Annotated in this window: 55 protein-coding genes and 4 pseudogenes (1 of these 59 running past the window's edge); 10 read left to right on the top strand and 49 right to left on the bottom strand. The window is 36.2% G+C overall.

Going from position 1 to position 57,671, the window contains the following annotated elements:
• Both H1D32_RS15585 and H1D32_RS15580 read left to right on the top strand, forming a co-directional pair.
• Window positions 1-758: the 3' portion of an NAD(P)/FAD-dependent oxidoreductase gene (locus tag H1D32_RS15585; protein WP_261179197.1), read on the top strand. It extends 469 nt beyond the left edge of the window; only the last 758 of its 1,227 coding nucleotides appear in the window; its start codon lies beyond the left edge, outside the window; it ends in the stop codon at window positions 756-758.
• 220 nt (window positions 759-978) lie between these two features.
• Window positions 979-1,275: a hypothetical protein gene (locus H1D32_RS15580; protein ID WP_261179196.1), complete on the top strand. Its 297-nt coding sequence runs from the start codon at window positions 979-981 to the stop codon at window positions 1,273-1,275.
• Window positions 1,276-1,999: 724 nt separating this feature from the next.
• Here the strand turns inward: H1D32_RS15580 and H1D32_RS15575 are convergent.
• Window positions 2,000-2,871 (bottom strand): annotated as a pseudogene (locus H1D32_RS15575) (TRM11 family SAM-dependent methyltransferase).
• A gap of 720 nt (window positions 2,872-3,591) precedes the next feature.
• On the opposite strand from H1D32_RS15575, the gene H1D32_RS15570 reads away from it, so the two are divergent.
• Window positions 3,592-4,539: an MBL fold metallo-hydrolase gene (locus tag H1D32_RS15570; RefSeq protein WP_261179195.1), complete on the top strand. Its 948-nt coding sequence runs from the start codon at window positions 3,592-3,594 to the stop codon at window positions 4,537-4,539.
• Between the two features lie 63 nt (window positions 4,540-4,602).
• On the opposite strand, the gene H1D32_RS15565 is transcribed toward H1D32_RS15570, so the two are convergent.
• Window positions 4,603-4,893 (bottom strand): HNH endonuclease signature motif containing protein, encoded by a 291-nt coding sequence (locus H1D32_RS15565; protein WP_261179194.1) that lies wholly within the window; start codon window positions 4,891-4,893, stop codon window positions 4,603-4,605.
• Window positions 4,894-5,068: 175 nt separating this feature from the next.
• On the opposite strand from H1D32_RS15565, the gene H1D32_RS15560 reads away from it, so the two are divergent.
• On the top strand, window positions 5,069-6,049 hold the full coding sequence (locus tag H1D32_RS15560; protein WP_261179193.1) for a DUF2777 domain-containing protein: 981 nt from the start codon (window positions 5,069-5,071) through the stop codon (window positions 6,047-6,049).
• Window positions 6,050-6,259: 210 nt separating this feature from the next.
• Here the strand turns inward: H1D32_RS15560 and H1D32_RS15555 are convergent, their stop codons facing one another.
• From H1D32_RS15555 to rnz, 10 genes and pseudogenes are all read right to left on the bottom strand, one after another.
• Window positions 6,260-7,426, bottom strand: a complete 1,167-nt coding sequence (locus H1D32_RS15555; RefSeq protein ID WP_261179192.1) for a TraB/GumN family protein — start codon at window positions 7,424-7,426, stop codon at window positions 6,260-6,262.
• Between the two features lie 886 nt (window positions 7,427-8,312).
• Window positions 8,313-9,746 (bottom strand): PH domain-containing protein, encoded by a 1,434-nt coding sequence (locus H1D32_RS15550; RefSeq protein WP_261179191.1) that lies wholly within the window; start codon window positions 9,744-9,746, stop codon window positions 8,313-8,315.
• Window positions 9,739-10,218 carry a PH domain-containing protein gene (locus H1D32_RS15545; RefSeq protein ID WP_261179190.1) on the bottom strand — a complete coding sequence of 160 codons (480 nt, stop codon included), beginning with the start codon at window positions 10,216-10,218 and terminating at the stop codon, window positions 9,739-9,741. The genes H1D32_RS15550 and H1D32_RS15545 overlap by 8 nt, the downstream gene beginning before the upstream one ends.
• 9 nt (window positions 10,219-10,227) lie before the next feature.
• Window positions 10,228-10,440, bottom strand: a complete 213-nt coding sequence (locus tag H1D32_RS15540) for a hypothetical protein (protein WP_261179189.1) — start codon at window positions 10,438-10,440, stop codon at window positions 10,228-10,230.
• Window positions 10,441-10,780: 340 nt separating this feature from the next.
• Window positions 10,781-11,197: a TlpA disulfide reductase family protein gene (locus H1D32_RS15535; protein WP_261179188.1), complete on the bottom strand. Its 417-nt coding sequence runs from the start codon at window positions 11,195-11,197 to the stop codon at window positions 10,781-10,783.
• Between the two features lie 42 nt (window positions 11,198-11,239).
• Window positions 11,240-13,093, bottom strand: a complete 1,854-nt coding sequence (locus tag H1D32_RS15530; RefSeq protein WP_261179187.1) for an SLC13 family permease — start codon at window positions 13,091-13,093, stop codon at window positions 11,240-11,242.
• Between the two features lie 313 nt (window positions 13,094-13,406).
• The gene (locus H1D32_RS15525; protein ID WP_261179186.1) at window positions 13,407-14,591 is read right to left on the bottom strand and encodes a pyridoxal-phosphate-dependent aminotransferase family protein; all 1,185 of its coding nucleotides are present in this window, start codon (window positions 14,589-14,591) and stop codon (window positions 13,407-13,409) included.
• Entirely contained in the window at window positions 14,592-15,233 is a 642-nt protein-coding gene (locus H1D32_RS15520) for a cysteine hydrolase family protein (protein WP_261179185.1), read from the bottom strand. It lies immediately after the preceding gene.
• A 94-nt stretch (window positions 15,234-15,327) separates the two neighbouring features.
• Window positions 15,328-15,588, bottom strand: coding sequence for a DUF2524 family protein (locus H1D32_RS15515; protein ID WP_261179184.1), 261 nt, complete (start codon window positions 15,586-15,588; stop codon window positions 15,328-15,330).
• 194 nt (window positions 15,589-15,782) lie between these two features.
• Window positions 15,783-16,685, bottom strand: a pseudogene (gene rnz / locus H1D32_RS15510) (ribonuclease Z).
• Between the two features lie 459 nt (window positions 16,686-17,144).
• Between rnz and cbpA the strand changes: the two are divergent.
• Window positions 17,145-17,774, top strand: a pseudogene (gene cbpA / locus H1D32_RS15505) (cyclic di-AMP binding protein CbpA).
• A 54-nt stretch (window positions 17,775-17,828) separates the two neighbouring features.
• A complete protein-coding gene (locus tag H1D32_RS15500; RefSeq protein ID WP_261179183.1) occupies window positions 17,829-18,335 on the top strand; it encodes a ferritin in 507 nt (168 codons plus the stop codon).
• A gap of 107 nt (window positions 18,336-18,442) precedes the next feature.
• Here the strand turns inward: H1D32_RS15500 and H1D32_RS15495 are convergent, their stop codons facing one another.
• The 3 genes from H1D32_RS15495 to racA all read right to left on the bottom strand — a co-directional run bounded on the left by H1D32_RS15495 (window position 18,443) and on the right by racA (window position 20,371).
• Window positions 18,443-18,733, bottom strand: coding sequence for a hypothetical protein (locus H1D32_RS15495; RefSeq protein ID WP_261179182.1), 291 nt, complete (start codon window positions 18,731-18,733; stop codon window positions 18,443-18,445).
• Window positions 18,734-18,925: 192 nt separating this feature from the next.
• A complete protein-coding gene (locus H1D32_RS15490) occupies window positions 18,926-19,756 on the bottom strand; it encodes a sulfurtransferase (protein ID WP_261179181.1) in 831 nt (276 codons plus the stop codon).
• A 72-nt stretch (window positions 19,757-19,828) separates the two neighbouring features.
• Window positions 19,829-20,371 (bottom strand): chromosome-anchoring protein RacA, encoded by a 543-nt coding sequence (racA, locus tag H1D32_RS15485; RefSeq protein WP_261179180.1) that lies wholly within the window; start codon window positions 20,369-20,371, stop codon window positions 19,829-19,831.
• A gap of 195 nt (window positions 20,372-20,566) precedes the next feature.
• Here racA and H1D32_RS15480 point away from each other — a divergent pair, with 195 nt between their 5' ends.
• Window positions 20,567-20,689, top strand: a complete 123-nt coding sequence (locus H1D32_RS15480) for a hypothetical protein (protein WP_261179179.1) — start codon at window positions 20,567-20,569, stop codon at window positions 20,687-20,689.
• 93 nt (window positions 20,690-20,782) lie between these two features.
• On the opposite strand, the gene H1D32_RS15475 is transcribed toward H1D32_RS15480, so the two are convergent.
• Entirely contained in the window at window positions 20,783-21,766 is a 984-nt protein-coding gene (locus H1D32_RS15475; protein WP_261179178.1) for a DUF2515 domain-containing protein, read from the bottom strand.
• Window positions 21,767-21,872: 106 nt separating this feature from the next.
• On the opposite strand from H1D32_RS15475, the pseudogene recU reads away from it, so the two are divergent.
• Window positions 21,873-22,480 (top strand): annotated as a pseudogene (gene recU / locus H1D32_RS15470) (Holliday junction resolvase RecU).
• Between the two features lie 19 nt (window positions 22,481-22,499).
• A complete protein-coding gene (locus H1D32_RS15465) occupies window positions 22,500-25,007 on the top strand; it encodes a transglycosylase domain-containing protein (RefSeq protein WP_261179177.1) in 2,508 nt (835 codons plus the stop codon).
• A 53-nt stretch (window positions 25,008-25,060) separates the two neighbouring features.
• Here H1D32_RS15465 and H1D32_RS15460 read toward each other — a convergent pair whose 3' ends face one another.
• The 22 genes from H1D32_RS15460 to H1D32_RS15355 form a co-directional block, all read right to left on the bottom strand.
• Window positions 25,061-25,555 (bottom strand): YpoC family protein, encoded by a 495-nt coding sequence (locus tag H1D32_RS15460; protein WP_261179176.1) that lies wholly within the window; start codon window positions 25,553-25,555, stop codon window positions 25,061-25,063.
• Window positions 25,542-26,207 carry an endonuclease III gene (gene nth, locus H1D32_RS15455; RefSeq protein ID WP_261179175.1) on the bottom strand — a complete coding sequence of 222 codons (666 nt, stop codon included), beginning with the start codon at window positions 26,205-26,207 and terminating at the stop codon, window positions 25,542-25,544. The genes H1D32_RS15460 and nth overlap by 14 nt, the downstream gene beginning before the upstream one ends.
• A gap of 366 nt (window positions 26,208-26,573) precedes the next feature.
• On the bottom strand, window positions 26,574-27,275 hold the full coding sequence (locus H1D32_RS15450) for a DnaD domain-containing protein (RefSeq protein WP_261179174.1): 702 nt from the start codon (window positions 27,273-27,275) through the stop codon (window positions 26,574-26,576).
• A 163-nt stretch (window positions 27,276-27,438) separates the two neighbouring features.
• The gene (gene asnS, locus H1D32_RS15445; protein WP_261179173.1) at window positions 27,439-28,728 is read right to left on the bottom strand and encodes an asparagine--tRNA ligase; all 1,290 of its coding nucleotides are present in this window, start codon (window positions 28,726-28,728) and stop codon (window positions 27,439-27,441) included.
• Between the two features lie 150 nt (window positions 28,729-28,878).
• Window positions 28,879-30,066, bottom strand: a complete 1,188-nt coding sequence (locus tag H1D32_RS15440) for a pyridoxal phosphate-dependent aminotransferase (RefSeq protein ID WP_261179172.1) — start codon at window positions 30,064-30,066, stop codon at window positions 28,879-28,881.
• Between the two features lie 138 nt (window positions 30,067-30,204).
• A complete protein-coding gene (locus tag H1D32_RS15435) occupies window positions 30,205-30,684 on the bottom strand; it encodes a cell wall elongation regulator TseB-like domain-containing protein (protein ID WP_261179171.1) in 480 nt (159 codons plus the stop codon).
• 8 nt (window positions 30,685-30,692) lie between these two features.
• On the bottom strand, window positions 30,693-30,860 hold the full coding sequence (locus H1D32_RS15430) for a YpmA family protein (protein ID WP_261179170.1): 168 nt from the start codon (window positions 30,858-30,860) through the stop codon (window positions 30,693-30,695).
• A 558-nt stretch (window positions 30,861-31,418) separates the two neighbouring features.
• On the bottom strand, window positions 31,419-32,552 hold the full coding sequence (locus H1D32_RS15425) for an amidohydrolase (protein WP_261179169.1): 1,134 nt from the start codon (window positions 32,550-32,552) through the stop codon (window positions 31,419-31,421).
• Window positions 32,498-32,716 (bottom strand): hypothetical protein, encoded by a 219-nt coding sequence (locus H1D32_RS15420; RefSeq protein WP_261179168.1) that lies wholly within the window; start codon window positions 32,714-32,716, stop codon window positions 32,498-32,500. Before H1D32_RS15420 ends, H1D32_RS15425 begins: the two co-directional genes overlap by 55 nt.
• A gap of 247 nt (window positions 32,717-32,963) precedes the next feature.
• Complete coding sequence (locus H1D32_RS15415; protein WP_261179167.1) at window positions 32,964-33,854, bottom strand: ComEC/Rec2 family competence protein; 891 nt, start codon at window positions 33,852-33,854, stop codon at window positions 32,964-32,966.
• Window positions 33,855-33,891: 37 nt separating this feature from the next.
• Complete coding sequence (gene dinG, locus H1D32_RS15410; RefSeq protein WP_261179166.1) at window positions 33,892-36,702, bottom strand: ATP-dependent DNA helicase DinG; 2,811 nt, start codon at window positions 36,700-36,702, stop codon at window positions 33,892-33,894.
• Between the two features lie 155 nt (window positions 36,703-36,857).
• Window positions 36,858-37,907 (bottom strand): tetratricopeptide repeat protein, encoded by a 1,050-nt coding sequence (locus tag H1D32_RS15405; RefSeq protein ID WP_261179165.1) that lies wholly within the window; start codon window positions 37,905-37,907, stop codon window positions 36,858-36,860.
• 309 nt (window positions 37,908-38,216) lie between these two features.
• Window positions 38,217-38,600, bottom strand: a complete 384-nt coding sequence (gene panD, locus H1D32_RS15400) for an aspartate 1-decarboxylase (protein ID WP_261179164.1) — start codon at window positions 38,598-38,600, stop codon at window positions 38,217-38,219.
• A 21-nt stretch (window positions 38,601-38,621) separates the two neighbouring features.
• The gene (gene panC / locus H1D32_RS15395) at window positions 38,622-39,470 is read right to left on the bottom strand and encodes a pantoate--beta-alanine ligase (protein ID WP_261179162.1); all 849 of its coding nucleotides are present in this window, start codon (window positions 39,468-39,470) and stop codon (window positions 38,622-38,624) included.
• Window positions 39,467-40,303 carry a 3-methyl-2-oxobutanoate hydroxymethyltransferase gene (panB, locus tag H1D32_RS15390; RefSeq protein ID WP_261179161.1) on the bottom strand — a complete coding sequence of 279 codons (837 nt, stop codon included), beginning with the start codon at window positions 40,301-40,303 and terminating at the stop codon, window positions 39,467-39,469. The genes panC and panB overlap by 4 nt, the downstream gene beginning before the upstream one ends.
• 296 nt (window positions 40,304-40,599) lie before the next feature.
• Window positions 40,600-41,559 (bottom strand): biotin--[acetyl-CoA-carboxylase] ligase, encoded by a 960-nt coding sequence (locus H1D32_RS15385; protein WP_261179160.1) that lies wholly within the window; start codon window positions 41,557-41,559, stop codon window positions 40,600-40,602.
• Window positions 41,552-42,709, bottom strand: a complete 1,158-nt coding sequence (locus H1D32_RS15380) for a CCA tRNA nucleotidyltransferase (RefSeq protein ID WP_261179159.1) — start codon at window positions 42,707-42,709, stop codon at window positions 41,552-41,554. Before H1D32_RS15380 ends, H1D32_RS15385 begins: the two co-directional genes overlap by 8 nt.
• A gap of 17 nt (window positions 42,710-42,726) precedes the next feature.
• Window positions 42,727-43,869 carry an N-acetyl-alpha-D-glucosaminyl L-malate synthase BshA gene (bshA, locus tag H1D32_RS15375; RefSeq protein WP_261179158.1) on the bottom strand — a complete coding sequence of 381 codons (1,143 nt, stop codon included), beginning with the start codon at window positions 43,867-43,869 and terminating at the stop codon, window positions 42,727-42,729.
• Window positions 43,866-44,603 (bottom strand): bacillithiol biosynthesis deacetylase BshB1, encoded by a 738-nt coding sequence (gene bshB1 / locus H1D32_RS15370; RefSeq protein WP_396126210.1) that lies wholly within the window; start codon window positions 44,601-44,603, stop codon window positions 43,866-43,868. The genes bshA and bshB1 overlap by 4 nt, the downstream gene beginning before the upstream one ends.
• Window positions 44,579-44,977 carry a methylglyoxal synthase gene (gene mgsA, locus H1D32_RS15365; protein WP_261179157.1) on the bottom strand — a complete coding sequence of 133 codons (399 nt, stop codon included), beginning with the start codon at window positions 44,975-44,977 and terminating at the stop codon, window positions 44,579-44,581. Before mgsA ends, bshB1 begins: the two co-directional genes overlap by 25 nt.
• Window positions 44,978-44,993: 16 nt before the next feature.
• Window positions 44,994-45,800, bottom strand: coding sequence for a 4-hydroxy-tetrahydrodipicolinate reductase (dapB, locus tag H1D32_RS15360; RefSeq protein WP_261179156.1), 807 nt, complete (start codon window positions 45,798-45,800; stop codon window positions 44,994-44,996).
• Between the two features lie 14 nt (window positions 45,801-45,814).
• Window positions 45,815-46,144, bottom strand: coding sequence for a nucleotide pyrophosphohydrolase (locus tag H1D32_RS15355; RefSeq protein WP_261179155.1), 330 nt, complete (start codon window positions 46,142-46,144; stop codon window positions 45,815-45,817).
• A gap of 258 nt (window positions 46,145-46,402) precedes the next feature.
• Here H1D32_RS15355 and H1D32_RS15350 point away from each other — a divergent pair, with 258 nt between their 5' ends.
• Window positions 46,403-47,278 carry a YitT family protein gene (locus tag H1D32_RS15350; RefSeq protein WP_261179154.1) on the top strand — a complete coding sequence of 292 codons (876 nt, stop codon included), beginning with the start codon at window positions 46,403-46,405 and terminating at the stop codon, window positions 47,276-47,278.
• 211 nt (window positions 47,279-47,489) lie between these two features.
• On the opposite strand, the gene H1D32_RS15345 is transcribed toward H1D32_RS15350, so the two are convergent.
• From H1D32_RS15345 to H1D32_RS15295, 11 genes are all read right to left on the bottom strand, one after another.
• Window positions 47,490-48,167 carry a zinc metallopeptidase gene (locus tag H1D32_RS15345; RefSeq protein ID WP_261179153.1) on the bottom strand — a complete coding sequence of 226 codons (678 nt, stop codon included), beginning with the start codon at window positions 48,165-48,167 and terminating at the stop codon, window positions 47,490-47,492.
• Window positions 48,168-48,327: 160 nt separating this feature from the next.
• A complete protein-coding gene (gene ypjB, locus H1D32_RS15340; RefSeq protein ID WP_261179151.1) occupies window positions 48,328-49,116 on the bottom strand; it encodes a sporulation protein YpjB in 789 nt (262 codons plus the stop codon).
• A gap of 57 nt (window positions 49,117-49,173) precedes the next feature.
• Complete coding sequence (gene lhaT, locus H1D32_RS15335; protein ID WP_261179150.1) at window positions 49,174-49,770, bottom strand: lipoprotein heptaprenylglyceryl N-acetyltransferase LhaT; 597 nt, start codon at window positions 49,768-49,770, stop codon at window positions 49,174-49,176.
• Window positions 49,771-49,906: 136 nt separating this feature from the next.
• Window positions 49,907-50,683: a menaquinol-cytochrome c reductase cytochrome b/c subunit gene (locus tag H1D32_RS15330; protein ID WP_261179149.1), complete on the bottom strand. Its 777-nt coding sequence runs from the start codon at window positions 50,681-50,683 to the stop codon at window positions 49,907-49,909.
• Window positions 50,684-50,722: 39 nt separating this feature from the next.
• Window positions 50,723-51,394, bottom strand: coding sequence for a menaquinol-cytochrome c reductase cytochrome b subunit (qcrB, locus tag H1D32_RS15325; RefSeq protein WP_261179148.1), 672 nt, complete (start codon window positions 51,392-51,394; stop codon window positions 50,723-50,725).
• A gap of 13 nt (window positions 51,395-51,407) precedes the next feature.
• A complete protein-coding gene (locus H1D32_RS15320) occupies window positions 51,408-51,908 on the bottom strand; it encodes a ubiquinol-cytochrome c reductase iron-sulfur subunit (protein ID WP_261179147.1) in 501 nt (166 codons plus the stop codon).
• 117 nt (window positions 51,909-52,025) lie between these two features.
• Window positions 52,026-52,502 carry a YpiF family protein gene (locus tag H1D32_RS15315; protein ID WP_261179146.1) on the bottom strand — a complete coding sequence of 159 codons (477 nt, stop codon included), beginning with the start codon at window positions 52,500-52,502 and terminating at the stop codon, window positions 52,026-52,028.
• Window positions 52,503-52,631: 129 nt separating this feature from the next.
• Window positions 52,632-53,183, bottom strand: coding sequence for a ReoY family proteolytic degradation factor (locus H1D32_RS15310; RefSeq protein ID WP_261179145.1), 552 nt, complete (start codon window positions 53,181-53,183; stop codon window positions 52,632-52,634).
• Window positions 53,184-53,385: 202 nt separating this feature from the next.
• Window positions 53,386-54,426, bottom strand: coding sequence for a hypothetical protein (locus H1D32_RS15305; RefSeq protein ID WP_261179144.1), 1,041 nt, complete (start codon window positions 54,424-54,426; stop codon window positions 53,386-53,388).
• Between the two features lie 424 nt (window positions 54,427-54,850).
• A complete protein-coding gene (locus H1D32_RS15300) occupies window positions 54,851-56,113 on the bottom strand; it encodes a tetratricopeptide repeat protein (protein ID WP_261179143.1) in 1,263 nt (420 codons plus the stop codon).
• Between the two features lie 340 nt (window positions 56,114-56,453).
• Window positions 56,454-57,383: a hypothetical protein gene (locus H1D32_RS15295; RefSeq protein ID WP_261179141.1), complete on the bottom strand. Its 930-nt coding sequence runs from the start codon at window positions 57,381-57,383 to the stop codon at window positions 56,454-56,456.
• Window positions 57,384-57,671: the final 288 nt, after the last annotated feature.

The following is a 57,671-nucleotide window of genomic DNA, read 5'->3' as shown; positions in this document are numbered from 1 at the left end:
CATTTGCAGTTGCTGGTGCAGGTTTTACTGGAATTGAAATGGTTGGTGAACTAGTTGAGAAACTTCCAAAACTAGCAAAACATCATAATATTCCTTTTGATAAGATCCAAATCATAAATATTGAAGCTTCTCCAAATCTACTACCTGGTTTTGAGCCGTCTGCTGTTTCTTACACGACTGAGCTTCTTAACAAAATGGGAGTTAAAGTGATGACTTCTACAAAAATCCTTGAATGTAATGAAAATTATGTAAAAGTCGATTCTGGAGAAATAGCAACTAAAACATTAATTTGGTCATGTGGAGTTCGCGGTCACCAACTATTTGAAGAAGCAGGTTTAAAAACAACTCGTGGAAAAATGGAAGTAGATAAGTTCCTACGAATTCCTACGTTGAAAAATGTTTTCTGTGTTGGCGATAACGCGTTATTTATGCAGGATGAAAAAACGCCACTACCACCTACTGCCCAGGTTGCGCTACAACAAGGCCCTATTTGTGCAGAAAATATTGTTGCTGCCATTCGCGGAACAGAATTAAAGCCGTTTCATTATCGTCATCAAGGTTCTGTTGCTTCTATTAGTGATTACTTTGCAGTTGGAAAAGTCGGGAAGTTTGTGATAAAAGGTAAATTTGCTGCTTTTATGAAGCAAATCATTGAGGCCAAATACTTATTTTGCCTCGGAGGGCCAACTCTTATCATTAAACAATTAGTTACAGGTCCTATTTCTTCTGCAAAAGTAACGGCAAAACAAGGTCAATAGTAGATCGAAATACCAAGAGGTTGTCCTATAGGACAACCTCTTTTTCACTTCATAGCAGCTAATTTTTACAAAAATTCAAAAATACCAAAATTAACCTACATACAGAAAGAATGTAGTGTATTATACTTACATTAAGAACTTTGTGACAAATCAGTGAACATTTAGTGACGTATTTATGAACACTTAAAATTAAGCGGTTACATTAAAGGAGGTTTTATATATGTTATGGGTTCATATGGTGATAATTGTAGGTCTACTAAGCATTATTCTTCCATTTATGCTTTTTTTACTAATGGGCTTAACGTTGAATAATCTATTAAGAAGTTTCCTAGTATCAATATCTTCAATCTTTTTCACCATTTCTCCAACCTTTTATATTTATTCAGGTTCTCAGCTTTACATAGTCATCTCTGCCATTACTATCATCTCAGTTTTAGCTGGAGTATGGTCTTACAGTTTCTTTACAAAGCATCTCCAAGAGCAAACCTTTCAACAAGATGAAGTAACAGTGCAATAACTTAAGTAATCCATTTCATATTTGAAAAAGACTTTCCTTAGGATAACGGGTTCAGTTTCCTGTCGCAAAACCCGAAAATGTAGCCCAATTTGTAGGGTCTTTTGTATCTGTTTTTGCAACCAAAAAAGAGGCTCAGTTCACTATTCTGAGCCCTTTTGGTTGCCTATTGAATCCCCCAAAAATCTTTTGCTCCTTCCCCAACCTTAAAAGAACGGAATCAGATGAGGGAATCAGTAGGGGTTCATAAATAAGCGGAGAAATTTCCCTTATTTAAAAAATAGCACTAAAAATAGCTAAAATAGACGGAATAATTCCGACTATTTACTCAAAAAACGTGAAAATGGTTGATTTTGCTTTGCTTAACCGGAAAATCTCCGCTTATTTCCGCTGAACCAAACTCTATCTGCAATTTAACCGGAAAATCTACGGTTATTTTAAATTTTTTGTAAGATAAATTGTATATCAACTTGAGGCAAAATTGTAGGGGTACAACAGCCATTGTACCCCTACATTCTAGAGTGCATTTCACTATACAAATTTTTATGTTTCCCTCCCCAAATGGCTTTACACCAATAAAAATTGAGTGTAAATTTCAAGTGTAAATTTGCACTCATTTTGACTTGCATTTTTAATATTTGTGATAAGAAACGGAACCCATTATCCTTAGGATAAGGCTTTTTTTTCGATATACTGGTATGGAAAAGGCTTTTTTTAGGGGGATCCGTCAAGTACACACAAGAACCTCTCGTGAAAATGTGCTTTTTTTGGCAACACAGCGATCAATAATCTCAAAGCCGGCACTATGAAGAAGTGAATCAAGCGGTTCAATAGAAATAATAACTGCTTTTTTAGCAAATTTGCGTGCACTTTGAAGCATTTCTAGTTGATCTTCCCATGGTAACACTGAACAAAGATTGTATGGCATGTCAATAATTGCTACATCATAATCATCTGTTATACTTCGGATATCACATAAAGTGACGTCTGTTGAAAATCCAAAGTGAGTAATATTCCTCCTTGTGCCTGGAAGTACAAGAGGATTAAGATCACTTCCTACTATATTTATATTCATCGAAAGTGCTTCAATAAGGACAGTACCTATACCGCAACATGGATCAATAGCTTTTTTTTCTACTGGATTTGGAACTGCAATATTTACAATCGCTCTCGCCAGCCGAGTACCAAGGGCTGTTGAGTAGTTTACCGGTTTATTTTGATGCTTAAACCAAACCGCTTCTGCTAACGATAATCTACCAAATACCCAGCGTCCATTCACTTGCATTATCCCTAATAAACAGTCAGGTGAAGATAAGTCCACTTTACCTTTCAGGGCTAGCCCTATTCCCCGCTCAAACTTCCGCCTCTCTTCAAAGCCAACTTTTTGTTCTTTGCTGAGGTCGCGATTTTGAATATATTGTACCTTGAAGGTTTTTTTAGTATAGAAAGCTTTTTCACTTGCTCGACGAGATTACCAAAGCTTATCCCCTCACAAATCACTTCTATTCTTTCTTTAATAAATGGACTCCTACTAGGATCAATGAAAACATCGCTTACTAAAATACTAGATGGAGTATCAAACCCAAATAAAGCGCGCATTTCTAAATAACACAAGTCCTGCTCGTCCTCATGATATGAATATGTATATAAATTATACTTTCGTTTTTGTTCTATAATTTCCAAGGTACTCTCCCTTCACACTGCAAATGCTTATCCTATCGAAACTACGGGCGCTTTCCCTCAGGTATCGATAGATAAATTTTCTAATATTAAAAAGATTGTTGCTATTAGCTTTTAGGTCGTAACCAAGCGAATGCTTGGTTACGACCTAAAAGCCACAAAGTTTACGAAAAGAGCCTATTAAAAAAAGGTTTTTACAACTTCTTCATCTGACCCGCACTCTAAACAATGGTACTCTATTTCCAGGGCATCTTCCCTTATTTTATGTAAAGTCTCCTTTTTACAACTTTTACAATAATATGTTTTTTCTATTTCCATGTTTGTCTCCTTATTCTACTATAATAATGTATTGTGAACCCTAACATATTATAAAAGCTCTTTTATTAATTCGTGTGGAACATTTAAAAACGACCTCCTATAATGACTTTACTATTTTTTCCTACTTTCTTGAATTTCATGTTTCCCCTCATAGGGTGGAGCAATTTGTTTTTGATTTGGCTTGAAATTAATTAACTTAGTTACTAGGAAGATATCTAATGAAAACAGTACCAATGTTTAGTCCCCTACTATCGCTTTATATTTACAAACAAAATAATGTCGATTACAATTATGGAAAATACAGTTATTTAGGGGGAAACAATGAAGAAAAAAACAGTTGATTTAGGAAATCGCATTTATTTAATCGATGGCTTCGATCTTGGACTTCCTTGTCGTACAGGCACATATGTTATTAATGATGAGTCACTTACATTAGTAGAAACAGGTCCGAGTATGAGCGTCCCGTATATAGTAAATGGCCTAAGGGAACTAAATCTCAATCCAAAGGATGTTCAGTACATTATTGTCACACATATTCATTTAGACCACTCAGGTGGAGCTGGACTTTTACTTCAAGAATGCCCGAATGCTAAAGTGATTGTTCACCCAAGAGGCGCAAGACATTTAGCTGACCCGTCAAGATTAATTATGGGCGCAAAAGCGGTTTATGGTGATGACTTTGAACGATTATTCGATCCGATTCTACCAATCCCAGAGGAAAACCTAATAATAAAAGAAGATGGCGATACACTCAAAATTGGGGAAAAGTGCGAACTTACATTTTATCACACACCTGGTCATGCTGATCACCACTTTAGTATCTATGATCCTATTAGTAATGGTATTTTTACTGGTGATACGGTTGGGGTTAGGTACGATCAAATAAAAGAATTTGAGTTTTATCTTCCTTCTACATCACCAAACCAATTTCGCCCTACAGAGATGTTGAATTCACTTAATAAGATTATTAAAGAACTTCAGGTTGATTATATTTTTTTCGGACATTTCAGTGTATCAAGCAACCCTATTGAAGTATTTAATCAAATCTCATACTGGCTTCCAAAGTTTGTTGAAATTGGCGAAAATGTCTATCGTAAGGGGCAAGATCACGAGCAATTAAGTAGTGAAATATTAGCCGTTGTCCAAGAAACTCTACAACAAAAAAATGTCCCTCTCGATCATCATGTATTTGAACTTATCAAACTTGATCTGCAGGTTTGCTCAATGGGAATTCTCGATTATCTAAGAAAAAAATATACAACAAATTAAGAATTTTTTAGCGGCTGCTCATAAACGTCGGTCTCTATAGACTAAAGTTCACGGGCAGTCAATTTACCTTTTTTTCTTTAAAGCGTTTGATTTTTTTATCCTAGGTAGTGTTGTGGGAGGTTGTTTTTTTATCCAATTTAGATATCTGATCATTTGTTCTTCATTTTGTAACCGTTCAATCGTGAACAAATCGCCTGCTAACTGCTCATTGGTATATAATGCGTGAGTTTGCTTATGACAAGGAATACATAGATTAGCGATTGGCCCATAATTCCCCCCCATTTCTCGAGGAATTAGGTGATGAACGGTTGTTTCGACCTCTCCTCGCCTACATAAGTCACATTGAGTCTTCACTTGTGCCCTACCTTTCACATTAAATTCTTTGCTTGTCCGTTAATACTTTCGAATGACTTTCACTTTCACCAAACTATTCATACAACTGCCATCAAGTTAATCATTTCTCATGAAGAGTAAAATATACTATAATAAAGTTAGTTTCAACTTAAATATTAATAAAGTGGGGTTACTCATGAATAGAAAAGAAGCAAACAATCATATTGGGAAAAAAATTCGTGTGGTTGATCCACTATTAGGTAGCTATATTGGGGAATTAATTGATGTTGTTGCTGAGCCGAGAAAGCCTTGGCGTGGTAAAGTGACAATTACGGCGATTGAACAATACCCAGTTCAGAATTTAACAGATATGAAAGATCAAGCTTTAACATATCCACCTTTTGCAGATGGAAAAACCTATGAAATTCCCGGTTCAAAAATTGAACCAGTGGGTGATATTGAACTAGAACTCAACTATAACGAGTCACTCATTAATGCTTTGCTAAACGAAATTAACCATTTTCAAGCAGAGAAAAACAAACTTGCTCGTGTTCTAAATGACCTCCAAGTCGAATTAAGAAAAGTAGACCCTGCCTATGAAATTAGTAATCAAGATGAATTAGACTATCAATATTACACGGTTGTAAAGGAAGATGACTACATTTATATTGTCGACGAAAATAACAATCAAGTTCCTTTAGACGATTGTCCATTTGATTTTCAGATTAGGGTAAAAGGTCGTTGGATAACTGTTCATTATTCTGAAGACTTAGTCTTCCTCGACCAAAAACAAAACACACACTATGTTAGTGAAGGTAGCAAAATTCGTTTAAACAAAGATCAATTTGATCCATACCATATTTTTATTAACGAATTAGAAAAACCGGCCTTAGACTCATTAAATAATGGTATACAAAAGTTTCGAATGAGCCATGACCATTGTGTTACTTGTCATAACACACTCCTTAATCAATACCTAGCATCTGAAGAAGAGAAAAAATTTATAGGAGTTAATTTTATTTCCTACCAAAAAGGTAGTGAGACATTGCTTGTCCAACACCATTATGAACGGGACATAAACGAAGATGGCGACGATATTACCTACGATCGCTTTGAATTTACAAACGATCAGGGTAAACGACTGTTAATGACTTACACAACTGAAAAAACGAAATGAAATTAGTTACTTCAAAGACATAGAGAGCTTTTTCTCTATGTCTTTTTTTCATCTATATACTTTTAAACAACAATCGACTCTTGTTACAATTCGAAAAGCTGATAGCAACAATCTTTATGAAAATAAAAATAAACCCACCAGGAAGAGGAATTCCTGACAGGTTCACCGTATAGCGGATTTTATTTTTGATACAGTAAACTTCTATACTTTTTACAAGTTTTCTAGGAACAATCGAACAACATCGGCTCCACCAATTACCGTTCCTAATGTGCTGCCTAGGTTTGTTAAAACAATAATAAGTAAAATTCTCGTAACCTTATTATTCCAAAAACCTTTTACCGTATAGACATCCTCTGAAAGATTCTCAAAATCTGCTACACTCGGTCTTCGAAAGTATGCTTGTACAAATCCTGAAAACCACCCCGCAGCCATTAAAGGACTTAGAGAACTCAGCGGTGCGACAAGGAAAGCTGTAATAATGGCCAGCGGATGCCCAAATGCAATTGCCGCCCCAAGTGCGGAGAAGGATCCATTCCAAAGCACCCAGCTGATGGTTTGTTGAAAACCTGCTGAAGGGTTAGCATAAAATGTATAAGCAATAATCGCCAGAATTAAGAAAGGGATCATCCATGCAATTACTTTAGGTGCTTTTGATTTTGGCGGTATCTTAGAAATTGCCTCTAAATCATGGTCTCTATGAATAACTTCTTTTATTCCAGGAACATGAGCTGCACCTAGAACCGCAACGATCTTTTTCCCTGGTGCTTCTTTTATTTTTTGAGCCAAAAATTGGTCTCTTTCATCTATTAAAGGAACCTTTAACCTAGGAAAGGCTAAGGTGAAATCATCGAGCATCGCGTTTAGCATATCCTGCGACTTAATTTTTTCTAATTCCTCTTCTGAGATGGTTTCGTTATTAAAGATACTAACAATAATTTGTGACAGAAGCTTCGCTTTGCCCCATAAACCGATTCCATGCCAAATCCGTGCAAACGTGATTTGAATATTTCGATCGGCTAGTACTAACTTTGCACCGACTTCATTAGCTGATTCAATACCTTGAATCATTTCCTGGCCTGGTTTAATCCCAAATTGTTTAGCCACTCGTTTTTGGAATGAAGATATGACCAAGTTCATTAATAAAAGCGTAGCTTTTTTTTCTTTAATAACTTTAAAGATATCCATATCTTTCCACTTATTACCATCTGTTATCGCCTGATATCTTTGTTCATCTAATTCAACACAAACTGTGTCCGGCCGTTCGGCTTCAATAACTTCCTTCACCTGTTCTGCACTCTTCTTTGAGACATGAGCAGTACCAATTAGGATCAGTTCTTTGCCATCTAAATGAATTCTCGTGATATTTTCTTCTGTCATAAATACCTTCCTTTTAAGGATATCTAGTTATAAAATAAAAATAATCCCATTTTATAATTATGAGCTAAATTATCCTAAATTTCAATTATGTTTTATTATTTATTCTAGGAAGGCGCTAACGATTAGTTAATTTACCAGTAGCAATGTTTTTGCGTGAAGTTTAGAACTAATTAAAGCTTCCTGTTTCTATTTGAAACAAGAAGCTCTAGGATGATATTTTCCCCCTAATTAGTCATTGTTTTTTTCATCTGTTTTCTTTTAGCGATCCAAAACGCAAAAATAACCAAAGGAATCGCAATTATAAAGGGAATATTTATATGACTCTGGGTAATAAACGCTAAAACCATTAATACTATGATGCCAATGATAATGTACAGGCACCCTCTCCCGAAAGTTTCCATCCATCTCACCCCAATCTCTAATAAACACATTATTTGCCTCAGGTTTTCTTATTTAAAGACTCTTTTTCTTAAGCAGTGCGGTTCTTTAGTTCTATAAATTGATATAATCCCCTGTTCCAGTTTATGAGTTAGATAAAATACCACTAGACCTTCAACCACCTCATTGTAAACAACAATCAATGCAATATACAGTCTAATCACAAGATTAATTATATATATTATTCATACGTGATACTTATTCGTGAACTCCCCACCACTTAATTTTCTAACGAAAACATTTGGCTAAAATGATAATAAGAAAAGCGCAAGCGCCCTGGGAGCCCCGACAAGCAAATGTTCTTCGAGAAAAAAAGTGTGCTCTTTCACTTTTATTCTCGAAGGTTATTTGACCTCGAGGGGCTGGTCGGTGGAGCTAGACAGTTATTACGTTGAAATTTTATACATTCTTATCTTTAAATAAAAGACTAACTAGAGAGTTAGTCCTATTATTTCTCATATGAATACCACGAGAAAATTTCTTCTTTTTGCTTTTTACTTATATCAACTAAACTAAAGGATTTTCCAAACACACTTGTTAGAATGGATACTTTTATCGTATACAACGCTCTAAATTTTTGAAAAAGTGATTGTTTCATCTCTAATGCTTGAATTCGGTGTCTCGGGATAATGACTAATGTTTTCGAGATAGAGCGAAAGGTCATCCATAGAAAATAATCATTGTTACCTACACCAGCATCTTTATATTGCCGTTCTCCAAGCAAATAACTCAAAGACAGCACCAGAACCGCACCAACATATCCATAGGGTATGAAAACTGCAGCTAAACCTGCTAAAAATGTAGCTGGGATGACCTTTCTGATAATATACCTTTTTTTGGCGCGCTTTGGAAGTGGATCAATCGGTTGGTCAAATGAATAGTCTGGAATTATTTCTTTTAAATGCCGTTGCAAATCCCTCTTTTGAATAAGAGGAAAAAGAATGGTTGAGAGCTGCTCGTCCTTGGAGCCTCCTCCCGCACTTTCAACGTAAACAGTTACTAAACCAAACGGTTGTCTCAACAGGCTCTCTACAACTCGAATCGCAGTTATTCTGGAGACAGATAATGTAAGTTGCCGCTTTTCTAGAACTCCCCTTGTGATTTCTAACTCATCGTCTTTTTTCACAATGATAAAACCACCATATTTCAATAAGGTACTGATAATGGATAGGATCCAGGCTAACAGCAAAATCATTACCGACATCGCCACAATTAGTACAAGACCGGATTGAAATAAGTAGCCTAAGGAATCAACAATCAATTGTTCCCCAAGCCATTCCTCTAATTGTGTGGCTATTGCCAGAATAGCCATAAAAGCAAGCCCAATTCCGCTAGATGTTAAAGCAGCTAAAAATAAATTTTGAGTGGTTAGCTTCCATCGGATTAATTCAGTTTTATCTTGGATGATATCTTGCTCGTTAGTCATTTCCGTTTGTGCACCCACATCTAAAAGTTGCTTTTTGATATGAAGTGCATCCTGGTTCGTGACTGCAGTTAACAAAACTTCTGGCTCATTTCCCCCTCCAGCTGTTTCGACTTTGACAGCTACTAGGTTGAACATTCTTTGTAGTACACCTGCGGTAATGTCGATACTATAAATTCTTTCCCGGCGAATAAAGCGGTTCTTCTTGATCATGATTCCTTGCTTAATTCGAAGTTCTTCACAATTAACCTCATATGTAAATGTCAACCACTTTAAATAACCATAAAAAAAGAGTAGCAGAAACCCACCGATCACAAAATACAGCGTAAATGGAAATTCCCATGTCGCAGCTCCTCTACCAAAGAAAAACGCTGCAATAATGGGCACAATTAATTCTTTTAAGCCCGAAAAGAACAAGAGGAAAATTGCAACTGGATGAAGTCGTTTTCCTTTAGACATCCTCATCAGCCTCGGTTGTTAATTTAGAAATTTGGTCTCTAAGACTTGCTGCTCTTCCTTCTGTTAAAGCAGGAATTTGATGAACTGTTGCGGCTGTTGTTATCGTCAGTGTTGCTAGTCCAAATCTTCTCAATAATGGACCTTGTCTAGTATCAACATGTTGAACGCGAATCATCGGAATTAATACTCTTCGCACTACTACAATGCCAAAGCGTAAATCTACTTCATTCTCATAAACTTCATAGCGCCAACTTCGCCACTTTAACGTTGGAATAATCATTATTTTAACCATACCAACAATAAGGATAGCACCTAGAAGACACCAAAATAACCACAAAGGAAATTGTAAAAAATGATTTAGGAAGAAGTATCCTACAGGAATTATGCTGTATAAAAGTGTTTCAAGGAGACCGGTGATCCGCCAAACCTTTAGGGCATTCGTTGATATTTTTTGAGTTGGATTTGGTCGCATTTTTACCGCCTACTCCTCATCGTCGGTAACAAACACAATTTTCACCCCAAGCTCCTGTAAAAGTTTAAGTACCTCAGCATTTAATGTTTCATCATAGAGAAGGCCAACAGACTCAACTAACTCTAATTCCTCTAAATCACCAGTTTGTGCATCTTCAATTAATTCAATAATATCAGTAAGTCCTTTTTCCTTTAACAAGTTTAAAATTTCTTCTATACTCATAATGTTCACTCCAATTAGATTTTTTCATTTTTAGTTTACCACCTTATATTATATAGTCAAAAAATCATTTCTAAAAATAAAAGGCTGTTTTTCGTAAACTTCGTTGCTTTTAGGTCGGAACCAAGCATTCACTTGGTTCCGAACTAAAAGCTAATAGCAACAATCTTTTAGAAAAGCGCGAAATAACATAATGCTTTCGTTTTTATGGTTAAGTATCGAAACCTTTTACCACTAAACACAAACACTAGGATTTTCGTTAGAAATTATCTTTTGTGTAAAGAAAAGCTCAAGGTGACCATCTTTCGGAGACAAGATGGTCTGCCAGATTTCGAAAAAATTTTTACAATATTTTTCCTAAACCCTGGATGATCTCAACAAACTTTGCTTTATCATTATATTTAGCCACAATTTCCTGATGTCGATTAATGATTACTGTCGTGGGCACCCCCATGCATTGGTATGCATCATAAACCTTTGTTCCATCATCCATTAAAACAGGAAATGAATAATTCTTCTCAGCGATCAACCTTTTACCGTCTTCAGGTTGACCTTCCCGCCCAGTTACATTAATGGTTAAGAAACCAAGTTTATCTGGATCAATCGTTCGGTAAAATTGATCTTTAAAATGGAGATCTTTTTGGCAGTCTGGGCACCAAGAGGTCCAAAACGTTAGAACTAAAGGTTTTCCTCGATAGGATTTTATAGAAATTACTCCCTCACCGTTTAACTGGGGTAAGGTAAAAGTTGGTGCTAGCATGAAAATCCCCCTTCACTTCTTAAAAACTCTATTGATTCTCTCTCAAAATGGGAAAAAATACGGAATTGTTAACATCATAACAGCCCAGATCACTAGTTGAAGTGGGACACCTACTTTAACGAAGTCACTAAACTTATAACCGCCTGCTGTCATTACAAGTGCATTTGTTGGTGAAGCTACAGGAGTTGCAAAAGCCATACTTGCAGCTACCGATACAGCGATTAAGAAAGGATAGGGGCTAGCCCCCACATTAATGGCTGTTGTAATAGCTATCGGAGCAAACAGCACTGCTGTGGCAGTATTACTAATAAATTGGCTAAACAGCATGGTTGTAAAATAAAAACCTCCCATTAAAGCTAATGGGCCATAGCCTCCTAAAGTTCCAATAATAAGGTCAGATAAATACAAAATACCACCAGTTTTCTCAAGCGCTGTAGCCATAGGTAGCATTGCCGCAATTAACACTACACTCTCCCAATTTATTCGACCATAAGCATCTTCCATATTTCTCAGACAGCCGGTTAAGATCATCAATACTGCAGCAATTAGCACTGAGGTAACTGCAGGGACGATTTCCAAAGTCATCATCACTAGCATGCCTAGCATGATCGCTCCGGCAATCGGTGCTCTTCCGCTTGCAGCTGCCATATTGGCTTGCTCTTTCGTTTGACCCAGCACCACAACGTCTTCTGTATCTTTTGCAAGCAGTTCTAAATCAGTCCATTTTCCTTGAACGAGTAAAGCATCTCCAAACTTCAATGATTTGTTTGGCCAATTCTTTAACTGATACTCACCTTTTCGATTAATCCCTAAAATATTTAAATTGTACTTTTCCCGGAAATTTAGATTTGAAATTGTTTCATTAATAAAACTTGAATGTGGCGTCAACAAAACTTCGGCAACGCCAAATTCTCTCGAGACTAAATTAGTAGGACTCGCATACTCATCTTTATTTAACAACAATAAGAGAAAGTCCTTCTTAAACAGCTTCACATCATCGATACTTCCTTGAACATATAAAATGTCATTTTCTTTAATGACCGTATTTGAAGTAGCTGGTATTTGTTGGAGACCAGTCCTAATTGGAATTTCACCATTACGTCTTTCAATGTGAATAATTCCGACACGGTACTTTTTCGGAAGTTGGAGTTCAGCCAGCTGTTTATTGATCATTGGTGATAATGGTTGAACTCTAACTTTGTACAATTGATCAGAAATATGAAAGGAATTCGCTAAATCATCCGGGGTAGTTTCACGTTGATTATGGAATTGTTCTTTTGGATCTCCTTTGGGTAGCAATTTTTTTCCGATTGTCATTAAGAAGGCGATCCCTGTAAATAGCGCAACTATTCCCACTGGTGTAAAATCAAAAAAAGCTAAACGTGGGTAACCATTATCAGCTAAAATTTGGCTAACGATCAAGTTTGGAGGTGTACCAATTAAGGTTAGTACCCCACCTAAGCTACTTGCAAATGCAAGGGGGATAAGAAATAAAGCTGGGCTTTTTCTCATACCAAGAGCTAAACTGATGACCACGGGCATTAATACTGCCACAGTACCTGTGTTACTCATAAACGCGCTTAAAATAGCAACTAGGATCATTAAAAGTAGTAATAAGCGCATCTCACTATTTCCACCAAATTTTAATAAATAATTCCCTGCAAGTCTCGCTAATCCAGTTCGAAAAATACCTCCACCAACAACAAACAATCCAGCTATCATTATGACAATTGAATTTGAGAAACCTGCTAAAGCTTCACTTGTTGAAATAATTCCTGTTAATACTAGTGCTAGTAACGAGCACATTGCAATCAGATCAGCGCGAATTTTCCCTAGCATAAAAAATAATGTTGTTATCAGTAATATGATAAATGTTAGTAAGAGTTGAGATTCCATTACCTTTACCGCCTTCGTGTTTTATGTATATAACCTGGATAATTTAGTATAGTTATTCCAAAAATTTGATCAAATACTTTAGATAAATTTAGAAGAATTATACAATAAAAAAGGGCAGATAACCTGCATAAAAGCATGCACAAGCAAAAAGCTAATCCATGTTATTAAATGCAACGATTATCTTCCCAAAAATGTCGTTTGTTTTTTTATAGGATCTGTTACAAAATTTTGCTTCTTGATCAAGCAATTTGAAAACGCATCGTGGCTTATCTAAACTACCGTATTAACAGCGATAGTATACTTTTAAAGAGCCTTAAATGCTTACTTGATCTTTAATGGATTCGTTTGCAGCAAGTAACCCTGCACCAGGCTCGCATTTGAAGCCTTGTTCTCGCAAGACATCCTCTATTGCCGCTAAAAATTGGGTGACATTTGTTTGCGTTGCATTATAGCCCATTAACCCAATTCTCCACACTTTCCCTTTCAACTCTCCTAAACCGCCACCGATCTCTATGCCATACTTGGTAAGAAGTTGGGTTCTTACCTCAAAATCATTAATCCCTTCAGGAATTAATACGGAAGTCAACTGATAAAGGCGGTGTTCTTTTTTCACCAGGAGTTCTAGTCCAAGCCCTTCTAAGCCAGATTGAAGAGCAGTTCCATATATCTTATGCCGTGAAAACACATTCTCTAGACCTTCTTCATGTATAATTCTTAAAGCCTCACGTAGTGCATAAACCATTGTAATCGGTGCAGTATGGTGATAAAACCTTTCGTCATTCCAATAATTTTGGATCATTGATAAATCTAGATACCAACTCTGGACTTTCGTTTTACGATTGGCCATCACTTTTAAAGCACGAGCATTAAATGTTACAGGGGCAAGCCCTGGCGGTGCACTCAGACATTTCTGTGTCCCACTATAAGCGGCATCTATTTCATTATCATCAATTTCCGTTGGAATGCCACCAATTGAGGTGACCATATCACATACAAATAATGCGTTATGAGCATGAATAACCTTACTTAATGGTTTTAAGGGTTGCATAACACCAGTGGATGTCTCTGCATGTACAACTGCAACAAGCTTCGTACCCGGGTTCTCAATTAACGCCGCCTCAATATCAGTAGGTTGAATAATTTCTCCCCATGGTGCATTTACTTGAATTACGGTGGCCCCAGTACGCTCTGCTACATCCACCATTCTCTGCCCAAAGAGCCCATTAACACCAATGATGACTTTATCTCCAGGCTCGATTAAATTTACAAAGACTGTTTCCATCCCTGCACTACCTGTACCAGACATCGGAATGGTTAGTTTATTTTCAGTTTGAAAAACAAGTTTTAATAAGTCTTTCGTTTCATTCATGAGCTTTAAGAATTCTGGATCTAAATGACCTAATAATGGTGTTGTCATCGCTCTTAGGACACGAGGGTGAACATCACTTGGTCCCGGGCCCATTAATAATCGCTTTGAAGGATTCAATTCATTTATCATTCAGTGACCACTCCCTTTTAAAATCGGTAATGGTAAATTATTCGCTAAATTGAAGGATATTCCTTCCAAAAACAAAATGTTCCCTATTTCTTCACAACTTTCGCTCCTAATACATGTTTTAAAATGCTGAAGTGCCCACTCATGACCCGTTTGCGAAAAACTTTGGACAGCATCTTCATGAACTACAATCGTGAAACCCTTATGATAAGCATCAATCGCAGTATGTAATACGCAAATATCCGTACAAACCCCAACTAAATGAAGCTCAGTTATATTTCTAGCTCTAAGTCGAAGTTCTATGTCTGTGCCGCAAAAAGCACTATATCTCGTCTTATCTACCCAATCAACATGAACATCATCAGCTTTTTGTAGTTGTTCATAATAAGTTCCTAATTTTCCATATTGATGTCTTCCATCCGTATTCCTTAAGTTATGTGGTGGGAAAAGTTTTGTCTCCGGATGATACTGATCGTCCTTTTCATGAACATCAACGGCAAAAATGACATACTCATTGCTCTGAACGAACTCCTCAGTTAATTCAGTAATACGTTCTTCGATTTCCTGCCCTGGTTTACCACAGGTCAACTTTCCTTCATCTGCAACAAAATCATTCGTATAATCAATAACGATTAAAGCCTTCATTAGTTACTCACACTCCTTTTACCTAAATTATAGCAAGAAACCACAGGTAAAAAACCATTCTTTAAAATAAATAAAAAAAGGCTAATCAGCCTTTTTATATTCCTAATATCATTTTATTTTGCATTTGGTGTACCTGTTGTTGCGCTCGAGTTAATAGATCTCTTTGTTCTGGTGTTGCACTCATTAATAATCGCTCAATTTGCATATTCATTTGCTCTAATTGTTGCTGCGCTTCATCGTATTTAAGCTCATCTCCACCTTGAACCTGTTTTGCAGAATTAAGCTGACTTTCAGCAAACTGTAAAATCTCATCAACTCTTTGTAATTGTAGTCTTATTTGATCATGAGTACCCATGGTTTAGCCTCCTAAAATCATCTTTAACTTCTATCGTTAATGTGGCATTAAAGAAGTTTATTTATGCCAGGAGGACATTAGAAAAACTTGGCTTCCTTTTTTTGAAAGGCTATTTTCGTAAACTTTATTGCTTTTAGGTTGTCTTTTGAGAAGCTTTTTTCACTTTATTTCACTTACTTCATTATTATGTTTTATCAAATATGTTTGTAAATCATTAGGAATAATGTGGTTGTAAAAATTAATTTTGCTTCTTCGAGTAACTCTTCAGTTCTATTACAATATCTTGAGCTAATATGATTAAGAAACAACACTTTAACATCATTTCTCTTAGCCAACAATGCAGCTTCTTTCGCCGTAGAATGAAAGTGTTCGTATGCTAACAGTTCATCCTTATCAAGAAAGGTGGCTTCATGATTAAAATATCAGCATGATGAGCTAAGACGTTTGATTATCGGTCAATCTTGTGTCACCAGCGATCGCAATAATTTTCCCCTTTTTTTCAGGACCAACAAAATCAGCACCGTTCACTACTTGGCCATTATCCAGTACGACCTTTTCACCACCCTTTATTTTTTAAAAAGTGGACCTGGAGTAACACCAATTTCCTTTAACCTCTCTACATCTAATGCTCCTGGAGCATCTTTTTCTATAATTCGAAACCCAAACGACTGTATGCCATGTTCAAGTTTTATTGCTTCAAAAGTAAAATATTCGGTTTTGAGAAATTCGCCTTCATCTATTTCAACTATTTCTAAAGGATAGCGAACAAAGGTGTTTGAAATAAGTAAGGTCGTTTCAATGAATTCCTTTATTCCTTTTGGCCCATATACTTGAAGTAAGTCTTTTGCCCCCTGAAATGAGCGGCTTCCCAACAAACCTGGCAGGCCATAAATATGGTCTCCATGTAAATGGGTTATAAAAATCTTATTAATTTTGCTAAGAGTAATTGATGAATGGAGTAATTGATGTTGAGTTCCCTCACCACAGTCAAACATCCAACATTCATTTTCATACTGAAGCATTTGAAGCACTAATGAACTAACATTCCGTGCTTTTGACGGAATCCCTGCACATGTCCCTAAAAACTGTAGTTTGATCATTTTATAATCTCCCTCACTTTATCCTAATTTTATCTTACAAATTATTTCTTAGGATCGCAAACCTTTAAGAAATTGCACCAGAAAATACTAATGCAGTACAATTCTTGTCCTTACGAATTTTACTGGGGAAGTATTCTCGCCCGATATTACGAGGAAGTTGTTTACTAATGAAGCTACGAAGGAGAGTTTCATCAATAATTTATTAACGCCTCTTACTGAAAAGGTTATTTTGCAGTTAATATTGATTTTGAGGAATATTATCCTGAAGATCGAACTAAATAATGAATTTATTCGCTCTGTAACACCGCGAATAAAGGAACAAGGATTTTTAGTTTCAAAAAGGATTATTATCATTCCTGTCCCAAAGTTCATAAATCGTTCTTGCATTAAGCAGGAATTACCACTATCTATCTAGTATAATATAGATATACCTTAAAAAAATAGGAGGTTTTCCTTATGCAAATTAAGTACAACGCAATACCAAAGAAAGATGTTAAAGTTTGTACTGAAGCATTTACAATTCAAGAAGCTTTAGAAATGCTCGAAGAAAACAGGGTACCGCTGCATTCCAGTTTTAGATAAAGAAACAAGAAATTCCTTGGCAATATTTATAAATCTCGCATTTATGAGTATATGGTAAAACAAGAAGGGTCAATTATAGACAGTATTACTAAATTAGTGAGAGAAGAGGACATCTTTACATATGAAAACTCTTCGTTCTTCAAAATTTTCTTTACCATAAAAAAATACCCATATGTGGCTGTTTTAAAGGAAAATGGTGATTTTGCTGGTATCTTAACACATGCAAATGTCATGTCTTTATTAGAGGACTCTTGGGGATTAAAAACTGGTAGTTATGCCTTAACGATTTCTACCCATGAATATCAAGGTGCTTTAAAAAATATTGTAACAATTATAAAAAAATACTGTAATATCCAAAGTTTACTAACACTAGATAATGAAAGTACCTTCTTAAGACGAGTGATTGTAACTCTTCCGAAGAATACTACAGAAAAGCAGTTTCATGAAATTGTTCAAAAGTTAGAAAGAGAAGGATTTCGGGTTTTCGATATCGAAAAGTTTTAACGAAGTTACCGGTATGATATACTTAAAAAAAGATTTTTTTAAGGGGAGTTTTAAATGGTCAGTGAAAATTTAGTAAAAGCATTAAACGAACAAATGAACTTTGAATTTGAATCAGCACAAGTGTACTTAGCTATGGCTGCCTATTGCTCGGCTGAAAGCCTTGATGGCTTTGCTAATTTCTTTATCGTTCAAGCGGAAGAAGAAAGATTTCATGCAATGAAGTTTTTTAATTTTATTAACGATATCGGCCACCGCGCAATTATTACTGGTTTTGAAAATCCTAGTAATGAATATAAATCGATGCTCGATGCCTTTGAAAAAGGCTTAGCTCACGAAAAGCTTGTCACTAAAAAAATCTACAACTTAGCTGATATTGCGTTAAATGAACGAGAGCATGCAACGATGACGTTCTTAAAATGGTTTATTGAAGAGCAAGTCGAAGAAGAAGCAAGTTTCGATACAATCATTCAAAAATTAAAACGTATTGAAAATGACAGCAATGCATTCTTTATGTTAGACAATGAATTTGCAACTCGCACATTCACCCCTCCAGCTGAATAAAGATTAATTAAAACGGTTCCTTCTGGGAACCGTTTTTTCAATTGGAACAAAAGATTGTACATTGTCTCGCTCCCCTCTCTGAGCAAATAGCTACACCCGTTCAAGAGTTAAAATAAAAATGCTAAAAATAAAAATGCAACAAAGGAAGAAAAGCACATTCCAGTAAGACTAAACGCCCATTTTTTTCTTGGTGAAATTTTGTTTCCATAAATATCAACTACCAAATAATGGATCAATACACAAATTCCAAGAAAGAGAAATAAAAATAAGTATCCAATTAAATGGACAGATAGTGTTTGTGAGAGAATTAGGAAAATTGCATACTGTAAGACAAAATATCCTCCAAGAATAAATACAATATGCAACAGTATGATTGAAAAAAATAATTTGTAATTCATTTAATCACCTCAAGGAGTCTTTTCTCCATTATCGGTTTTATTTCTGAAAAAAATACTTTAGAGAAATTAAAAGATAACCAAAGTAAAGTGAATAAAAAAAAGATAACAACCCTATTAGGAAGTCGTTATCTTATAGTATAGTAATCATACGTTTAAACAAACAGCTACTTATTCATGCTGTTATTATTAATTCTATTTACTTACCTTATTCTCTGGATATGATATCCAATCACTCCAACTACCTAAATACAGCTTAACATTTTTATAACCTAAAGACTTTAAAGCCAACACATTTGGACAAGCTGTAACCCCTGAGCCACAATAAACAATGATCTCTTTATTCTTATCAATCTCTTTAAATCTCTCTTCTTGTTGAGCTTGCGTTTGCCAATGCCCGGTATTCGTTAAACAGTCTTTCCAAAAATAATTTACAGCTGATGGAATGTGCCCAGCTTTTTTATCAATTGGTTCTTCGATCCCTAAGTAGCGCAGGCGATCACGACTATCAATAAGTACTACTTGATCGCTATTAGTAGCTTTGTTAACCTCTTCCACAGAACAAAGCATAGTTTCATTAAGAATAGGGGTAAAATGAACCTTATCCACTAGAGGAATAGAGGCTTCCACCTTGTAACCTTTATTTTTCCAAGTTGAATAGGGAATGTCTAATACAAAAACTTCTCCATGGCCAATATATTTGAGTAGCCACCATAATCTTGAAGCCATTGCTCCCCCTTGATCATCATAAGCAACAACTGTTACCGTCTCGTCAATACCAATTGCCCCCAATTTAGCAATAAAATCCTCAAGGTTTGGAAGCGGGTGTCGCCCACCATGATCTTTCACAGAACTAGACATGTCCTTTTCCAGGTCAACATAAATCGCATTTGGAATATGGTCTTTCAAATAAGCTTCAAACCCTGCAAAGGGACTGCCTAACTCAAAACGGCAGTCTAAAATCTTTACTTTTGAATCATCAATGTGTTGTGTAAGCCACTCACTAGTAACTATATGTTTTAACATTGGAACCACCACACTTCTTTTTATACCATTTTACTGAAAGGGGCTAAATGGTGTCTAGAGAGTATTTTAAATCTAGAAAGAAAAGATTCTCATCAATTTATTTTTACGTGGTTTTTTCAATTGTTCAGGAACATTATGTTCACTTCCACCAACAACCTTCTGTGTAATTACAGGTAACTGTTGTTCAATTCGATTCATACGTTCATCGATTTTTGTTATCATTGTAAATAAGTTGTCAAGCTCATTACGATGTTGTAAAACTTGATATTCCACCACTTCATCTGCCTTCACAGAAAGTTTTCTTTCAAGTTGCTCTATATGAATCATTAGTTGTTCTAGTTTATCCTCAAGAATATTGGTTGCTATCATCTTTTCTTTTTTCTCCTTCACAACTTGTACTGGATCATTTTTCTCACGAATTTCCTTCATTGTAAAACCTCTATTCAGTCGTTCTTTTATATTTTGAAGCGTATTTAGCTCCTGTTCTGCGATTAAGTAATGACCAAGTTCATTCGTTTTACATGGGATGTCAAAGTATTTAATCCACCTTTGAACCGTTGTTGGATTGACACCTAACTCCTCAGAAACCTCTTTTGTTTTAAGTATTTTTTCCATAACGCTACCCCTTTCAAAACTAATTTATATAGGTTATTCTTTTCATTTTTTTTAATCCCTTCAACCCTGACAAAACTAGTTTTCGTTCGTCAAAGAAAGTGTAATTATGGCAAAAAAAATAATCACTTACATGAAATTTCAACATCAAGGGGAAACTTAGCTTGTAAATAACCTCTCTTAAGGGGGTGAGAACTAATGGCAAAACGCAGTAAAGAACAAATGAAAAAAGCATCAAAAAACGAAAAACAAAGAGTTGTAGAAAATAAACCTGGCTATGGTGATAAGAAGTTAGGAGGCCCAGATCGCCCAGCAGAATGATCTTGAGCCAGCAAAGAGGCAAACACTTATGTGTTTGCCTCTTTTTATTTAAGCCTTTTTTCGTTTTCGTAAATTTGTTGCTTTTAGGTCGTCTTACTTAATTAAGTTTAGTAATTTCTGTTCAATTTTTGCAGCTAGTTGAAGCTGCTGTTGTTTTTGATAGTACCAATCTGTTAAATCGTAATCGCCTATTAATGTCGGCTCCTTCAGGTAATTTTCAACTTTTCGGGCATCTTTTTTAGAAAACCAGTCTCTATATTCACCTCGATGGTGGTGAATTACCGGAAAGGTCGATTTCAAGGTCGGAGTACGTTTTCTAGCTACTTTTTTTACAAATTTTTCGTAATCATATCTTGAACCCGTATGATTTACTTGAGCTGCAAATTCACGAATTTTCTCTTTTTCATTTGAATGAAACAATAACCAATTAAGTCTTTTTCCAAGTTCAATTCTATTTTTCACTTTAGTAAACCCATGCACTGAATACCCGTAGAGTCTTCCATCAAGTGTCGGAAAGAGAACAGTACTAAAATGTAATTTATCTTCAGCTATAAATGGCAAACTTCGAAATACTTTAGCTTTATAAAAGGAATCCTCGATCACTGGTTTTTGTATGACATGCTGCTCATTAACAATAAGCGCTTTACATAATCGCTCAACATCTTTATCACGCCAAAACCTCTGCCATTCAACTTCAATATATTTTGATATGTGAAAGAATTTCAGTAAATGAAATAACGGCTTTCCCTCTCGTTTAGAAATTTCGTAGATAAGTAACTGCGGATACGCATCGGAAAAGATTAGCCAATTCGCTCGTTCGTAGGTTAAAAATAAAATTTCCCGATAATTCTGTGGGATTAACTCACGAAACAGGTCCCCCTCTAAATCAGTCATATTCCACCCGGCATTTCTCGACACGAAACTTGCTAAAAAGGCCCAAATAATTTCTTTGTTCCTTAAATAAAACTGCTCATAAAATACGGTACGTGAAATATTATCTATATTACCTGCTTCGATTTCTTTGTAAACTTTTCTTATAAGTTCTTTCTCTGAAGACGATAATGAGTATATAGTCATGGCGCCAGCTCCTGGATCACAAGTCTATTCAGCTTTATGAAATTATGGTATGATTTAATGATGTAATAAGGATTATTACGAGTTCGCTTTGTAAAGGGTGCAGCAAATGACAATACGTTATCCAAATGGAAAAGTATATTCTCCAGTGCACAAAACAAGTAATCAACAAAAAAAATTACCAAACAATATCTCCTATGGCAATCGCGGAATGAGTCTTGAAGAAGATATTAATAACTCTAACGAATATTATTTGGCAAAAGGGAGTGCGGTTATTCATAAAAAACCTACTCCACTGCAAATTGTAAAAGTAGATTATCCAAAAAGAAGTGCTGCAGTGGTTAAAGAAGCCTATTTTCAACAAGCCTCAACCACAGACTATAATGGTGTATTTAAAGGGAAGTATATTGATTTTGAGGCAAAGGAAACTAGAAATAAGACGTCATTTCCTTTGAAGAACTTTCATAAACATCAAATAGAGCACATGAGACAAGTTCTTACTCAAAAAGGCATTTGCTTTTCTATACTTAGGTTTTCAATAACTAATGAAGTTTATTTATTGGATGCTAATCACTTATGTGCATTTTGGTTAAATCAAGAAAGTAGTCGCAAATCCATTCCCAAAAAGAGATAGAAGTTCTAGGGCACGCGATACCACTTGGACTTTACCCTCGTATCGACTATTTATCTGTTGTAGAAGAAGTTTATTTTTCATAAATCGAAAGGAAGATGGATCATGTCAGAAGATTTACGTACAAGGCAAGGTCGTCGTAAAGTTAAGGAATCAAACAAGAATAATTCAGGCAAGAAAAAAGGTATGATGAAAAAAATCTTAATTGCATTTTCAATTTTCATGGCTATTTTGGTAGTAGCTGGTGGCATAACAGTTTTTTCAATCATTAAAGATGCGCCACCACTTGACCCTAGTAAGCTAAGATTAGCTAATAACCCAGAAATATTTGACCAAAATGATGAACTCTTTACTACGTTAAGTGCATCAGAGAACCGTCGCTCAGCTAGCATTTTAGATATACCACAGTTGTTAGAAGATGCTTTTATTTCGGTTGAAGATGTGCGCTTTCGCGAACACTTTGGAATTGACATTCGCCGAATCGGTGGTGCTGTTCGAGCAAATGTTACTGGTGGCTTTGGTGCTGAAGGTGCAAGTACAATCACCCAACAGGTAGTTAAGAACTTATTCTTAACTTCTGAAAAAAAGGTCACTCGGAAATTACAAGAACAATACATGGCAATTAAATTAGAACAGTCTTACTCAAAAGATCAAATTTTAGAAATGTATTTAAATGCGATTTTCTTTTCAGAAGGAGCCTGGGGTGTTGTTGAGGCAGCTGATCGCTACTTTAGTAAAACGTTAGACGAATTAGCAATTGAAGATGTTGCACTTTTAGCTGGTATCCCTCAGCGCCCAAATTTCTTTAATCCTTTTAACAATCCAGAAGAGGCACAAAAACGCAGAAATATTGTAATTACCCTAATGGAACGCCATGGAAAGATTACCGCTGCTGAAGCAGAAACAGCAAAAGCAGTGAAAATTGAAGAACAATTAAAGCGGTCCGAAAAAAATTCTTATCCGTACCAGTCATTTCTAGACCAAGTTCTTAAAGAAGTTGAAGCAATTGAAGGAATTACTTCAAATGACATTTATACTGGTGGTTTAAAAATTTATACAACACTTGACCAAGAAGCGCAAGCATATACAGAGAAGCTATTACAAACCGATATTATTACTTTCCCTGACGAAGCTTTCCAAGCTGGAATTACGGTAGTCGATACGAAGACTGGGGAAATAAAAGCTATTGGTGGTGGCCGCCAAAAAGACAAAATCAAACGTGGCTTTAGCTGGGCAACAGACTCACGTCGATCGCCTGGTTCAACGATTAAACCGATCTTAGATTATGGCCCGGCCATTGAACATCTAAAGTGGTCGACATACCACCAAATTAAAGATGAACCGCATCAGTACTCAAACGGTGTACCTATAAGAAACTTTAACGGTCGTTATTCTGGTGATGTATCAATGCGTTACGCATTGCAGAAATCATTAAACATCCCGGCTTTAAAAGCATTTCAAGCTGTCGGGATTGATAAGGCTGCTGAATTCGGAAAAGGACTAGGGATCCCATTAGATACAATTGAAGAATCGTATTCTCTTGGTGGTTTTACAAATGGATTTTCAACTTTAGAACTTGCAGGAGCGTATGCAGCCTTCGGAAATGAAGGTGTCTACCACAAACCACATACAGTTAAAAAAGTTGTTTTCCCTGATGGAAGAACCATTAATTTAGCACCTGACTCTGAAGTAGCAATGAGTGATTATACAGCGTTTATGGTAACAGATATGCTTAAATCTGCAGTAGGTCCAGCAGGTACGGGTCCACGTGCCAAAGTAGATGGGCTTCCAATGGCTGGTAAAACAGGTACCTCTAACTTTGACGAAGAAGAGAAAAAGCGTTATAACATTACAAATGGCGCGAAAGATATTTGGTTTGCAGGTTATACGACCAACTACTCGATCGCTGTCTGGACCGGCTATGATACACCAGAGGATGGGTATCTAAAGTACGATGGTCATAGTGAACACGTTGCCAAATATCTCTTTAAAGAATTGATGGCTGAAATTTCAAAAGGAAAAGAAACTCCCGACTTTACACAGCCAAGCAGTGTAGTTCGAGTTGGTGTTGAAAAATCTACTGGTTTACTTCCAAGTCCGACAACACCGAAAGATGAGATCATTTACGAATACTTTGTCAAAGGAACAGAACCCACAGAGGTATCGGAGGTTTTTGCAAAACCAATGGCACCTCAGGACTTTATGGGAGAATTCCATGAACTTACAGACCAAATAATTTTAACTTGGACTTTCCCAGATGAAGGACGTCAAAACCACTTGTTTGAACTACAGGTGTCCATAAATGATGGGGCGTATTCAGTCCTTTCTCTTTCAGATGAAATGCAACATATCATCTTTAATCCCCAAGATGATGCACTTTACCGTTTTAGACTAGTAACTGTCTCCACTTTAAACGACCAGTTAAGAAGTGATCCAATTGAATTATCAATTGTGGTTCCAATGAAACAAGTTGAAGAAGAAGAAGAACCAATTATTACAATTCCTGACCCAATAGATATTATTGGTGGCGGAGATGACGATGATGATGATGACGACGATGATGGGGACGTTAGTGGCGAAAACGATGATAATGATGAGACTGAAAACGAATAATGAAAAAGCGTAAGGCATAATGCCTTGCGCTTTTTTCTATCTTTTATTTTGTTTTATAATTGCATATTTTTTTGTTGCTCAATAAATAGCTGTTTCAATTGCGTATAAGCATGATGATGATTGGGTGCTGATAGAATATAGCCAATTCTTTCCTCACTATTAACTGGCTTAACTTTTAGTTCATTAATTGAGGCGATAAGGTTCTTTAGATTAGGTACAGGTTGATTATTCGTCCAGAAAAGAAATGCTAAAAAGAGCTTAACCATTCGTGTCATAGGCTCTAACGCCCCTTTTCGGTCGCGTACCTGAAAAAAATTGATAATTAACGGCTCAGTTTTCTGCCAATCCTCTAGTAACTGAGGAATATATACGTTTTTATCTAGCCAGGGTTTTAAATGATCCTCGGATAAATAATGCAATACATCAAAAATGAGTGGTTCATCATTTATCATATCAATAAATTCTGCACCCTGATTAAATTGAATTTCTTCATGTTCATAAAAAAAAGGGGCAAGTACGAACGCTTCAGGAATTCTAATTTTTTTCATCTTTTCCTCCTTTTAAGCGCTTCTTCCCTTCTCTACATAAGTGCAACAGTGGGCAAATTTCACATTGAGGTGATTGAGCTTTGCAATGGTATCTACCAAAAAAGATAAAACGGTGATGAGTATCCGACCAAAGATGTTTTGGAATTTTTCGCATTAATGTATTTTCAACTTCTAGTACTGAGTCTTTCCATTTACAAATTCCTAAGCGCTTACTCACTCGTTCAACATGGGTATCAACTGCAATAGCTGGGGTGCCAAATGCCACCGAGATCACAACGTTTGCTGTTTTACGACCTACTCCAGCTAATTTAACTAATTCATCTCTTTCTCTCGGTATTACACCACCGTATTCTTCGATAAGGGCCTGAGATAATTTTTTAATATTCTTGGCTTTATTACGATACAAACCAATTCTTCTGATATCATTTTCAAGTTCTTCAAGTGGAACCGCTAAATAGTCTTCAGGCGTTTTATATTTCTGAAACAGATCTTTTGTTACTTTGTTAACTAAAACATCTGTACATTGTGCGGATAACAATACAGCAATTGTTAGCTCAAACGGATTTTCATGGTTCAGTTCACAATGGGCCTCAGGAAACATTTTCTCCATTTGCACTAATACTTCTTCTTCAATTTTCTTTTTGGTAAGCATAAAAACACCTCCTAGGAAGTTTTTTTCAATTTCAGTTTGGTCTCAGACATGGGAAAAGTGACTTATAAGGAAGTGAACTTCCCTACGTCACTTTTCCCATGTCTGAGACTGCTTCGCAGTGGGAATAAATTCATTCCCACCAACTGAAATAATAAGTTTTACTTTCTATATTTTTAAATAGCTCACGCATTTTGATCAATAAATTGCATTACATCTGACCTACGCATGTCTTTTTAAATACATTGCGAAGCGTTGATCAATCTCTACACTCTACACTCTACACTCTACACTCTACACTCTACACTCTACACTCTACACTCTACACTCTACACTCTACACTCTACACTCTACACTCTACACTCTACACTAGTCCTTTAGCCAATTATACGAAGGAAATTTCTTCTTGGGTTCTGCTTGTGTTGGGGTTGTTGACTTGTATTGATGATTACGGAATTTTTCACCGTATTCTTTGGCTTCTTTGACTGTTTTAACACCATTTTTGTTCCATTCAATTAAAATTCGATCAATATAGCGAAGATTTCGTTTTCCGGAAACAACACTCTCCATTAATGCTGCTTTAATAAGATTTGGATTATAGCTTTCTTGGTCCAACCAAATGTTGATAAGTTCACACTCCATCGGTGACAATGGACGTCCAAACTCACCCTCGAATAAATGATACAATGTTCGTTCATCATCGGCCTTTGCTGCCACTTGCTTTTCTTCTTTTTGCTCATACGATAACATGATCAGCTTGTCCCATAAAGGCGCTAAGGAGAATGCCTCAGATATACTATTGTTCTCATCTTTGGTTTCCTGTAGTTCTAAGAATCCCCTTTTCATAAGGCTTTGCAGCATTTGCATTGAATCTGCTTCAGAGTGGCTCATTCTATTAGCTAGAATTTCCGGTGTTGGAAAACTAGTTCCTTGTTGCAGAAACGAGTACACATGAATGAGCAACATAACTTCACTTTCAGTTAGTTTAAGCTTTTTATAATCTTGAATAAGTCTGCTAGGTATTGATACCGTGCCTTCGTTAATCCAATTTATCATCATCTTTCGGTCCATCTGTTTTCCACCTCAAAAGTAATTATATCATGATTTTGCTTGCAGTATTTCCGAGAACACTTGGCTTATTTTATACTGTAAAGAAGTGAAAAAACCCCGAAGATCGGGGTTTTAATAAAACTCACTATAGAGTTGTTTAGTAATCTCTTACTACTGGGTTTTCTTACGGATATAAACGGTTTAACAGACGTGGGAATGGAATCGTTTCACGTACATGCTCTAAGCCACATACCCAAGCCACGGTTCTTTCTAACCCTAAGCCAAAGCCTGAATGTGGAACAGAACCATAACGGCGTAAGTCCAAATACCACTTGTACGTATCTTCTGGAAGATTATGCTCTTCAAAACGTTTTTGCAATAAATCCATATCATCAATACGTTGACTTCCACCGATAATCTCCCCATAGCCCTCAGGAGCAATCATATCCGCACAAAGAACAACATCCGCTCGATTTGGATGTGGCTTCATGTAAAATGCCTTTATCTCTGCAGGGTAGTGAGTAATGAATACTGGTTTTTCGAAACTCTCGGCAATTGCTGTTTCATGAGGTGCACCGAAGTCCTCTCCCCATTGTATTTCATGCCCATTTTCTTGCAGGAATTTAATAGCATCATCATAAGTAATTCTTGGGAAAGGAGCTACTATTTTTTCAAGTTTTGAGATATCACGACCCAATACTTTTAATTCAAGTTGACAGTTCTTTAATACAGATTGAACCATATAACTAACGTACTGCTCTTGAACTTCTAGGCTCTCTTCATGGTCAACAAATGCCATTTCCGGTTCAATCATCCAAAATTCGATTAAATGACGACGAGTTTTTGACTTTTCAGCACGAAAAGTTGGACCGAATGAAAATACTTTTCCTAGCGCCATCGCAGCCGCTTCCATATAAAGTTGTCCACTTTGGGATAGATAAGCATCTTCATCAAAGTATTTTGTATGGAATAGGTTTGTCGTTCCTTCTGCAGAACTTCCTGTTAAAATCGGAGGATCTACTTTTACAAAGCCATTTTCATTAAAGAATTCATAGGTCGCACGAATTAATTCATTACGAACTTTCATTACAGCGTGTTGTCGCTTTGACCGTAACCATAAATGACGGTGGTCCATTAAAAATTCAGTTCCATGCTCTTTCGGTGTAATTGGATAATCAACAGCCTCATGGATGATTTCAATTCCTGTAACAGTTAATTCATATCCAGAGGGAGCTCGTTCATCGCTTCTTACAATTCCTTTTACATATAAAGAACTTTCCTGAGTCATGTTTTTTGCTGTTGCAAATACTTCTTCTGCAACTTCCGCTTTTACTACAACCCCTTGGATAAAGCCTGTCCCATCACGTAATTGTAGGAAAGCAATTTTACCGCTCGATCGCTTATTAGCAAGCCATGCACCAATAGTGACCTCTTGATCTGTATATTTTCCAACTTGAGAAATAGTCGTCTTCACAAATTTTCCCTCCATAAACATTGTATCTATCTATATGTATAATTAGCCAATCAGAAAAGCCTAAGCTAGGTAGCTAGACATCAATATCGACTTTAACCATTATACATCTGATTTGACAGAGAATCAACGTCATGAAGGGATGTAGTTTTTTTACGCCTTGATATTATTTTTTACAAATCTTTCAATTCGTGATAACGCTTCTTGTATTTGCTCTAAAGATGTAGCATACGAAAGTCTAACATTATCAGGAGCACCAAAGCCTGAACCAGGAACTAATGCTACTTTTTCGACTTCAAGGATTTTTTCAACCCATTCATCGACATTTGAAAAACCATTCATTTCTACTGCAGCTTTCACATTTGGAAATAAGTAAAATGCACCTTTAGGTTTAACACAGCTAATACCAGGTATGTTCACAAGCTGCTCATAAACTACATTTAAGCGCTCTTCAAAAGCCACATTCATCTTATCAACAAAATCACTTTCAACATTGTACGCAGCAATCGAACCAAATTGGGCCATCGTAGTAGGGTTAGATGTACTATGGCTTGCTAAGTCGGTCATTGCCGTAATAATCTTTGCGTCTCCGGCTGCATAGCCGATTCTCCAGCCAGTCATTGAATGAGACTTTGAAACACCATTAATGATGATCGTTTGCTGTTTTAACTCTTCAGATAGCTCAGCAACTGAAACATGAATTGCCCCACCATAGATGAGCTTTTCATAAATCTCGTCTGAAACAATAAGAATATTATGCTTTAAGCAAACTTCTCCAAGTTCCTTTAATTCTTCGGCTGAATAAAGAGACCCAGTTGGATTGCTAGGCGAATTTAAAATAAATGCTTTCGTATTTTCAGTAATTGCTTCTTCAAGCTGCTGTTTAGTTATTTTAAAATCATTCGTTTCAATACCTTCAATATACACTGGTGTTCCTTCAGCAAGCTTCACTTGTTCAGGATAGCTCACCCAATAAGGGGTAGGAATAATGACCTCGTCACCTGGGTTCAATAATGCTTGAAACAATAAATATAGTGCGTGTTTGGCACCACTAGCAACAACAATTTCTTTTTGTGTATAAGTGATACCTTGATCTTGTTTAAACTTGTTTATAATACTTTCTTTTAATGCAGGCAGACCACCAGAAGGAGTATATTTCGTTTGACCGTCGTGCATTGATTTAATTGCAGCCTCAATAATATAATCTGGTGTATTAAAGTCAGGCTCTCCTGCACCTAAGCCAATGACATCATGCCCCGCTTCTTTTAAAGCTTTTGCTTTAGCTGTAATTGCCAGGGTTGATGATGGTGTTAAAGTTGACACTCTGTTTGCTAATTTCATTAGTATCCTCCAATCCAACAATTAAACATTTTTTCTCTTTTTCGCTTTAAAGTATAACTGAAATAAATTCTTCTTAAAACATACTATAAATGTGTTATCAACAGCTTTCAAGCCTTTTTCAGATTATTATTAAAATTATCACATTCCTAGATGAAAATGTTTTAAATATGACCCATCTTTGAAGGTAATATAATAATACGAATACCGATTTTGTTGATCAATATAGATAATTTCATACAATGGAATATTATTTTCCATCCCAAGTTTAATACTAATTACTTCTTTAGGCTGAAGTTCTTCCTGTGTAAATTGAAAGGCCTCATTAAAGTTTATTCCTTCATTACTTTTTTTCACGACTAAAGAATCTAATGTATCAGGAACCCAAACAATGATTTCCTCCTCATTTTCAGTTAAGCCACGAAAAACTTGATAGCTTAGAGTTCCATGATAAAAATCTGCACTAACAATTTCGCTGATTTCAATATTTTCTTCTAAAAAAGTTAATGCTGAATTTTCAGCTTCGCGAATTGGATCTTTCACATTCGAAAAAAATTGTAGCCCTTGCCAGACGATAAGCACTCCTAAAATTACACCAACAAAACTAATTATTTTCCCCATATCTAATCCTATGAATGATAAATGGTAAAAACCATTTTTGTTTTGTCTTTTTCATCTGAAGCAAGGCCAAACATTAAATCACGATCTTTTAAGCTTTTGTTACAAGCATCAACAATTTTATATAAATCCGCAGTTTTGGTTACTTTTACAGTTGAAATTACTTCTATTTTGCTCATGGTTCATTCTCCCATCAACTTGATTTTAACGAAATTAGTCTTATCTTTTACTTTGTTTTTAAAAGCTAATCCCTTTGTCGAGGTACTTATGCGCTTGTAAGTTTTATTTACAGAAAAGCTTCTTCCTTCTTAAATAAATATTACTAAACATAGCTCTGTTCCTCAGGGAGATAATATTAGTACCGCTCAACAAAGGAGGCGTGAGCGTGAAGCAAACTCTTACAATAGAACCAACTTCACAACTGAGCATTTGTGAATGGTATCAACAGGAAAAAAAGAGCTTTTCTTTATCTTCACCGGAACGACCCAACTTTGAGAATACCTTGAATTACTGCTTTAGGCAGACTACTTTTCCGGAGTTATTCCAAAAAAAGTAATGCATTTTCATGGTTAGTTACTTTTTAACCAATTACAGTATCCAAAATAACCTCCAATACCTACACCTATTTTAAGGCTTACTCATTATGGCTAACGCCAAATAGATGGTGACCAATGCGATAAAAAGGCTACTTATGGTACCTTCTTTCGCAACACCATCTTTGAGTAAAGCCTCTTTTTTTAGGAAAGAATGTTACGAAATGCCCGATTAGCTTCAAAAATAATTTTTTCTTCATCCAATGTCAAGCATTGTTTGTTCCGAATGATACAATTACCTCTCACATAAACATCGATGACATCGCTACCTGATGCTGAATATACTAAATGTGAAATAACTTGCTGATTTGGTTGAAGATGAGGCTTTTGACTATCGATAACAATAAAGTCAGCTTCTTTGCCAATTTTCAGTATTCCAGTTTCTTCTAATTGCAAAGCCTTACTGCCATTATAAGTAGCCATTAATAAAGCATCTTGAGCTGAGACTACAGTAGGATTCTCTTGATTCCCTTTATGGATTAAAGCGGCCATTCTCATTTCTTGGAACATATCCAAATTATTGTTTGATGCAGCACTATCTGTGCCAATGGCCACTAAAATGTTTCTTTCAAGCATTTTGGGGATATTGGCAATTCCTGAACCTAACTTCAGGTTACTTATTGGATTGTGGGAAACAGCAACTTCATATTGTGACAATATGTCTAGTTCTGCTGCATCTAGATGCACCCCATGAGCAATTAACGCTGGAACTTCAAATACCCCTAACTCTGCTAAATGAATAGCTGGTCGTTTCCCGTAGGTATCAATATGATTCTGAACTTCTTGAGCAGTTTCAGACAAATGAATATGGATTGGAAGGCTTAACTTTTTTGCTTCTTGAACAACCATTTCTAGAAATGCAGGTGGGCAAGTATAAGGTGCATGCGGCGCTAACATTGTCGTAATACGTCCTTCACCAATCGATCTTAGTACTTTATTTAGCTCAATAGCTTCAGCTAATTTTTTCTCTTGCTCTAATGGCGAACAGAGTCCAATCATTCCCCTAGTTAAAACAGAGCGTATCCCAGATTGATCGACAATATTAGCAATTAATTCTAAGTGAAGATGATACATTTCTAAAAATGTTGTTGTACCGCTTTTTAACATTTCTAAAATGGCTAAAGAGGCAGCTGCTTCAATTGTTTCCGCAGTAAATTTCGCTTCCATTGGCCACATTTTTGTTTTTAGCCAAACATCTAAGGGTAAGTCGTCACCAAAGCCTCTTAGTAAAGAACTACCAATATGCCCATGAGTATTATTAACCCTGGCATTACCCAATTATTATGTAGATCAACTTTCTCATTTACTTCTTCTAAAGCATGTAATGGGTTGCCTGATCCAACCTCAATAATAACGCCATTTTCAACGACGAGATATCCATTTTCAATAACCTCATCTTTTTCCCCAGTTATAATGACCCCGTTGTAAAAAAGTTGTTTCATTTGTTTCTCCTTTACTACTTTGCTATTTGTCGTTCCAATAAATCAGCCACATCAAGCTACGTCTAGAGTTGAATGGTTTAAGTCAACTAGATGTAGCCTCTTGTGGCGTGACTAAAGTTAAAATGTAGAATGCTGAAAGTAAGGCCGGAGCAAAAATTTTTCAATCAATCTACATTTTACATTCTAAATTCTACATTTCAATTTAAGAAGTGGGTGAAGATATTGACAAGCTCAGAAATTCATTACATTAGTTTTTAAATATTTTTGATATATTGTTCGCTAAGCCAAAGGAAAAATCCTCCTCCTGAGGCCTAACAGTTAAGATTTCATAATCATCATTGTGACATTTTATCGATACGCTACCCAAGCGATATGTTTGATAAATATCAATCCAGGTTTCTTGAAGTCTTTCAAGCACTAATTCACTAACAGTTGCACCATTTTTTTTAAAGAGTATGGCTACTTGTGGATCAACCTCTTCTAAAAATGCTTGTGTAGTTCCCTTTTCACTTCCAAAGTCAGCAACCTTTAAAATAGTCGACTTTAACGCATACGCATCCACTAATTGTTTTTCGACCTGTTTATCGGCAATCCCCATAAATAACAGCGTTTGTTTGCCATATGTAAATACAATTACAAGAGCTCCCTTATCTTCTATTTCTCGGTCCTCGACGTAGATCACTTCTGTTTTTAAAAATGGTAGTAGTTCCGTTTTGTCACCTTTCTTCCAGCCAACAACTTCCTTATCATGAAGGTGGTGAAATGCAATCATTTGCTCCTTAATTACCTCAGGTAAGATCACTGTTTGGACATTAAAATTATTAATGACCCATTGTAAATTGCCTGTGTACTCATCTGACTGATTAGTAATAATGACGGTATCTATAGTTTCAACATGGTACATCTTTAATCTTTGTTCCAATTCTTCTTGTGATTCCAAACTACCTGTTCCAATTAAAATATTGTGTCCTTTGCCTGACTGTAATAGAGTCGCTTCACCGTTTGATAAGTCAAAAAATGTGTAAGCTAAATCTTGTTCTTCAAGATTTAAATCAACTTCAATTGACTCAGCAAAGACCCCGTATGTGGATAAAAATAGTTGTGCTATTAACACAAATACAACAAAAACTTTTCTCAACGTCATCACTCCGAAAGCTTGTTTCAAATCTTTTACATTATAACCAATTTTCAAGCTCATATAATAATTGTTCTAATGATTTTTGCTGCAAAGGAACAGTTGGTAAAGATTGAATAAATAATTTTCCATAGCGTGTCTCAGTAATTCTTCGGTCAAAAACAAAGACAGCTCCACGGTCTCGCGAAGAACGAATTAACCTTCCAAAACCTTGTTTAAAGCGGATAATCGCTTGAGGTAATGAGAGCTCCATAAATGGACTCTTCCCTAATTCTTTTAGTTTTTCACTTCTAGCCTCGAAAACAGGATTATCTGGTGGAGAGAACGGTAACCGAACGATAATAAGACAGCTTAAATCTTCTCCAGGAATATCAACACCTTCCCAAAAAGAACTTGTCCCAAACAAAATCGCTTGATCAAATTGCTTAAAGTTTTTTGTTAACTTCGCTCTACTACCACTACTAATGCCTTGCCCGATTAGTACAAATTCCTCATTAACAATCAGATCTTTTAATTGATAAAATGCTTTTCGAAGCATATCGTATGAGGTAAATAGCACTAACATTCTACCTTTAGTGACTTTCGCTATATCCAAAATGCTTATAACAACCTCGTAGGTATATTCGTTCTCATCAACTTCTTTTATATTTGGAATTGTGGTTGGAACCATAAGCTGTACCTGATCACTATATTTAAATGGAGAGTCAATTATATGAGTAGTGACACCATAGTCCTCCAAACCTAAACGTTGAATAATATAATTAAATGAATTTTTTACGGTTAGAGTTGCGGACGTCAAAACAACACTTAATTTTTTATTAAAAAAAGTATCAGCCATAATTTCCGAAACTTCAACAGGTTTACTATAGATATAGGTTGCATTTTTCGCTCCCTTTGCATCAACTTCAATCCAGTAGACGTAATTCGGATCGTAGTGTAACAACAACTCCTCTAGCTTACCCTTTTCTTCTGATAAATTTGCATATAATCCTTTAAATGCAGACAATATTCCTGTCTGAGTAAAGTTTAACTCATTGTCCTCAAGTGAAAGCTCATCAGTAATTCTTTTCATTAGCTTCAGGGTATCTTTCAATTGCATTTGTACTCTAAGAACTGCTTCTTGGATTTCTCTCCAGCCATTGCCTGTCATTTGGTCTGGATAATATCGTAAACTTAACCTTCCAACTTCATTTTTCGAGCGTGTCATGTTCCTTACAACAGTTGCATGTATCATTCGAAAGCATTCATCTAAATCATATTTCAAATCCACAATGAGTTGATCAAGTTCATGAAAATACTGATCCAAATTAAGTCCTAGCTTCTCTTGAATGGTTACAATACTTTTTAACAAATCATTTGTTTCTATTGTTCCTAATCTTGAAAATAAATGATGAAACGCAAAATAATCTGTGCGCATCCCAAAGTGATCACTTGCCACTTCTTCAAGGTGATGGGCTTCATCGACAATGACTTGTTTATAACTCGGCAACAATTGATGATCTTGCGTCATATCCGTAAACAATAAGGCATGATTTGTAACGATTAAATCTGCTCCATGTGCATTGTTTCTTGCACGATGATAAAAGCATCTTGAGAACCAAGGGCAATGTTTACCCACACATGTAATGGCATCGCTTTGGACTTCACTCCAAAAAACTTTGCCGCCGCTAGGCAAATTTAATTGCTCAACATCACCTTCAAGTGTTTCGGTTAACCAAATTAAGATTTGCCCTTTCGAAAGGAGGGTATCATAATTTTGGTCTAGATGATCATCAAGTTTTTGTTCAAACTTCCGCAAACACAAATAATGACTTCTACCTTTTAAAACCGCTGCTCGAAAAGGAAAAGATACTGACTTTTCTAAAATTTCCATATCCCGCTCTAAAAGTTGCTGTTGCAATTGTACAGTATGGGTACTTATGACCAAAGTAGTTTCAGTTTGTTTTGCAAAATAAAGACCGGGGAGTAAATAGGCAATAGATTTTCCAGTTCCTGTTCCTGCTTCAACAAGTAAATGTTGATTCGAATGTAAGGCATCATCAATTAAGGTCATCATCTCTTTTTGCCCATGACGAATTTCAAAGCCCTCTAATTCCCTTGAAAGCTTTGTCTCAATCTCAGGCAAATCTTCTATAAACTCAGTTATATCGGCAGGTGAAGATTGTTTGCCAAACAAAACAGGTTTACGTAAAACTATTTGACGGAACTCCTCTAACTCATGATCGTTTAGCGCAACCTTTGTTAATTTTTCTGTAATTGCATTTTGAATGATTTCATCTAAAGAACAATCCAATTTACTTACAATCGGTTTTAACCTTTGTAATGTTAGCAGCGGCAAATTCACTAGTTTTGAAAGTAATATCAGTAATATTTCAGCTGTTACTTCCGCATCACTATCTGCTTGATGTGGACGGTCATGGTTTAAATTTAATTTAGTTGCCAAATGATTTAGTTTAAATCCTTCTTCAGAGGGCAATAATAAGCGGGCTAATTCAACAGTATCAATAATTGGTCCTGTAAATCCGTTATAGCCGCACAATTCTAATTCATATTGCAAAAATGATAAGTCAAAAGGAACGTTATGTGCAACAAAATAAGCCCCATCCAAATATTCTAATAAAGAAGGCGCAACACTACTAAAAAGAGGTGCATCCTTCACCATCGCGTCATTAATTCCTGTAAACTGTTGAATAAATACAGGGATTTCTAGCTCAGGATTAATGAAGCTAGAAAACCGCGCTGTTATTTTCCCTTCTTGCACCACAACAAGTCCTATTTGAATAATCCGATCCCCTTTTTTCGGATTATTACCTGTTGTCTCTAAATCAACTACTACAAACTTTTCCTTCACTAGCTTCACCTCTCATATGTTCAAGTTTGTCTGTCTGCAAACTGCAAAATTTCTATGTATTCACTCTTTACTTTCCCCTGCAAAGCTTATAACGAAAGTTCAAGGGTAACAACCCCTGAACCCTTATTCCCTAAATCACTTGTCTAATCATACCACTAACTTAAAATTTTATCGATTAACGGATGGTCAATATTTTCCTTTTTTGCTTTCTTCACGAGTGTTTCAAAATGTTCTATGTCATTCCATTTAGATGAAAGCCATAAATATGATATCCAGATATTTGTTTCTTTTTCATTTTCTGCAAGAAGCTTCTCAAACATTGAAATTGCCAACTCTTTTTCATCTAGGAGGCCGTAGTTCCAGGCAATTCCATGGTACACCCATGGCTCCTGAAAACCTAACGCTTCTAGACGTTTGTAGCAATGAATAGCTGCCGAATAGTAACCAAAATTTTCAAACTCGTAAGCTATGGTCACAAGTAAATCTTTGTATTCCAACAATTGTAATGCAGCATACCAAGATTCGAATGCTTTCGTTTCATTCCCTAGCTTTAAATAACAATGTCCTAAAAAATAGCGCGCTTCACCGTCTTCATCATTTGCCTTAATTGTTTGTTCAAAATAAGGAATTGCGAGCTCGTATTTTTGTAACATCACAAAAGCCATTCCTATATTATACGGTACGTCGATATTATTATAAAGAGAATTCGCCTTCTCAAAATAATGAATGGCGTCCTCATACTGATGAGTTCTTCCGTATAAACAACCTAACCCTACATAAGCGAAATGCTTTTCAAGCCGATTTACACTAGTCTGAACAACGAACAGAAACGCTTCTTTTCCTCGATCGATTTCTCCCTCATATAAATAAGAAAAGCCTAAATAAAGGTAAAGGGTAAGCTCATGTGGTTTTTCAGTTTCAATCTCTGTTTTTAATGTATCAATTGCTTTTTCAAACATCTCTAAATGAAAATAAGTTGGACCTTCAAGATTTTTCGGTAAAGCAAAGGAATGACTATCAAAATTGGTTTGAGCTTTTAATTCTTTGATATCATCTAATTTATCTTCCATTTCCATCCAGGTTTCTAATAATGCTCCACATTCTTTTGCTAACTCTTCGTAGAGATTTTCATTTAGGCTATTGTTTTCAATTGACTTCTTTAACTTCCAATATCGGGTATGCCAATCATTGACCCATTTTTCCATAAAAAATCCCCCTAACAGTTAAAACAACTTATGCTAAGTGTTTTACATTAGGAGGATTAATATTCTTATCAGACTCGTTCGTTGATGTAACAACTCTCTATTATCCCAACTCGAACCAACTTCGGAATGGTCCGCGCCCTTTGGAACAGAATTTCTTCATTTAATGCCTTTTGGCGTTCCAACCGCACTCTTTGGAACATGGGTTTTACATTTAATTGTAATTTGACGTCCAAACTCACTACAACTTCGGACAAGTTTATTAAAATTCATATCCTGTCCGAATAGACTCGGTTTCCATCACTGTTACCTTTAACGGATTGTAAAAGCTGGTTCAGTTCCGATCATTTCAACGATGCGATTGTTTTCATCCATAATCGCAACTTTTGGTTGAAAGGATTTTGCCGCTTCATCAGGAACTAGACCGTATGCGATAATAATGACAACATCACCTTCTTGAACAAGCCTTGCAGCCGCACCATTTAAGCAAACAACTCCACTACCACGCTTACCAGGAATAATATAAGTCTCTAGTCTAGCACCATTATTGTTATTAACAATTTGCACCTTTTCGTTTGGTAACATATCAACAGCATCTAAAATATCCTCATCAATTGTAATGCTGCCAACATAATTTAAATTTGCTTCTGTGACGCGCGCGCGATGAATTTTCCCTTTCATCATATGTCTAAACATAAGTTTTCCTCCCAATTAAGGTTATTTAATCGTTATTGTCACATTATCTATTAGTCGTGCCTGCCGAAATTTTAAGGCAATGGCGATAATAATTTCATCTTCAAGAGTATCTACTTCTTTTAAACTTGGATAAGCTAAAAGCTCTATATAATCAACACTTCCGCTTGTTTTCGCTTGCAAATGAGCTTTTATGGTCTCTTTTATTACATTAGGGTTTCTTTCCCCAGCACCAATTAGCCCAAGTGCCTGTTTTAAGCTAGCGTAGATTTCAGTCGCTTCGTTTCTTTCATCATTTGTAAGATAAACATTTCGAGAACTTTTAGCTAAACCATCCTCTTCTCGTAAAGTATCACATTTCATGACATTTACAGGGAGATTAAAGTCAGCAACCATATTTTCAATAACAGCCACTTGTTGAGCATCTTTCATCCCAAAGTAGGCTCTTGTCGGTTGAACAATGTTAAACAATTTTAACACAACTGTTGCGACACCATCAAAATGGCCTGGACGGGACTTGCCACATAATACCCCAACACCTTTTTTGACAGAAATCGTCGCACTTAGGTCATTCGGATACATTTCGTTAACATCTGGGTAAAAAATAACATCTACATTTGCGGAGTTTGCTAGCATTTCGTCTCTCTCAAAGTCTCTTGGATATCGATCAAAGTCCTCATTTGGTCCAAACTGTAGAGGATTAACAAAAATACTTAACACAATGAAATCATCATGTTTTTTTGCTTTTTCAATTAACGAGAGATGACCTTCGTGCAAATAACCCATAGTTGGAACAAACCCAATGCTTTTCCTCTGTTTCTTTTTTTCTAAGACTATTTTTTGTAATTCGGTAATCGTTCGAGCAATTATCATGCTTCTCCTCCATACAAGCGGTGTAACTCTTCACTTTTCATCGTAAATGTGTGCTTTTCTTCAGGAAATTGTGCTGTTTTAACTTCCTTTACGTATTCACCAACCGCAGTTAAAATACTACTAGTAATATTTGCATACTGCTTTACAAATTTTGGGACATGACCGCTACCATATCCAATTAAATCATGGTATACAAGGACTTGCCCATCGGTATCACTTCCAGCACCTATACCAATAACAGGGATCGTTAGCTGTTCTGAAATTAGTTTTGCTAGCGGGGCTGGGACACATTCTAAAACAAGCATAGATGCACCTGCAACCTCAACTAGTTTTGAATCCTCAATTAAATGTTTGGCTGTCTCGGCATCTTTGCCTTGAACCCGATAACCACCCATTACACCTACAGATTGTGGAGTTAAACCTAAATGGGCAACAACAGGAACTCCAGCTTTCGTTAAGTGTTCAATTTTATCAATAACCTGACCATTTCCTTCTAGCTTTACTGCATGCGCCCCAGCTTCTTGCATCAGCTGCTTTGCATTGTTCATTGTTTCAGCTAATGTCGAATGATACGTTAAAAATGGCATATCTGTAATAATAAAAGTGTTACGTGCCCCACGTTTTACAGCCTTCGTGTGTAAAATCATATCCTCAAGAGTAACCGGAATTGTCGAGTCGTAACCGAGGACAACCATACCTAAGGAGTCCCCTACTAGAATTACATCTATACCGGCCTCCTCGACTAATTTTGCTGAAGGTGCATCATAAGCAGTTAACATCGCTATTTTTTCTTTCTTACGCTTCATTTCTTTAAACGTTGCTGTGGTTTTCATTCGTTTTCCTCCTTTTTGGTATCAGAGGAGTAAAGATGAAACTATTCATTCCAATTTTTCTGTCAAAACTAAAAAACTTCTCTCCAAAATAGGAGAGAAGGATTAAAAATTAGCATAACAGAAAAATTAGAGTTTCTGTGTAAGCAAATTTTGGTTAGTTTCATTATCCCTCTGTCCTAGTCCTTATGGATCAAGGCAGACTAATTTTTTTAAAAAGTTACAACCGATTCGGTGCAGTTCTATAGGATACTGCCCATTTCGCATTTAGTATATCAGAATTTCAAGATTTTGTGAATTTAAAATTCTATATCAGCAGAGTATATTTTATGTACCTTTCCAAAATCGTCTTCTAATAATAAGACACCTTCATCAGTAATTCCACTGGCATAGCCTTCTAATGAACCAGAAATAGTTCTCGCAGTAATTCTCCGACCAATTGTAGTCGCATAAGCTTCCCACATTAATTTAACCTGACTAAACCCATCTTTTAAAAACAGCTCATAGAGTTGTTCGAATTGAACCATAATGCTTTGCAGCAATCCTGCACGGTTAATTTCCTCACCTTTTTCAATTTTAAGTGAAGTCGCTATATCGCTAATCTCTTCAGGAAAGTTGTTTTGATTAACATTAATTCCGATCCCAATGATCACAGAATGAATTTGATCTGGGTCTGCCTGCATCTCTGTAAGGATCCCAACTAACTTCTTGCCATTTAATAAAATATCGTTAGGCCACTTTATATCACACTGAATGTTCGTATACTCATGGATTCCTCGAATGACAGCCACAGCTGCTAAAAGTGTTAATTGTGGGGCTCGCTGGGGTGGGATTTTCGGTTTTAAAATCAAACTCATCCAAATACCCGTCCCAATTTGAGAAAGCCAAGGTCTACCTAATCTTCCTTTACCACTTACCTGCTCATCTGCAACTACCAACGTTCCTTCTTTAGCCCCTTCACTTGCTAAGCGATGAGCAATTCCTTGGGTCGATGGAACTGATTTTTCATAAACAACAGTTTTTCCTATATAGGTTGTTGAAAGTCCTGCTTTGATTTCATTTTCAGTTACTAGATTGGGTTGATGGATGATTCGATATCCTTTTCTTGGTGCTGCTTCTAGCTTATAGCCCGCCTTTCGAAGCTCTTCTATATGCTTCCAAACAGCAGTTCTTGAACAGCCTAAAAATTGACTAATCGCTTCTCCTGAGACAAAATCACCTTGGTGGTCAATTAGCATCTGTAATAACTTACTACGCATGAATGAAGCCCTCCTTTTGTAACCAGTGAATGATTTCATCCTTTTGATTTTCTACCTGTTTCATAAGAACAGCTTTCTCTGCTAGCGTTAACAGTTCACTTATACGAGATTTCGGGTCATCTTTTGTTAAAAATTTTACTACATCAGTTCCTTTTATAGCCAATTGTTTTTTCTCCGTGATAGGAAGCGCTTGGAAAGCAGCTTCAATTTTACTGAGATCGGCCTCTTCATTTAAGAGAGCTGCTCTTATCCGTTCAGCCTTCTTGCTAGTAGCAAGCCCAAAATCATATAAATCCTCTGCAGTAAGCCCTTGATTAAGACATCGCTCTAATCGTGATAAAATAAGTTCCACTTCCGTAATGACCTTATTAGGTTGTTTCCATTGTTTTAAAAATTCTTTCACTCGTAATTCATGTTTAGTAAACAAAAGGACAGACCATATTTCAGTAACTGTATGAAGCCTGGGGAATGTTCTAATAATCTTTTCATCAGTCAAGGCTGGCTGGAGCGGTCTAAGGTGCTCAATTTTATTCATCAGCTTTGTATCTAAAAATTTCCGCCAAGCGCTCACAACATTTTGTCCGAACCAAATTTTTTCTAATTCTACAGAAACCCTTTCAATTGCTACCTTATTAATGTTATGACCATAGATTTCAATTGCAGATTCTGTTTCTTTCTCTATGGAAAAGGATAATTTACTAACAAAGCGGATCGCTCGTAACATTCGGAGTGGATCTTCGCTAAAACGTTCTAAAGGATTGTCAACAGCGCGAATGACCTTATTTTGAATATCTTTATGTCCAAAATAAGGATCAATGATTTGCCCATTACCCGTTAGAGCGATCGCGTTCATTGTGAAGTCTCGTAGCTTAAGATCTTCCAATAAACAGTTTCCGCGAAAACTAGTGACCTCAAAAGACTGATTACCATGAAGAACAATGACAGTCCCATGTTTAATAGCAACATCAATGGTTCTTGGAAATAGTCGTTCTATTTCTTCGACCCTAGCAGATGTAGCGAGATCAATATCGTGAATATCCCTTTGTAATAAGTGATCTCGAACTGCTCCACCCACGATGTATGACTCATAACCAGCCTTTTCTAATTTAGCGATAACCTCTTTTGCGTGATGAAAGAAAATACTCTTCATGAGCTTGATCCTTCTTTCTATTTAAGTCCTTTTTCATTGTTCAAAACGGTATAGTAAATATCTTCGTATTTTGAAATAATGATCTCTTGACTAAAATGTTCTTTTGCTCTGATTAAGGATTTCTTTGCCATCTGCTCATGAAGTTCATCATTCGTTAAAATCTCTATGGCTCTGGCAGCAATTGTATCAACATCACCAACGTTACAGATAAATCCGGTTTCACCATCTGCAATTACCTCTGGAATACCTCCAGCATTTGTCCCAATAACCGGAACCTGACAAGCCATTGCCTCTAGTAAAACTAAGCCAAAACTCTCTTTTTCCGAAAGAAGCATCATTAAATCACTGATCGATAAAAAATCTGCGACATGCTTTTGGTTTCCTAAAAATAAAACTTTATCTTGTATCCCTAGTTGTTTTACGAGTTGGCAAACCTTAGAATATTCTGGACCATCCCCAAGGAGCAATAATTTCGCATCGACGTGCTCTATGATCTTTGCAAAGCTTCGAACAACGTCAGGAACCCGTTTAACAGAACGGAAATTAGAGACGTGAATAATTACTTTTTCATGATCGGCAATTTTGTATTCTTTTCGTAAACAACCACATTCTTTTTTGTAGTAAACGCGCTGATCGATAAAATTATACACAGGCTCAATGGGACTGGTTGTATGTAAAAGTTGCTCTGTTTGTTCGATTAGGTCAACTGAAACAGCTGTGACAGCATCTGATTTTTCAATTCCAAAGCGAATAATTTCACTAAGTGAATGGTCATTTCCTAAAACGGTAATATCAGTTCCGTGTAGTGTTGTGACAATTTTAAGATTTCCCCCAACCATTTCTTTTGCTAAAAAAGCACAAATGGCATGAGGAATTGCATAATGAACATGAAGGATATCTAACTGTTCTCTTTGAGCCACAGCAGCCATTTTATTAGCTAAAGCTATGTCATATGGTGGATACTGAAACACTGAGTAATGATTAACCTCTACTTCATGATAAAAAATATTTGAATACACTTTATCTAAACGAAATGGTACGCCTGAAGTAATAAAATGAATTTGATGACCTTTTTCTGCTAAAAGTTTTCCTAGTTCAGTAGCAATGATTCCTGAGCCACCAACAGTAGGATAACAAGTAATTCCTATTTTAAGTTTCATTTCTTCTCCCTCAATAACTGCTGAATAAGAAGCGGTTGCTCAGATATAAAACCCTCTCCATATTCAACACCTACTTCTTTTCCAAATAAACTTTCCCTCGCTAAAACCGATGCAAGATACCCATTCGTCAAAGGTGTATCAATACTACCCGGTTGTTTACTAAATTGGCTTTCATAAGCATTTAGGCTTTCAATTTTGATGTTTATTTCAGCTGAAATATCGATAATAAATGATGGCTTATGGAAACCATTAATCATGTAATAATAGAAAGAATCTACTTTATGTGCAGGCAAGTTTAGTTCATCTTGATATTTTTTAATTCCTGCTGAGAAAATTGCTTCTTTTACAAGACTCGCACAATTGCCATGATCAGGGTGGCGATCCTCGTAATAAGGGGCAAATACCACTTGTGGTCGAAGTTTCCGAATGACAGAGACGACTTTTTTTACATTTTCATCAGTCATAGCAATCCCACGATCTGCAATGTCAAGTTGTATTCTAGTTTTTACTCCTAACACGCTTTGGGCTTTCCATGCTTCTTTTTGTCTAAGCTCCACGTTACCATTTGAGGATAATTCAGCCTTTGTTAAATCACAAATCGCCACTTCCTGGCCTTGGCGACAATATTGAGCAATTGTGCCCCCCATTCCAATTTCAACATCATCAGAATGGGCACCAAAAGCTAATAGCTGGACATTTTGTTCAGTAATCATGGGTTGACAATTTTTCTCCATTCAAAGTCTCCTCTAGCAAGGCCTTTCACTAAAATTTCGCCTGTCGCCATGTTTGTAGCAAGTGGGATACCGTAAACATCACATAAGCGAATTAAGGCAGTGATATCTGGCTCGTGTGCTTGAGCGGCTAGTGGATCTCTAAAAAATAGTACCAAGTCCATTTCATTTTTTGCTACTAAAGCACCGATTTGTTGATCCCCACCTAGAGGACCCGATTGAAATCTTTCAATTTGTAAGGAAGTGGCCTCCATAACTCTTGTTCCGGTTGTCCCTGTGCTATATATTTTATGTTCCTTCAATATTGACTCATAGGCAATAGCGAATTGAACCATATCAGGTTTCTTTTTATCGTGGGCAATTAAAGCTATCTTCATTATGGAATCTTCCCCTTTATTCAATAATATTTTCTAACCCGTACACTAACAAATCAAGCTTCATTACAGTTTCAACCGCTAGGCGAATTCCTGGCATAAAGGAGCTACGATCAATGGAGTCATGTCTTATTGTCAATGTTTGTCCTACGCCTCCAAATATCACTTCTTGATGAGCTACAAGTCCAGGTAAGCGAACACTGTGAATTCGCATTCCTTGGAACTCTGCGCCTTTAGCACCTACTAGTTCTTCTTTTTCTTCTGGATTCCCTTGCTGTTTTGGTTCTCGAACTTCAGAAATCATTTGTGCCGTTTTTACCGCAGTTCCTGATGGTGCATCGAGTTTTTTATCATGATGCATTTCAATGATTTCAACATCAGGTAAGTACCTTGCTGCCATTTGTGAAAATTTCATCATTAGAATTGCCCCGATTGCAAAGTTTGGAGCAATAATAGCGCCCAACTCTTTTTCTTCTGTAATTTTCGATAATTCTTCGACATCCTGATCAGTGAAACCGGTTGTTCCTACTACTGGCCTTACTCCATGCTCAAAGGCAATTTCCATATGTTTTCTTCCAACCTTTGGGTTGGTTAAGTCTACTAACACGTCTACCTCTTGTTCTGATAGAGCTTTATGTAAATCAATATACATAGGTACGTCTACATTAGGCATTCCCTCTATTTGAGAAAGCAATTTCCCCTCATCTTTCGTATCAATTGCGGCAACTAGTTGAAAATGAGGCGTAGATGTAACCATACGGACAGCTTCCTGTCCCATTTTCCCTCTTGCACCAGTGATTGCAACTTTAATAATTGGTTGTGTCATAATTACTAACCCCTTTACTCTTCTATTTTCGTCCAACGATCTTTGTCACGCGTTCTAAACTTCTCCATGACAAGATCAAAGGATTCTTCTAAATCAATGTTTAAAGAATTTGCAAAACAAACTAAAACAAAAAATAAATCACCTAACTCTTGTTCCATTGATTTGTCATCTTCTGAAGATTTTTTAGGCTTTTCTCCGTAATAATGATTTACTTCACGGGCTAACTCACCTAACTCCTCCGTCATCCTTGCAAGCATTGCCAAAGGACTAAAATACCCTTCCTTATATTGACTTATATAGAGATCAACTTCGTTTTGGATATCTTTTAGATTTTTCTCGTTCACAAAATCACCTCATTTTGCTTCTAGTTTACATGTTAGCTAAATCTGCATGATTTGACAAATATTTATTTTTAAAGTTTAGAGTGTAAAGCTATTTATTAGTTTTGAGTTTTAAGTTATTCAAGTAAAGCTTCGAAGCAAAACCCTACATAACTCTAAACTTTACACTCTAAACTATTAACTATTATAGCCCTGTTTTATTTATTGTAAAAACTTAGCTATAATAGGAATCATAACTTTAGTGTAAAGGAATTTGTTGCTATGAATACACCAATAAAACTAAAAAACGTTCTTTTTATTATGTTAGGCGCGGCAATTATGTCATTTGGACTTGTTTATTTCAATATGGAAAACAATCTAGCTGACGGTGGCTTTACTGGGATAACCTTAATACTGTTTTTTATCTTTAATTTCGATCCAGCCTATACGAACTTACTATTGAATATTCCACTATTCTTTATTGGATGGAAGGTACTTGGGAGAAATTCATTTATCTATACTCTCATTGGAACGTTTAGCCTCTCCTTATTCTTATTTATTTTTCAACGGTTTCGGTTTCTAGAAATTCTTCTCCATGATGACATGACACTTGTTGCTTTATTCGCTGGCGTATTTATTGGAGTTGGTCTTGGGATTGTATTTCGTTTTGGTGGAACTACTGGAGGAGTTGACATTATCGCCCGTCTCGGCTTCAAATATTATGGTTGGAGCATGGGTAAAACGATGTTTATGTTTGACGCTGCAGTTATCATTTCTTCTTTAATTCTCTATTTAGATTATCGTGAAGCTATGTATACGTTAGTCGCTGTATTCATTAGCGCGAAGGTGATTGATTTTATGCTTCAAGGTGCTTACTCTGGGAAAGCTGCGTTCATTATTTCAGATAAGTCTAGGGAAATTTCTTCAGTTATTCTCCAGCAAATGGATCGCGGTGTTACCATTTTAAAAGGAACGGGTAGCTTTTCCGGCTTAGAAAAAGAAATTTTGTACTGTGTTGTCAGTAGGAATGAAATCATCCGTTTAAAAACTATTATCGAAAAGATAGACCCACACGCCTTCGTTACAGTAAATGACGTTCAAGATGTTATCGGTGAAGGCTTTACGTTAGATGAATATAAGCGGCCAATTGAGCACTGAGTACAAGTTTTGAGTTTTGAGTTTTGAGTTTTGAGTTTTGAGTTTTGAGTTTTGAGTTTTGAGTTTTGAATTGAAAACCGTTTGTGAAAATTTCACAAACGGTTTTCATAATTCAGCATAAATAATTTATAATTATTAATTTATAATTATTAATTATCATCATTCATAAAAAAAAATGGACCACAAAAAATGTGACCCATCAATAACTTTATTAATCATCACTACGCATTCCAACATACATTAGTACAAAACGTAAAAGTTCCATGACTGCAACTAGTGCTGCTGCTACGTATGTTAAGGCCGCAGCATCCAAGACCTTCTTAGTTTCTCGCTCTTCATTGTTACGAATTACACCAACTGAAACAATTTGTTCCATTGCTCGACTAGAAGCATTAAATTCAACTGGTAAAGTCACTAACTGGAATAACACGGCACCAGCCATAAAAATAATCCCTAATAGGAGTAAACCAGACATTTGCATTAATATACCAGCTAAAATAATAAAGATCGCACTGTTTGACCCAAAATTAGCTACTGGAACTAACGCATGACGGAAACGCAAAAATGCATATTCTTCAGCGTCTTGCATCGCATGACCAACTTCGTGAGCGGCAACAGCAGCACCTGCAACTGAATGGCCATAATAGTTTTCTTCTGATAAGCGAACTGCTTTTGCCCGTGGGTCATAATGATCCGTCAGTTTTCCTTGAATTGGTTCTACTGTGACATTATAAAGTCCGTTATCATCCAATATCTTTCGTGCTACCTGTGCTCCTGTCATTCCTGAAGAAGCCGGTACTTTAGAATACTTCTTGTACGCACTTTTTACCTTCATCTGTGCCCATAGTGGGATTAGGATAAGTAAGGCAAAATAAATTAAGAAACCCATTGATGTCTAAACCTCCGTAATTTTTTTTGAGTAGAATGATTATCTTCTCAGTAGTTATTAACATCAATTTTAGTCAAAGTTTTCATTCCTGTCAATTGAATGAATGTTCGTTCCACTTCAACTAGATTGTGCTGCCCTCGTGACGCACCTTTGATTGGTATCATTGTTTCATCTTCACTTTATTCTTTTCACCTCTATACTTCTTATAACCTACATAGGATAATGACAATAAAATCATCCCTCCTGTTGAGATTATTACCCACCATAAAGATGGATCGGCTTGATCTTCCTCAAAGCCTTTATAAAGCCTTGCAAAGTCCTCCTCCATTAATTTCAATTGCTTGGCCTTTTCCTTATCTGTAATAATTGTTGCTCTGTATCTTTCAACATACTTTACGTGTGAATCAATTCTTTGAAATTGATGCGGTAATAGATCTATCATGATTGCTGGACGAATAACCGCGTAACGTTGTAGAAAGCCGTTAAAATGATGTTGAAAAGAGCTATTTTCACCACTAGAAATTGCTTCACGCATCTTTGCAAAGTAATTCATCACTTGAGTCTCTGTATTTTTCCAAAGTGGATGATGATCCGAAACGAGAGCATCAATTACTAAACGAAATTCAGAAACAGCCAAAATTCGCTCTTCGTGGCTAGCATTAGCACTAGTTACCGCCCCCATCGCACGTTCATAGGAAGTTGTAATTAAGCGTAAATGGGTCATAGATAAATCTTGATCCTCATAACGAATAGCTAAGAATTGCTTGGAAAAAAAGTCCATCAATTGTTTTGCATCGCTATATTTTTCTTCCTTAACGAGCTGAAGAACCTTATCAGCCGTGTGATTTAGATTCCGCCACGCATCTTGATCTAAGTCCTTTTCAGCATGAACTTGAGTAGTAAAAACAAGAAAAAATAACCAAATAAAAACGAGCATCTTCTTGTGCATGCCTGTCCCTCCTCTTCTTTCTAATTAAATCCTATGAAGAGTTGGACAAGAGTAGACCTATAAATTAAGCTTAAAACGATTTTTTCTTACAGCAAATAGATAAACTAATACAATTGAAAGGATACTCAACCAAAAAGTAAAATAACCTATCTCTGCAATGTAATCTAGTAATACCCTCGAGACCCAAGGGTGCATCCCAAATACGTAATCAATGATATCATTATGTAAAGTCCAGACTGAGACGACTACAAGGTGCCACGGTTTAATACGGAAATATGGCGCGAAAAGTAATGCCTGTACAGCCATTGCTAGGTGCGAGGCAATTAACATATAGTTTTGCCAGGATAATGTCGCACCAGCCACCCCTGCAGCAATATTCATCACAACTGCCCAAACTCCATATTTAATTAGGGTTACTGCTGCAAACGCCTCCATTAATGGCCAATTTTTCTTCAGTAGAAACGCAGCAAGCACAAACACTAAAAATAGACTAGCAGTTGGGCTATCAGGAACAAATATATAAAATTGAGCTGGTGTTATCGCCAACTGTTCTTTGTACCACCAATATCCATAAATTGTCCCTAATAGATTTGCAACTAGTAAAATAAAAAGAACCCAAGGTTCCCTGAGCATCCGAATAAAATAATTAATCATTGCATATCTCCTAATCATAAGTATGTATTGTTATTATTTTTCCACTCTTGTTGTGAGTGGCATAGCACCTTTTCTATATTTTACCATACCCTTCACTTACAAAAAAAGCTGACAAAAATGTCAGCTTTTTTCAACTTTATTCAGGTGTACCATCAGCAGCTATGTATTCTGCTAAGATTTCAAGTTCTTCATCCGTACCAGTAAATAACCCACCTGACATAATACCCTTACCATTTACAATAATGTCAATGATCTCTTCTTTTGTATAGCCATGTTCAAATACTGATGGAGCAACCCCAGGGTTACCAGCCATATTTTCACCATGACAGTTAATACAAGAACCTTGAGTAAGCCAGATCTGATAGCCTTCATGTTCCATATCGATTTGCTTTTCTTCTACAATTGCACCTTGTTTAGCAGCAGCTTCCCAGTCATGGTTAGCAACTGATTCGTACGTTAACCAAATAATAGAAGCAATTGCAAGCAACATTAAACCTGAAGCAATTGGTCGCTTAATTGGACGACGTTCTGGTCCTCTATCTAAGAATGGCGCAAGTAATAACGCACCAAAAGCAATTCCCGGAATAACTACTGCTCCCAGAACTGTGTAATCCCCTGAAGCAAACTCATATTTCAATAATTGATACAAAAATAAGAAATACCAGTCTGGTAATGGAATATAACTAGCGTCAGTTGGATCCGCCACTCGTTCAAGTGGTGAATAATGACTCACTGTTAACATTAAATAACCAACTAAGAAAACTGCACCAACCATCCATTCTTTAAGTAGAAAGTTTGGCCAGAATGCTTCTGTTTTCCCAGGGTATTCGGAATAATCCTTAGGAATGTTCGGTGTTCTTTCTGCCGGTACACGAGAGTCCCCGACAAATTTCATTCCTTTCCCACGATGCATAGTTTTCCCTCCTTTTCGCCTTATCTTAACGAATGTTTTTTAAAGTGGTCCAGAAATCCCTTGTTTACGGATCATCACAAAGTGAGCTCCAAGTAAACCAAGTAAAGCACCTGGTAAGAAGAATACATGGATCGCAAAGAATCTAGTTAGCGTTTGAGCCCCAATAATTTCTCCACCTGCTAATAATGTCTTCGCAAATCCTCCAATTAGAGGTGCACTTTCAGCAATCTGAAGGCCTACAACTGTTGCAAAGTAAGCTTTCATATCCCAAGGAAGTAAGTAACCTGTAAAACCTAAACCTAACATAACAAAGAAAATAAGTACCCCTACAATCCAGTTTAACTCACGAGGTTTTTTGTACGATCCTGTAAAGAAAACACGTAATGTATGTAAGAACATCATTACAATTACTAAACTAGCACCCCAGTGATGCATTCCACGTACGATAACTCCAAACGTAACTTCATTTTGTAAGTAATAAACAGATTGATAAGCATTAATGATATCTGGTACATAATACATTGTTAAAAACATACCAGATAAGATTTGAATAACTGTAATGAAAAATGTTAAGCCCCCAAAGCAATATACAAATGCTGAAAAGTGATGCGCCGGATTAACATGCTCTGGCACTTCATGATCAGCAATATCACGCCACATAGGCGTAATATCAAGTCGTTCGTCTACCCAATTATAAATCTTATTTAACATTGATTACGCCTCCTTACACTTGTGGTCTTGGTCTTCCTAAATAAACAGTGCCGTCTCGTACTTCTAAGTCATACACAAATAACGGTTGTGTTGGCGGAGTACGGTCAACGTTCTTACCATCCTTCTCAAAAGCACCATAATGACATGGGCAGAAGAAGCGATTTTGATGCTCATCACTTGTATTCCAGTCAACTGTACAGCCTAAATGTGTACAAACTGGCGAAAGTGCAATAATTTTTCCGCCTTCCTCATAAATCCAAGCAGATCTAGAGACTTCTGATTCATACCAAGCATCAACTTGGTCTATTTTAAAGTCAAATCGCTTCGGTTCATTTGAAAGTTGGCTTACTTGGGCTACAGCTACCATGTCCGTTTCTGCGCCTGTTTGTAAAGCTGGATCGAGGGCAAAACGAACCAACGGTAACGTAATACCTGCAGCCATAAATCCTCCAACACCTGTTAACGTATAGTTCAAGAACTGACGTCTTGAAACTTTATGCTCTTTTTCACTCACTTACATTTCCCTCCCAACATTTTATTATAAGTCCCTCCGGACTATTGTAATACTCATTATACTAGGACATAATCATGATACTTTAATAACATTATCACTGTCAATAAAATGATAGAGTTAATTCTCTTCATTTTTCGGTTTTTGCCACTTATTAGTAAGAATTGGTAACATTTGCTTAATTTGGTTAGAAAGTGTTTCCATTTTGTATTTTTGCTCCATATGTTCTAACGGAATCGACGGGATCCAAAGTAATGTATCCATCATATCGCCCTCAATCTGCTTCCACTCAATATCAGATGTTACGTAAATAATATGTTCAAAGCCATTGCTCTTTAAGTGCTCATCTAAGGCATTGACCCTTTGTAAACGCTCATCTAGACCTTCTGTTTTCAAATATGTAAATGATGGGAATTGGAGCACTCTTCCTTTAAATTGTCTCTCTAGCTCATCACTGATTAACGTGATAAATTCACCCATTTGAACAGTACTTTTAATCTCACTTCCCCAGTTAATTGGAACAAGTGAAAGAATCGCCGTGTCCACGTATTCCTTCGCTTGTAAATAAAGATCAATTTCCTTTGCTTGCCACTTCATTGCTTTTAATTCCTCCTCTATGGTTTGACTCCTCTATATTATACCTAATGGGAAAGTTAACCACAAAATTGAAGCATTTCCTCTTTTATAAATCTATTCCTTGTATAATATAAACAAATATAAAAGCCCTTATTCTTTAAGGGCTTTTATATTTGCTAACATGGCACTATATTTAAGAAAACTTTCTTTATCCCCAGTATCCAAAGCTTCATCAATCAACTGAAGAAGTCGCGTTTTTTCAAATTGATATTTCGCTTGGTCAATAATTAAGTCTGCAAATAAACTGAAGATTTTTTCTGTTTCCTTGTCGATTGGGGTAAACGGATTATCTTCTAGAACTGATACGTATTGAGGATTTGTTTTAGCATTTTTAAAATTAAGTTGAATATAGATTTCCTCTTCTTTGTTTAAGCGAATATCATGGAATGATTTTTCCGCATCCATCGTGACGTGTTGTCGTTTGTGGAAGCTAAAAGGGATACAATCGACGTCATTAGCCGAAATGATTAAAGATTTTGGGCAGTATTCAGCATTTTCTACAAAGTGAACTTTTTCCATTAGGTGGTCGTCACTCATTAAGTAATTTAGCAACCAGGCACATTCTCTTCGTTTTAACTGATAATTGTTTAAAAACCACTTTAAAAAATCTTTTTTTTCTAAAACTGAGATCGTGCTACTCATATCATTTCCCCTCCCCTATTAAGAAAAGCGCTAGAGCTGACATTATCTATTAAATCACGATACTTTCTTTTAAAACAAAGCGCTAGAATCTGCTCTTGCACCCCACGTTTAATCTGTTTTCTTCTAAAAATCCTTACTATGTATTTATTCGTTTACAAAGTCAAAATTCCTCTAAAAAACAGATATTTTTTAATATTAACTATTACTTCAGAAATTTCAGACTCGGACCCACGGTAAATCCAGAAATGTTATGAAACTCTACCCTCTTGATGACATCCATGTATTCAAGCATATAAAAAAAACGTTTTGTAATAATATCCTCTTTGTTATCAAAATAGTACTCATTTACAAAAGGGGTGAGGAAGGAGATAAGTGGTTCTTCTTCAAGGGCTTCACCCTCTGTTAGTGAATCCAAAAGAATTTGATATAAGAGTCGCACAGTAGGAAATGGTCGACGATAAAGTTTTTGCCAGTACGTGATAATACTTTTCATCAACTGTGGTAGCCGCATGTCATATAGGTCTTCAACACAAGGCTGTACCGTAAGCACCCCTTCTTTTTCAAGAAGCCAACCATTTTCAAAACAAAAATCATATAACAATGAAAAACGATCCGGATATTGAGAAAAGCGGCGACCATAGCCAAACCGCCATTGTTCATTTGGAAGTGTTTCTTTGTATCTAAAATGATTCATCATTGATTGAAAGTCTTTTTTATAAATAACTCCTGTTTTTGTCAGTGACAATGGCTTCTCTTGCACATAATCAATAAATACAAATAAATCATTGACAATGCTAATCTCAGCATCAAGAGCCGTAGCCGGTAAGACTAAACGATAGTCTTCAATTTTTAAATGTATTGAACGTACTAACTGCTTTTTAATTTGCGAAGGAATCAAATAATTACGATTCACATAACAAAATAAAAATCCATTTGCAGTAAGTTCCTCAATTACCTTTTGAAAAGTAATTGTATCTAGACTGGGTGTTAAACCGTATAACTCTTCTTTGGATAGAAACAGCTTTTGGTCGTAGCATAAGGCTAAAACAATCTTTTGAGCTTCGTTAGTAAGAGAGTCAAATTTCGCAGAAATGTGTTCGGAATTTAGTAGCATCGGATAAAGTACTTCTACCAATTCTCGTTTAGAATTAAGGTTAAAGGCGACTTCTCTCTCTTTTACTAGTTTGATTAATTCATTTCTATCTTGAAAAAGCAGGACATCCATTAAGTTCATACTATTCACCGTACTCTCATCTAGGATTACTATTCTATAGTATGAACTTTTTTTTATTTCTTATTTAATAAATAGGCTCTTTTCGTAAATATTGTGGCTTTTTAGATACCGATTAAAATAATCGTTCCTATTTATATGTTTACAGCCATCGCATGTTAGAAAAGATGCCCCTGAGACCTTGATATATCTCTTGTCATTACTAGCAAATTTAAAAGCAATAATCTCTGGCAAACGCTCTTTTCTAAAAAGTCGTTGCTACTAGCTTTTAGGTCGTAACCAAGCGAATGCTTGGTTCTTCATGCTTGCGTGAAGCTTATTTATTCTCAAAAGACGACCTAAAAGCATCAAAGTTTACGAAAACAGCCAATAAATATCATAATCTTTTTACCCCACATATCACTAAGTAGCTGCTGATTTATTCATAACTGTATGATCAATCATTCTCTAATTCAAACAGTAATTGTTTTAGTTCATCTTTTGAAGGGTCTAATTTAAGTGCCATTTCAAAGATATTGATTGCCTTTTTTAGGAATCCATTTTCTAAAAGGACTTGTCCAAATTCCTCTAAGAAGTCACTGTCATATGAGAGTTGCTCAAAAATTTCTTCATAATTTTCGATAACATTAGGATCATCATCTAGGTTTCGCTTAGCAGTTGCTAGAAACCAATCAAATAGTGGATCTTCTTCGCCTTGCTCCTTTAAAAAATTAATTAATTCTTGAAGGTCTTCAAAACGTTCTTCCTTCTTCAATAAACTAGCGAGCATCTTTGCCCCCTCAAAGTTGCTTGGATTAATCGCTAACACTTTCCTTAAGTAACTTTCACCCTCATCAATATAGCCGTTGTTTAACGAAACTCTCGCTCCTTGAACGTATAGTGCTTCATTAAACTCATCAATCTCAATTCCCTTTTTAAAAATTTGTAAAGCTTCATAGATTTTACCTTCTTCTTCATAGGCTTCTCCTAGGTAGGAATAAACGCTTGAATAGCTCTCGTCCATGTCTATTACTTTTTCAAAATGAGCAATTGCTGTCGTGTATTCACCTATTTGAAACGCTGTGTAACCATAGCCGAAATGAGCATCAATTGGTGAATCATCGCTAATTCCTTTTTCATAAAACGTCAACGCCTCTTCAAAGGCTCCACTCGCGCTGTATGCCTCAGCTAAACGTAAAGCAATATTTGTTCCATCTAACTCTTCCTGGAAAGGTAAAACTCTTTTATAGTAAGGGATTGATTTTAAGTAATCACCTCTAAACAAGTAAAATTCCCCTAAACCAAATAAAACGACTGGCTCATCAGGAACTAACGCTTCTGCACTTAATAGTTTTTGTTCAGCCACTTCATCTAATCCTTGAAGTTGGTACAGATCTGCTAATAGAAGTTGCCCTTGAACAAACACAGGATCACTTTCTTTAATTTCCAAAAGAATTTCAATAGCTTCATCTTCCTCATCTAAGTCTATTAATAGCTCAGCCATAAAAGTATATAGTTCACCCTCATCAGGGTATAGTAGTAAAAGCTCTTCGATGATTGCTTTAGCTAAATCTACTAATCCTAATTCATAGTAAATTTCTGCTACAGAATATTTTGTTTCGTGATCACCAGTTGCATTTACCTGTTGCAACAAGGCAAGCGCCTCTTCCATCTTCCCCTCTTCAATAAACTGCAACGATTTTTTTAGTCCTATATTCATGTTCCCGCTCCTATCCGTTCATTCATTTTATTTTATGGATCTTTTCGTAAGCATTGTGTGCTTTTTCCTAGGAAAAAGTGTGTTTACTTTTTTTCCCTGCTTAGCCCCTACAAAAGGTCCGACCTCGCAAGCTTGGGTTGCCTCATCTAAGATATAACATCCTATCTTTTAAAAACGCTCTTTTCTAAAAGATTGTTGCTATTAGCTTTTAGGTCGTAACCAAGCGAATGCTTGGTTACGACCTAAAAGCAACAAAGTTTACGAAAACAGCCTTTAAAAAAGAAAAGCCACCGCTAATTTGGTGGGCATTAAAGGAGTACTATAATTATAGACATTTCTATTAATAATAATCAATAGATATAGCATCGGACTGAAACGCATTGCTAATTGGATTAAACCTCCGTGGAATATTTACAATTAGCTCCTTTCCACATCCTGGCTGCATTATAACGTTGGACCCTGCCTTTTTTACTATTCCATTCGCGATAACAACGTCGGGATAGAGTTCCCCAAGATCACTTTCATTATCAACTAAACCTTTACTAGAGAACAGTAAATAGTCTGCATCAGTTCCTACTTGTAAAGAACCCTTCATCGGATACAGGCCAATATTAAATAAAAACTGTTTTGGTAATGGTGTATGTTCTGAAGGAGAGTCTTGTTGTGTCAAAATCTTATTCTTGGTTAATACGTCATCCCAATCAGATTTTAATTTACGGAGCTTCCATGCAGGAGCAGAAATATTCCAGATAGGAACAATCATGATTTGGTAAGGAAAAAGCTCATTACGAATCCATTGCCATTGGATCGTGTGAATGTCTTCTGGGGCATTAATCTCAGTAAACAAGATTGGAACTTTGTATTTACAGCATTTTCTTACGAGCGTGGGAGTTAGCTTCTTAAGAGGTATTTTCACTCCTAGTAAATAGTCAATACTACTGTTTATTAATGCGTGCTTAGCTCTCTTTAACTCTCTATCGATTTGATCCTCTACCTGGACATCACATGCTGTAATTAACGTTGTGCAACCAATGGTTTGTAAGTGTTTCATACCATCTTTAAAACCTTGAAAATCATCAATCGTAAGAATACCGAAATCAATCATGATATAACCAGGTGTTAACACAAACTGGTTTGTGTTAACTCGGAAGTGACGATATTTGGAAAGGTGCTTTGAACTATAAATAACTTTCGAACCTTCAATAATATACGAATTTTTATGTTCTACACCGTAGAGGTTTGTTAGCGTATTCTCAATTATATAACTCATTTTGCCCTCCTTCACATCATAAAAGCGCCAAACCCGTATGGACGCTTTCTTTTTTAAAACTTTCTTATAGACAAGCTATGTGAGGAAGGAACATCATATACCTAAATTTTCTTATCCTATATAATTCAATCACAACAAAAAAAAGCTCCTGCCCGTGAAGGCAGGAAAATTGGTTGGAGTGGAGAATTGAAGTTATACCGCAACATTAAGCACTAAGTATAACTAACTAAAAATCGTTAAAATGGGAACTGAATACTTTCATTATAGTCTTGAAATTATGAGCTGTCA

It is taken from the genome of Anaerobacillus sp. CMMVII (assembly GCF_025377685.1).
In the GTDB taxonomy this organism is placed as follows: Bacteria; Bacillota; Bacilli; order Bacillales; family Anaerobacillaceae; genus Anaerobacillus.
Note: the sequence above shows the minus strand (reverse complement) of the source record. Positions and strands in the feature narration are given on the sequence as shown.

Excerpts from the sequence above, each read along its gene's own strand:
- H1D32_RS15300 (WP_261179143.1), bottom strand. The coding sequence starts at position 56,113 with ATGAATATAGGACTAAAAAAATCGTTGCAGTTTATTGAAGAGGGGAAG.
- H1D32_RS15465 (WP_261179177.1), top strand. The coding sequence starts at position 22,500 with ATGTCAGAAGATTTACGTACAAGGCAAGGTCGTCGTAAAGTTAAGGAA.
- H1D32_RS15475 (WP_261179178.1), bottom strand. The coding sequence starts at position 21,766 with ATGACTATATACTCATTATCGTCTTCAGAGAAAGAACTTATAAGAAAA.
- H1D32_RS15495 (WP_261179182.1), bottom strand. The coding sequence starts at position 18,733 with ATGAATTACAAATTATTTTTTTCAATCATACTGTTGCATATTGTATTT.
- H1D32_RS15570 (WP_261179195.1), top strand. The coding sequence starts at position 3,592 with ATGAAGAAAAAAACAGTTGATTTAGGAAATCGCATTTATTTAATCGAT.
- H1D32_RS15345 (WP_261179153.1), bottom strand. The coding sequence starts at position 48,167 with ATGGGTTTCTTAATTTATTTTGCCTTACTTATCCTAATCCCACTATGG.
- H1D32_RS15330 (WP_261179149.1), bottom strand. The coding sequence starts at position 50,683 with ATGCATCGTGGGAAAGGAATGAAATTTGTCGGGGACTCTCGTGTACCG.
- H1D32_RS15560 (WP_261179193.1), top strand. The coding sequence starts at position 5,069 with ATGAATAGAAAAGAAGCAAACAATCATATTGGGAAAAAAATTCGTGTG.
- H1D32_RS15310 (WP_261179145.1), bottom strand. The coding sequence starts at position 53,183 with ATGAGTAGCACGATCTCAGTTTTAGAAAAAAAAGATTTTTTAAAGTGG.
- H1D32_RS15460 (WP_261179176.1), bottom strand. The coding sequence starts at position 25,555 with ATGAAAAAAATTAGAATTCCTGAAGCGTTCGTACTTGCCCCTTTTTTT.
- racA (WP_261179180.1), bottom strand. The coding sequence starts at position 20,371 with ATGGAAAAAATACTTAAAACAAAAGAGGTTTCTGAGGAGTTAGGTGTC.
- panB (WP_261179161.1), bottom strand. The coding sequence starts at position 40,303 with ATGAAAACCACAGCAACGTTTAAAGAAATGAAGCGTAAGAAAGAAAAA.
- H1D32_RS15315 (WP_261179146.1), bottom strand. The coding sequence starts at position 52,502 with ATGAAGTGGCAAGCAAAGGAAATTGATCTTTATTTACAAGCGAAGGAA.
- H1D32_RS15380 (WP_261179159.1), bottom strand. The coding sequence starts at position 42,709 with ATGAAGAGTATTTTCTTTCATCACGCAAAAGAGGTTATCGCTAAATTA.
- H1D32_RS15420 (WP_261179168.1), bottom strand. The coding sequence starts at position 32,716 with ATGAAACAACTTTTTTACAACGGGGTCATTATAACTGGGGAAAAAGAT.
- H1D32_RS15580 (WP_261179196.1), top strand. The coding sequence starts at position 979 with ATGTTATGGGTTCATATGGTGATAATTGTAGGTCTACTAAGCATTATT.
- H1D32_RS15490 (WP_261179181.1), bottom strand. The coding sequence starts at position 19,756 with ATGTTAAAACATATAGTTACTAGTGAGTGGCTTACACAACACATTGAT.
- H1D32_RS15440 (WP_261179172.1), bottom strand. The coding sequence starts at position 30,066 with ATGAAATTAGCAAACAGAGTGTCAACTTTAACACCATCATCAACCCTG.
- H1D32_RS15520 (WP_261179185.1), bottom strand. The coding sequence starts at position 15,233 with ATGAAGGCTTTAATCGTTATTGATTATACGAATGATTTTGTTGCAGAT.
- H1D32_RS15515 (WP_261179184.1), bottom strand. The coding sequence starts at position 15,588 with ATGGGTACTCATGATCAAATAAGACTACAATTACAAAGAGTTGATGAG.
- H1D32_RS15450 (WP_261179174.1), bottom strand. The coding sequence starts at position 27,275 with ATGGACCGAAAGATGATGATAAATTGGATTAACGAAGGCACGGTATCA.
- H1D32_RS15540 (WP_261179189.1), bottom strand. The coding sequence starts at position 10,440 with ATGAGTATAGAAGAAATTTTAAACTTGTTAAAGGAAAAAGGACTTACT.
- ypjB (WP_261179151.1), bottom strand. The coding sequence starts at position 49,116 with ATGCACAAGAAGATGCTCGTTTTTATTTGGTTATTTTTTCTTGTTTTT.
- bshB1 (WP_396126210.1), bottom strand. The coding sequence starts at position 44,603 with ATGGAGAAAAATTGTCAACCCATGATTACTGAACAAAATGTCCAGCTA.
- bshA (WP_261179158.1), bottom strand. The coding sequence starts at position 43,869 with ATGAAACTTAAAATAGGAATTACTTGTTATCCTACTGTTGGTGGCTCA.
- H1D32_RS15405 (WP_261179165.1), bottom strand. The coding sequence starts at position 37,907 with ATGGAAAAATGGGTCAATGATTGGCATACCCGATATTGGAAGTTAAAG.
- mgsA (WP_261179157.1), bottom strand. The coding sequence starts at position 44,977 with ATGAAGATAGCTTTAATTGCCCACGATAAAAAGAAACCTGATATGGTT.
- H1D32_RS15525 (WP_261179186.1), bottom strand. The coding sequence starts at position 14,591 with ATGATAAATGAATTGAATCCTTCAAAGCGATTATTAATGGGCCCGGGA.
- H1D32_RS15545 (WP_261179190.1), bottom strand. The coding sequence starts at position 10,218 with ATGCGACCAAATCCAACTCAAAAAATATCAACGAATGCCCTAAAGGTT.
- H1D32_RS15550 (WP_261179191.1), bottom strand. The coding sequence starts at position 9,746 with ATGTCTAAAGGAAAACGACTTCATCCAGTTGCAATTTTCCTCTTGTTC.
- H1D32_RS15500 (WP_261179183.1), top strand. The coding sequence starts at position 17,829 with ATGGTCAGTGAAAATTTAGTAAAAGCATTAAACGAACAAATGAACTTT.
- H1D32_RS15555 (WP_261179192.1), bottom strand. The coding sequence starts at position 7,426 with ATGACAGAAGAAAATATCACGAGAATTCATTTAGATGGCAAAGAACTG.
- panD (WP_261179164.1), bottom strand. The coding sequence starts at position 38,600 with ATGTTTAGACATATGATGAAAGGGAAAATTCATCGCGCGCGCGTCACA.
- panC (WP_261179162.1), bottom strand. The coding sequence starts at position 39,470 with ATGATAATTGCTCGAACGATTACCGAATTACAAAAAATAGTCTTAGAA.
- H1D32_RS15435 (WP_261179171.1), bottom strand. The coding sequence starts at position 30,684 with ATGGGGAAAATAATTAGTTTTGTTGGTGTAATTTTAGGAGTGCTTATC.
- lhaT (WP_261179150.1), bottom strand. The coding sequence starts at position 49,770 with ATGATTAATTATTTTATTCGGATGCTCAGGGAACCTTGGGTTCTTTTT.
- H1D32_RS15480 (WP_261179179.1), top strand. The coding sequence starts at position 20,567 with ATGGCAAAACGCAGTAAAGAACAAATGAAAAAAGCATCAAAAAACGAA.
- H1D32_RS15295 (WP_261179141.1), bottom strand. The coding sequence starts at position 57,383 with ATGAGTTATATAATTGAGAATACGCTAACAAACCTCTACGGTGTAGAA.
- H1D32_RS15535 (WP_261179188.1), bottom strand. The coding sequence starts at position 11,197 with ATGCTAGCACCAACTTTTACCTTACCCCAGTTAAACGGTGAGGGAGTA.
- H1D32_RS15350 (WP_261179154.1), top strand. The coding sequence starts at position 46,403 with ATGAATACACCAATAAAACTAAAAAACGTTCTTTTTATTATGTTAGGC.
- H1D32_RS15385 (WP_261179160.1), bottom strand. The coding sequence starts at position 41,559 with ATGCGTAGTAAGTTATTACAGATGCTAATTGACCACCAAGGTGATTTT.
- dapB (WP_261179156.1), bottom strand. The coding sequence starts at position 45,800 with ATGACACAACCAATTATTAAAGTTGCAATCACTGGTGCAAGAGGGAAA.
- nth (WP_261179175.1), bottom strand. The coding sequence starts at position 26,207 with ATGCTTACCAAAAAGAAAATTGAAGAAGAAGTATTAGTGCAAATGGAG.
- qcrB (WP_261179148.1), bottom strand. The coding sequence starts at position 51,394 with ATGTTAAATAAGATTTATAATTGGGTAGACGAACGACTTGATATTACG.
- H1D32_RS15430 (WP_261179170.1), bottom strand. The coding sequence starts at position 30,860 with ATGAGCAAAATAGAAGTAATTTCAACTGTAAAAGTAACCAAAACTGCG.
- H1D32_RS15530 (WP_261179187.1), bottom strand. The coding sequence starts at position 13,093 with ATGGAATCTCAACTCTTACTAACATTTATCATATTACTGATAACAACA.